Here is a 57,671-nt window from a genome sequence, read left to right on the forward strand (position 1 = left end):
ACGGGCGCCCTCGGGCCCCCCCGCCGGCGGGGGGGGGGGGGCCTGGGCGGCCGCGCGGCCGCCGGCGAGGGGGTTGAGCACCGAGAGCCCGACCGCGCCCGCCAGGACGGCGCCTGCGGCGATGCCGAGGGCCTTGTCCTCGGACGTGAAGCGGTCGAGCGAAAGACGATCAAAGCGACCGGACATGCAGGGAATCTCCTTGTCTTCCATGGCGCCTACCGGGTTAGCTGACGGATTCGGGCATGGAAGCAGCCCTACGGCGCGACTCTCGGGCGCGCCGATTCACCCCAGAAACGTGGGTCCCCGGCTCCGTTCCGGTCTCTGCGACCGGACGGACTCGGCCTCGCACCGCGGACGCGGTGCCGGTATACGGATGTTCTGCTGGCTGATCTTTATGAGGGGGCGCGCATCACCTGGCGCGCATCGCGTGCGGATACCGCTCCGCGATCCTCGGCCGCGCATGGTGCGGCCGGTGGCAACGCATGGGACGCGCTGCGTGATTCGGGATCGAACGTACCAACCATCCCAAGAAAAGCAAACCAGGCATAAAGTAAAGTCTTGCCTGCTCAAAGCCCTTCCAAGGGACTCCCAACACCGGCACCCCGCCGCGTCTTCCCGATCTTTGTCGGAGTGCCCCGCACCCCTTTGCCCGACGGGCTTACCGGTTCTCTCGGAAAAGGTAAAGAAGATCGAAAAGGGGCGGCCGGCGGGCCTGGCCGCGCCGCCGGAGGCCCTCTCCCCGCCCTCCGAGTGAGGCGTACATCACACACAGCGATCTTCGCTGGTCAGCGGTGCCGTTCGTCACCGCGGGGCGCGGACGGTCACACCACGTAGACCGCGAAGAGCGTGGTGTCGTCCGCCGCCCGGTCGTGCTCCATCCGCCCCAGCACCTCGTCCAGCACCAGATCGGGGCGCATGGAGCTCTCCCGCAGGATCCGGGTGAGGCGGACGATCCGCTCGTCCAGGTCGGCGTCCCTGCGCTCGACCAGGCCGTCGGTGTACAGGAAGAGCATGTCGCCCGGGTGGAGCCGGGTGGTGATCGTCGTGTACTCCCAGCCGGGCATGGCGCCGAGCATCGGGTCGCGGACGACCTCCAGCGGCGCCGCCCGGCCGTCCCGCACCAGGATCGGCGGCGGGTGGCCCGCGCACGTCCATTCGAGGACGTGCCGCGACGGGTCGTAGTGGGCGACGATCGCGGTGCCCGTCGCGGGCGGGTCCATGGCGCCGATCAGCTCGTTCAGCCAGCCGACCAGCCGCCCGGCCCGCTCACCCGTACAGGCGAGCCCCAGCAGGCCGTTGCGGGTCCGCGCCATCGCCGCCGCAGCCGGCAGGCCGTGCCCGGCCGCGTCCCCGATGGCGAACATCGCCCGCCCGTCCTGCAGCGTCCGGGTCGCGAACCAGTCGCCGCCGATGCGGGCCGTGCTCTCCGCCGCCATGCTGCGGATCGAGGTGCACAGGCCCGGCAGCTGCTCGATCTCGTTCTCGTCCGGCAGGATGGCCCGCCGCAGCGTCACCGCCACGCGCCGCTCCTGCGCCGTCCGCGCCTGCTGCCGCAGCATCTGCCGCCGGGTCTCGGCCAGCGCCCGCTCCACCCCGCGCCGCCGGGTGATGTCCTGCGACACGATGTTGATCGAGACGGGCAGCCCGGACTCGCCGAGCACCGGCTCGGCGAACACCCACAGGTGGCGCGGCGTCCCGTCGTGGCCGATCACCCGGTGCTCCGCCTCGACCGGCTCGCGCCGCGAGAACATCGTCTGGACGGCCTCCTCGACCAGCGGAAGGTCGTCGTCCGCCACGACCTTCGGCAGGTCGTGCGGCACCGGCGGCACCTCGTCGGGGGCGAGGCCGTAGTTCGCCAGCATCTGCGGCGTCCAGTCCGCCTCCCCCGTCGCGAGGTCCCACTCCCCGAACCCGATCAGGGCGAGCCGCTCGACCCGCTCCAGCCGCCGCGCGATCCGGTCCTCGGCCAGGTGGTACCGCCAGGTCACGCACACGCCGGTCGGCACCCGGACGCACCGGACGCTCATCCGCGACGAGCGGGACAGGCCGCGCTGGGCCGTCGAGTACTGGATCGAGGGGCGCTCCAGCCGCGTCCCGGACTCCAGCACCTCGACGTAGTCGTCGAACAGGCCGCTGAGCACCGCGCCCGGGTCCGTCCGCAGCAGCCGCAGCCCGGTCAGCTCCTCCGGGCCGCGCCCGAACATGTCCCTGGCGACGCCGTTGAGCTCCGCGAACAGGAAGTCGGCCACGTTGCCGTCCGGCCCCCGCACCGGGACCAGATGGGCCGCCGAGTCGAGCGCCCCGTCCAGCACCGCCTTCGCCGCCGGGTCGTCGGGCACCCGCGCCAGGATCTCCGCGTCCCCCGCGGTGTCCTCGGCCGTCACCCGGCGCAGCACGTCCTCGGCCTCCGACAGCACCGCCTGGCGCTCCGCCGGGACCTCCTCGGTGCGCGGCGCCCGCCGCCCCGCCACCACGGCCCCGACCGGCCCGCCGCCCCCGTCCTTGACCAGGAGGGACGCCGCCTCGGCCAGGTCCATGTCGAGGTCGCGCGCGAGCCAGATCAGGTGCTGCAGGGCCTCACCCGGCGGAACGCCGAGCCGGCGGGCCAGCACGACCCGCGCCTCGGCCAGCACCGCGCGGTCGTGTGCCGCGCCCCGCAGGTCCTCCACGTCCGCGACGTGGACCCCGGGCTGGGCGCCCTCCGCTTCCGCCAACCTGTCCCCCGTTCGGCGTCACATGCCTCTGGGAGAAAAAAGCTACATACGTCAGTGAGGGACTATTCGCCCATCTCTTCATAAGGAGGGCATATCTTTGCCCGGGTTTTCCGTTCCCGCCCGGACTCGACCGCTTCCGGTGACCCTCTGGAGAGGGAACCGTTCCCCGCCCTGTGACCCGCGTCACACCCTCGCGACCTGCCTGGTCAGCGAGGTGATCCGCGCCGTCGCCGTCCGGAACGACGTGCCCGCCGGGTGCAGGGTCAGCACCACCACGATCCTGTCCCCCACGACCCCCGTCGTGTGCAGCACCGGCCGCCCCAGCCCCAGGTCGGGCCCCCACGCCGCCGGCCGCACGCCCCGGCACGGCTCCGCCGGCGTCTCCCCGAACCCGGACCACCCCTGCTTGACGGCCCACGGCCGCATCAAGGCCCGCGGAATCCCGAACGTCTGGTCGAACCCGTCCGTCCCGCACGGCGTCGACCTCCGCAACTGCTCCAGGACGAACTCCCGCTGCGCCTCCGGCGCCTCGTCCAGGAGATACCGGTACATCCGCACCACGTCCCGCGCGCTGAGCGCCGTATACCCCCAGAAGCCGGGCTTCTCAGCAGGGGGCGGCGCAGTGTCCTCCAACCCCACCTTCCGCACCATCCGCTCGATGATCCGCCCCTGCCCGCCCCGCCGCCAGAACTCCGTGGCCGCCGCGTCGTCGCTCGACCGCAGCATCGGCACGAGCAACCGCCGATCGGCCGCCGAAACCGCGTGCCGATCCATGTAGTCCAGCGCGATGAGGATCTTCACCACCGAGGCCGACCGGAAGGTCCGCCGCGTCGCCCGCGCCACCACCACCCGCCCGGCGGCACGATCAAAGACCTCGTACGAGGCCCGCACCCCCGCCGGCACCCGCACGACCGGCGCCTTGGAAGGCGTCACCGACACCCGCGGCTCAGGGCTACCGCTGCTCACCGGCCGAGCCCCTCCACCGTCCCCGCACCCGCACACCAGCCCGAGGCCCACGACCCCGGCCAGCACCACCCGCAACCGCACCATCCGGCCTGCCTACCAGAGATCCGCGCACCCGTATCTCGGTACGCACGACCCCGCAGACTGCGCTACAGTAATTCACGCCTGCTCCACCAGGCACCGGGACGTAGCGCAGTTTGGCAGCGCACTTGACTGGGGGTCAAGGGGTCGTGGGTTCAAATCCCGCCGTCCCGACAAGAAAGACCAGCTCAGAGGCCGTTTCTCCACCACGGAGAACCGGCCTCTTGATCGTTTGTTAGCCGTTCGTTAGCGAACCCGGCCGCCGCGAGCGGCACTCGACCGGTTCACACGGGACCAGGAAGACCGGCATCCGACCGCTCCTGCCCACCGGATGTTCACACGTCCTGGCACCTGGCCGTCTGCCCATCGGCGACCTGCGATCAACCAAGTCCCCGATGACCAGACGGGCCTCCCCCGCCGATCGGCACCGCAAGGTCATCTCATGGCGACCGGACTCTTCCTTGGAACCCGTCCAAGAGCCCTGGGCTGCCTCCGGCCCTGTCCCGGCGCCGAGCCGCACGCTCTGCCCGTCGATCAGCAACGAAGCCTCGCGGCGCCTGCTTACGGCGTGGGCTTGCAGAAGGCAGACAGAAAGAAGCCCCGGTCCCTCTCGGGCCGGGGCTTCCTCGGTGCCATGTCCGGGCGTTAGCGCTTCAGAACCGCCACGAGGCTCGCGAACTCGTCGCGGCGCAGGGTGAACTTGGCGCCGGCCGGGTCCTTGCTGTCGCGGATGCCCACGGCCTCGCCGAGGTCGGCCAGTTCGACGCAGTTGTCTCCGGCCTCACCGCTGCGCGACGACTTGCGCCAGGTCACGTCCATCGCTCCCTCACAACCTTCCGCATCAGCTCGACCGACGCCTTCGGCGAAAGCGCCTCCGCTTGAAGCCTACTGAAGATCTCGCTGGCGATCGTGAGGTCTTTCGGCTCCACGCTGGTCTCGCCGCCGACACTGCTCTCGATGTACACGACCTCGCTGCGGTCGGGTTGCGTGGCAATGGTGAAGGCGGCCCGAGCATCTCGCTGGTAGCCGATCGGAGCGATCTGAATCGTGACGTTCTCACACTCCGACATCTCGATCAGATGCTCCAACTGCTCGCGCATGATCTCTGGCGACCCGACCTCACGAAGAAGAACGGACTCGTCCATCACGACGAACACGGTGGGGGCGTTCGGCTTGGTGAGGACGCTCTGGCGCCGCAGCCGGTCGAGGACGGCTTCATCGTTGCCGAGGATCACTCTGGCGTACGGCTCGGTCTGGAGGAGCCCGTAGACGATCCTGGTCTCGAACGCGCGCAGCGAGTCAGCGGACGCCTCGGCGCGGGGGAAGTCCGCGAAGAACTTCGGGTAGCTGCTGGAACGCAGAAGTTCGTCCCATGCATCGACCAGGGCCGTGCCCGAGTCCAGTCCCTTGTCCATCCGTTCGGCGAAGTCCCTACGGCACTTGGTGCGCCCGGACTCGACCTGGGAGATGTAGCTCCGGGTGACCGCCGTCCGTGCGGCGAGCTCCGTCCGATTGAGTCCCGCTTCCTCGCGGAGGCGCGTGACCTCTGCGCCGAAGGCGACGGTCTTGGATGTCGGTTTGCGTGCGGCCACTGCTTCGCCTCCACGTGAGCGAGGGGAACCCACCTACCAGCGATCGACAGCGCCACGTGTGTGCTGGGGCGCTTCGGTGGTAACGCTACGCGGCGGAGTTAAGGCTGTGCAGCGAGTTACTCGAACCCGTCAGTGGCCAGCGAAGGTCGTGCCGATGTCCGCAGCACCGCAAACTCCTGAAGTCCCGACGATCGTCCTCGTTTCCACCGATCAGGCGCCGCGCCTCGCACGCCGGTTCCTCGCCGAACAGTTCGCCCGCTGGGGCAACACCGACGACTACACGGGCCGTCTCGTGGTCTGCGAGCTGACCACGAACGCCTACAAGCACGGCGAAGGCCCGATCGTCGTTCGGCTCTTCCTCGACCCGGACGATGGGCGGCCGGTGATCGAGGTATCGGACACCGGCACGGGCCACCCCGCCGTCCAGCCTCAGGACTACGCCGCCACCTCCGGCCGTGGCCTCCAGCTCCTGGCGGAGCTCGTGCACGAGTGGGGAGTCAAGCGCCTCACCGGCGGCGGCAAGGTCGTCTGGGCCAAGCTGCCCTGACGCTGCGATGCCCCCGACACGAGGAGCCAGGGGCCACGCTCCGTGTGAGGAAACGATGCGAGTTACGTTGCTGCTACTGCAGTACCTCTTCCCTGAATGGTCGATCACGCTGGATCGAGAGGGCATCTGGAGGGCGACGGGGCGCGTCTTGATCTCGGCGTCCGACCTGGACGGGTTGATGGACCTCCTCCACACCGCCGACCCAGAAGCCTTCGAGCGCGCCTTCCGCCAGCTCGAAGAGCGGAAATGACCGACTGGTGTGAGGAGCCCCTCCATGCGGCGAGTGCTGGCAGACCGCGCGTTCAAGCCGTTCGATCACGGACGTCGACGACCAGAGCGCACTGGACCCGGAGGAGCCGACGGCGCTGATCTGCTCTGTGCATCCTGCGGCAGCGGAGCCCAGGCGTTCGGGAAGGCGGCCATAGCCAGGCGCGCTTGCGCGCTCGGGCCAGCCGGTGGAGGTGAGGGAGCGCCGCCTGCTGGGCGTGCTTTTCGAGTATGCGCGGCGGCTCTTCGAGCAGCGTCGGCCTGGGCGTGACGTTCCTGGAGGCTGCGCAGCTGAGCAATGGTGTCGAGCAGGCTGATGAAGTTGGCAACGAGCAGCATCATCGACACCACCGTTCGCTCCTTCGCCGTGCCGGTGAGCGCGAGCAGGCGGGCTGTGGTGCGCAGCGCATTGCCTGCCGGAGTCGGGGTGGGGATACGGCCGTAGGGGGCGCGGGCCGCGCGGTCGTAGGCATCGGCGGCGCGGTGGAGGTGACGGTTGCCGGTAACTCTGGCTGCGACGTGGAGCGCGTCCGAGGCTGCCCAGCAGGCGTCCTGCGCAGCATGCGGGTTAGTGACAAGGTGTCGCCGAATCTGGGCGGTGGCAAAGGCCGCGGCACGGGCCGCATCGTCGTAGAACGCCTGGCGTTCCTCCGATGTCAACTCATCCTGGCCAGCAGCCGACTGGCGGTACGCGGCAGGAGAGGCCCAACGCTGGCGGAGACGGGACAGCGACAGGTCATCGGCAAGACGGCTGCCGGGATACCACGTCGGCTCATGACCATCGTGTTCAGCAGCGAAAGCGACGGCGTAGCCAGTGATCTGCCCGTGAACGGTCTGGCTGTAGCGCAGCTTGACCAGAAGCCCCTCACCCCGAAGCCGGTCGAGGAACTCGTTGGTCGTCGCCGACTCGTCCGCCGCGCGGCGGACGGCCGTCCGCAGCACGGCTCGTCTTGTCCGCTCGGACAGATGCCGTCCGTCCAGCAGACAGACCGGGGACGACGCGTGGACGAGCCCGGCCGCGCCCGTCCACCGGCGGCGAAGCTTGGGCAGAGTGAGGTCGGCAGCGAGCTTCCCTCCGCCGAACCACACAGGCTGCCCATCGCTGTTCAGATCGTCGGGGAGGGCGACGGCGTAGCCGGTCATCTCGCCGGCCGTCCGCTCGCTGAAACGCTGGCGGACCAGGACACCCTCATCACGCAGCCGCCGGAAGAACTCGGCTTCGCTGCTCGCCCCGGCCGCCGCCGTCTGGACTTTGCGGCGCAGAAGCGTGCGGGACGGTAGCGGCCGGCCGTGGCGGACGGCTTTCTCGATCTCGCCTCGGCTCGGCCGCCGCGCCGCCGTCCGGTCCGCCGGAGCCGTCCGCCGCAACCCGTACCGCCGCTCGACCGAGCGGCAAGCGTCCCGGACGCGGTAGCCGTCGTTCCACACATCGGGCCGACCGCCGTCCTGGCGCGCCAAGGTCACCACGATATGGACATGGTCGGCGGCATGCCGGACCGCCACCCACCGAACCGCGCCAAAGTCCCCGTCCGGAGCAAGCCCGACCCGGTCCATCACCTCATGAGCGATCCGCTCCCACTGCCGATCGGACATGACCGGGTCCTCGGGCGCCGCCCGCAACGGTAGATGCCACACCGGTTGCCGATAGTTCTGCTCCCCCAGCAACGCCAACGGCTGCGTGAGCAACGCGTCCAAACGCCGAAAATCCCGACTGCCATCCGCCCGCACCCCAGGCTCCAACTCCGGCGGGCTCCGGAAACCCGCCACCACATGCGGATCGCGATGCTCCTCGTGCCGGCCAGGACCGTACAGGTAGCGCAGCAGCCCCATGACACGCTCTCCGCGACGGATCTTCCCGATCACCCACGGCCCCCGGCCGACCGCTCAAGGGAGCCGATGCCGCAACTCCTGAGCCAGCTCATCGAGTCGGTCAATGCTGCGCGCCGCCGCCTGGGCATACCAGCGAAGCTGCTCAACCAGCTCACCAGAATGCAACGCCGCAACAGCCTGATTGAGATTCACACCGACCCGCTGCACCTGCCCGGCAGCGAACAACACCGCCGCCAGCGCCTCCCGCACCACGGCGTACTCCGAAACCACCCGTCCCTGCGCCGCCGCCAGACTCGCCTGCGCAGCGAACGCCCCCAGCGCCAACCCCTCGTACGCCGCCGCAGCCGCCAAAACCGCATACTCCTGCTCCGACAGCGCAATCCTCACCGACCGACTCCGCTGCGGCGACCGAACCGAACGCCGCCTCCGCGGCACCCCCGAACCCGACCCCGACTCACCCACCTCGGCCGTATGCCCCACCCCCTCGGGGATCGCGCCCGATCCCCTCCGCCCTGGTTGGACCGCGCCCGGTCCAACCACACAAATGAACGTTGCCTATTACTTGCTCCACCACGGCGAAGGCCGACGAGACCATGACGGCATCGGTCTCGTCGCCTGACTGCCGACTCTGATCGAGGCTTCGCACCGGGGCCTCCAGCGGCGGATCCGCACACAGCGACGGGCCGCCACCCCGTCCGACCCTCACATGACAGAGATCAAAGTTAATGAAATCCGCTGCAAGATTCTATAGTTGATCCCTCGTATAGTGAGGGAGCCGAAGACCAAGCACCAACTTCACGACCGGCGCGTCGCAGCTTTCCCACGGCCGAGGTCTACAGCGTTGACGCGCCGGTCTCCGGTCTTCCAATCCGACGGTCGCTGGTTCGAATCCTGCCGGGCACTGGAGTTGGACTGGAGCCCGCAGTAGATCGACGCCTGGCCGCGGGGGTTGCGTCCACGGAGGTGGTGTATGAGTTTGACCTGGTTAGAGGGCGTGGCGTCGTGGCGTGAGACGGCCATCGCGCCATCCTTCGAGTCGACCAAGATCAGAAGGAGAGGAACGCGATGGCCGTGGACAATTAGGAGATCCGGCGGCGCACCGACGTGGTCGGCATCTTCCCCGACCGCGCCGCGATCGTCCGCCTCGTCGGCGCCGTGCTGATGGAGCAGAATCTCAATGGGTTGTGTCAAGCCGCAGCAGTGCTGATAGGTGGTGCTGGGGTGAAGGTCCGGTTGTCACAGAGCAGTGCCCACAGCACATCGACCAGGCGTCTGGCCAGGGGCGAGCAGTGCCTGGGGGTGGATGCGGTTCTCGCCACGTTTCCGCTGGTAGAAGGCTTTCGACGGGCCGTCGGCTTTGATGCTGGACAGCGCCGCCATATAGAACACCCGGCGCAGCGCTCGGTTATAGCGGTTGGGGCGGCGGAGATTGCCGCTGACCCGGCCCGAGTCTTTGGGAACCGGCACCAGACCCGCGTAGGAGGCCAGGTGCCCGGGACTGGCGAAGGCCGCCAACACCTCACCACCGGTGGCGACGATGAACTCCGCGCCCAGGATGGGGCCCATGCCGGGAAGGCTCTCGATGATCTCAGCCTGCGGATGGGCGCGGAACCGTCCGGCGATCAGCTTGGTGGTGTCCCTGATCGCCCGATCCAGGTCCAAGAGCCGACGGGCCAGACTTTTCACCAGGATCACTGTCGTCGCCTCACCGGGCAAGACGACGTCCTGGTGGGCGGCGGCGTCCAGTGCCCCGGCGACCATCGAGGAGATCTTGTTGCTCCTGACCCCGTGTTCGGCCAGGTACTCAGCAAACTCGTCTGCTCCGGCCTCCCGGAAGTCCGCCGGGGTGCAATAGCCGGCGACCAGGGTCGTGCCGAGCGGGTCGCGTAGTCGAGCATCCGCTCCAACGCGGGGAAGATGCTGGTCAGCAGTTCCCGCAGGCGATTGACTCCGCGGGCCCAGTCGGCTGACAGGTCGGCCCGGTGCGAGGTCAGCCGACTCAACTCGACCACCAATTCGTCGGGAGCGGCGACCTCGATCAGGTCGCGGTGCCGCATCCGCGCGGTCTCAGCGGTGATCCGGGCATCCTTGGCATCGGTCTTGCCCTCACCGCGGAACGCCCCGGCCATTCGGTTCACCGTCCGGCCCGGCACATAGACGACCTTCTGCCCGGTGGTGAGCAGCATCGCCAACAGCAATACCGCTGCTGCGCTGGTCGGATCCACCGCCCAGCGCACCTCCGCGCTTGTGTCGGCGGTCTGGTTGATCAGCTCCTCGATCGCCTGCTGGTCATTGACGACCCTCATTGACCACAGCAACTCACCGTCGGTCGCGACGGCCGCCGCGTGATGGCGGGCCTTGCCCGCGTTGACCCCCACCCGCACCACATCTGCAGCCATCACCCGGCCCGCCCTCCCGTTCGCGCAGGTCGACCCCCTGGACAGCCTCGCCGGCAGGTCCCTAAACAGCGACGACACGCATCAGATCTCAATAAGCGGACGAGGTGTCCCGGGCGGCGGGGCGGCCATTCTGCTCAAGCCACCCAACGGCAGACGACGAATCAGCCACACCCCACCGCCCCGGGCACCTGGGGCATCCCGCCCCAGACACCACGACCTTAGGGACCGACGAATGGCCCCAGAGCCGCCCGCTACATGGGCCTGGAATTCCTCGCCAAAGCCCACCTTCGCGTCATCGACGGAACCACACCCGACCCCAAGATCGACAACCAGGAACTTACCGCTTAACCTGCAGAAACAGGCTCACGCGGAGATCAACTCTTACACCACTCCAGTGGACGTGACCCGAGTCGGATCTGCGTATGTACCTGGCCTGGTGCACCGAACGGCGCCTGGACCCATTGGGGGTACGGCGTGCGCATTTGGAGATGTACGTGCGGTGGCTGCAGGAGGTCCGCCGGTTCCGGGCCACTCGACCGCGTCCCGACGACTGTTCGCGTGGTGCACTCTATGCAGGAACCTTCGGAGATCTTGGAAGTGGACGAAGCCCTGGAATTGGCGCGGCGGATCGGCTGGGGCTCTGGCAATAGTCGGCCAGGCGGCGGATTACGCGCGGTAAGGCGCTAATGTTGGCCTAGCGGGAGTCGTGGTTTATCGGCGGCGAAAACATGGGGATGCGCGTTGCCTGGAGATGGTGAGGTCACTGCCGCGAGCGTGCTGCTCAACGAGTACGAGCGCGTCAAGGACGAGCAGAAGAGCCGCATCGGGTTCCGGGACAACCTCATTTACGCGACGCTGGCATCCATGGCGGTGGTCGTCGGCGGCGCCATGCGCAGGAGCCTCGACGCCGAGTTGCTCGTCGTCATGCCACCGGTCGCGCTGCTGCTCGGCTGGACCTACCTGGTCAACGACGAGAAGATCTCCGCGATCGGACGCTATGTGCGGACGGACCTGAGCCCCCGCCTTGCGGCGCTGGTGAACGGCCTGGACACCCCCTTCGGCTGGGAGGTCGCGCACCGCGACGACCGCCGGAGGAAGTCCCGCAAGCTCCTCCAGTTCGCCGTCGACCAGTTGCTGTTCTTCATCGCCCCGATGGCGGCGCTCGTCGTCTACTGGTGTGAGGGACCGGTGCGGGCCCCGGTCCTGACGGTGTCCCTCGTGGAGGTGGTCGCGCTCGTCGTCCTCGCGGTCGAGATAGCCCGCTACGCCGATCTACGGAAGGGACGGTGACCGGCCGATGGACGGCGAGTACCGGGCGGGCCTCATCATCCCGCTCCAGGAGGAGTACGAGGCCGTCGAGCAGGTGCTCGTCCGTCTCGGCGACTTCAAGGTCGACGGGCACTACTACTACCGGTTCCAGGTTCCCGGCACCGACATCAAGATCGTCGCGATGATCTCGTTCGACATGGGGTTGCCGTCAACCGCGGTGGCGGCACAGCGGCTCTTCGGCGACTTCGGCGTCCCGCTGCTCGCGGTGGTCGGCATCGCCGGCATCCTCGACGACAATCTGAGATACGGCGACGTGGTCGTCGCTTCGGAGATCCAGTCCTATCTGAACGCGGGGAAGGCGGTGCCGTCGGCCGACGGCAGCGGTTTCGAGTTTGTGAGCGCGCCCACGGGGTGGCGGCCGTCCGCGGAGATCGTGGAGTTCGTCCGCAACTTCCGCAACCGGGACGCGGACCGGGCGCGCCACCGGGCGTGGCGGGACGAGGCGCGCCGCCGCATGCTTGACGACGGCGCCGACCCCGGCGGCTCCGGGCCCGACTATGTTGTCGGGCCGCTCGCGTCGGGCGACTTCGTCAGCGCGGCCGAGCAGTTCAAGAGCTTCCTGCTCGCCAGGAACCGTAAGTACGCCGCGGTGGAGATGGAGGCCGCGGGCGCCGCGCTGGCCGCCTACCGGCAGGACGGCACCGACCTCCTGGTCGTCCGCGGCATGTCCGACCACGCCGATCCCCGAAAGGGCGAGCAGGATCGCCGGCGCGGCCGGGACGGGACGCCGAACGTGTGGCGCCGGCACGCCGCCCGCAACGCGGCCGAGTTGCTGGCCGCCCTCCTCGGCTCCCCCGAGTTTCCCTGGCGACAGCGGCCGGTCGTGAAAGAGCAGACGCCTCCGAGCGAAACGCGAAAGACGTCCCTGCTGGTGGTGCCCCTAGGGCTCGCGCCGCCCGTTCCCGGCACCGGGCCGGGAGATGACGACCGGGCGGCGTCCTCCGGCGCATCCTCCGGCGCCGACTCCGAGGTCGACCATCAAGCCGAAGCCGCGCGCATCGGCCATCACCTTCCCCATGTCTACGACGACCTCAATCTCGATGACGGCAGGGATGGCGGGGACGACGACGGGGACGACGACGGGGCGTAGCGTCCCGAGCGGAACGCCTCAGGCCGGGCTCTCCTCCCAGTCGCGCAAGCGCCGCATCTCGGCCAGCAGTTCCTGGACGGCGGCCAGCGCGCCCTCGTGTCGGGCGATGCCCTCCAGCCGCTCGGCGGGCGTCCGAGAACCGGCCTTGCGCAGGTCGTCGCGGTCCCGCTCCACCTGGGCCGCAAGCTCCCGGAGGGATTCGGAGATCTGCTCGGCCACGGTGCGATGGGTCGCGAGGGTCACGTCCCGAGCGGTCCGCAGCGCCGTGTCGGTGATCTCGTCCCGCACGTCGCTCAGGATCTGCGTCGCAAGCTGACGGGCCCGGACCCGCTTGCGCTTCTGCTGGTTGATCGCGACGAATACCGCACCGCCGATCAGGAACGGGACCACGATCGGCGCGGCCGGGCCGGAGGCGATGGTGGAAGACGCGAGCCAGCCGCCGTGCTGGAGGGCGAGGGCTGCGGCGGCGGTGATGCCCGTGCCGGTCATGCCGCCCATCAGGGCCTGTCGCGCGTCGTCCGGGCCGAGCCGCCACGGCGTGTCGACGCTGACCTCGGCCGGCAGCCGCGCAAAGACCGCGCTGGTTTGCTGCAGTCGCTCGAGCGGGCCGGACAGCCCGCCCTCCGCCATCAGGTTCCGCACCCGCTTCGCGGACTTCTCGATCTCGGCCCGGGAGTACTGCACCATCTCGGTCAGCGCCTCCTCCGGCTCCGCCATCAGCCGGGGCACCAGCTCTTCGATCTCCGCGGGCTTCAGGTCGGGCAGTTGCTGACCGTACTCCCGCTCCAGCCCCCGCAGCCGCCGGTCGGCGATCCCCCGAAGGCCGGCGAGGGTCCGCTTGCAGGCATTGTCAAACTCCCTGCGCCACAGGTCGCCGTTGTGCTCCACCCAGCGGGAGATCCGGGCCCGTCTCTCCTCGACGGCGCGGGCCGCCTCGCCCTCGTCCGACAGGAACGCGATCTGGTCGGACGCCCGTGACTCCACGGCGCCGAGCACGAGTTCCACCAACCGCAGCACGTTGCGGCGGTGCAGTTCCGCTCCGCGCGCCACGATCTCCTTCTGGACGATCTCGCGGAGTAGGCCGATGCCGGAGGTCTCCAGCAGCGCCCGGCGCACCGCCCCGCCCGACTCCAGCGCTGCGAGCGCGTTCTCGGGCGAGACGGAGACGGCCCTGACCCGGTCGAACAGCACGCACAGCCGCCGGGCCCGCGCGGCGTCTCCCAGCAGGGCCTCCCACTCGGCGGCATCGGTGAGCGTCGCCATGTCCTCGGCCAGCCAGTCCCGGGAGCCCAGATCCAGGTCGCCGTGGGTCTGCACGATGACGCAGGACTCCACCCGCTCCACTGCCTCGGCCAGGAAGCGCCGCTCGCTCGCCGAGATCGGCTCCCCCGGCTTCAGGACGAAGATCACGGCGTCGGCCTCGGCGAGCGCGGCCAGCGCCGCCTGCCGGTGCGCCGCCCACAGGCCGCCGACCCCGGGCGTGTCGATCAGTTCGAGGCCGCCGTCGAGGATCTCGGCCGGTGTCTGGAGGTTCACCGAAAGGACACGCGCCTCATCGCCGTGCCGGTCCAGGAAGCGCGCCTCGCCGGCGATGGTGATGTAGGTGCGGAAGTCCTCCTCGGTATTGAACGGGCAGGCGACCACCTGCCCGGCCTCCTGGACGATGGCCTGCCCCTCCAGCGCCGGGCCGCCGCGGACGCGCGTCCAGGCGGCGGTGGTGGGGCGGAAATCGGCGGGCAGCAACCGCCGGCCGAGCAGCGAGTTGATCAGCGTGGACTTGCCCCGCGCAACTTCCCCGGCGACGACGACCGGGAGGGCGGGCGTCCGCCACCGTTTGGCCATGCTTTGCAGCCCTTGCAGGGTCCGCTCATCGGACAGGTACGGGGTGCCCAGCTCAAGGGTGGCGCGCACCAAGTCCTGGATGCGCCGGACCGTCTCGTCGGCGGGATTGGAGGTGGACATCGGCGCGCTCACTCCTCGGCAAGGTCGTAGACGACGACGCGGGCCGGCCGCAGCAGCCGCCCGGTGTGATCGGCGAGCCCGGCGTGGACGGTCTCGGCGACCGTCTCCCGCAGGTCGTCCTGCGGGGGCGGCCTGCTGGACACCCACTCGTGCACGTCCGGGTCGAACCGGGTGCCGCCCCTGGGGACGATGAGCACGGCGCCCGGCAGGGGGCTGACGGCCTCCGCCAGCCGGCGGCGCAGATCGGGGCTGGTCAGCCGGTCCGCGACCGCCAGCACCGCGAGCGCCACCTCGGCGTCCAGTCCCGGCGGCCGGGCTTGCGGCCCGCCCCCATCGGGTTCCGCCGGGCGCGCGGCCGGCTTCGCCGGGCGCGCGGCCGACTCGGCTGACCCGGCGGCGGGCTCGGGTGGCCACGGGGCCGTGGCTTCCTCCGTGCGCCGCGCGCTCCGTGTCAGGCGGTGCCACCACCGGGCCTTCTTGGGGCTCTCCCGCACTTCTCGCCTCCAGGTCTGGTCGGGTGGGTTCATCGGACGGCCTTCCCGTCGAGCGCGGCCTCGGCGACCGTCTCGGCGACCCGGCGAAGCCTGCTCGGACGCCCGGGACGCCGCGCGATGCCCCGCCAGCGCCGCCCCATCTCCGCCGTGGCCGGGATCTCGCCGCGCAGCAGCCGCGCGGCGGCGTCCCGATCGGACCGCGGGACGTAGGACATGGCCGTCCCCTCCAGCGCCAACGCCGCAGCACGCCGGTCGAGCCGCCGGTACTCCGGCCGTTCCACCAGCCCGGCCAGTTCCCGGCGGACGATCGCGGCGCGCTCCGGACCGCAGTGCGCCGCGAACCGCTCCAGCCGCCGCACGACGGTACGGGTGGTGAACAGTTCGGCGTCCTCCCGGACGTCGTGGAGGAGGGCCTCCAGCCGGGGAACTCGCGACAGCCCGTCCAGACCGCCTGCCAGTTCCGCCACCGTGCGGCAGTTGGCCACCAGGTCCGGCAGGGCCGGGCCCACCCAGTTGAGGGTGCCCAGCACGTCGTGGAGGTCGTGGACGTCGGCGGGGTCGCGGCCGTGTGCGGTCCAAAGGTTCCTCAGCGCCGCAGGGCCGCGTCCTGCGGCGGAGAGGGCGAGCATCGACTCGTCGGCGGCGATCTCCCGCAGGGTGCGCAGGTGCCGGTCCGCCAGCAGCCCGCACCTGGCGGACTCGGCCAGCCGCTGGTTGACCGCGGCCACCCGCTCCGGCGGCAGCCCGGTGTCCGCGGCCAGATCGGCCTCCACCTCCGCGGCGGAGGCGCCAGGGACGGCGTCGGCCTTGGCCCCGACGACGATGACGTTCCCCTTGTCTGCGAAGGCGCCCCCGGTCAGCCTCAGGAACCGCCCGATGCGCTCCCGCGCCTCCTTCCAGACGATCGCGTCACGCATCAGGAAGATCAGCGCGGCGGCGGCACCTGCGGTGGGAGAGTCGGCGGCGAGCATCTCGGTGGTGGCCAGGGCCCATTGCGACGGGGTGTTCATGCCCGGCGTGTCGACGAGGGTGTAGTGCGCGGTGAAAGCGCGGTCGAGGGTGGCGGTCCGGTGCACCGGGCCTAGATCGGGTGGAGCGGCCGCGTCCGACCGCCGGTACCACGTCACCCGAGCAGTGGTCTCCATGCGCCTGGTCTTGGCGACCTTCGCCGCCAGGAGGGCGTTCACCAGCGTCGACTTGCCCGTGGACACGTCGCCGATGACCGCGACCCGCAGCGGCTCGCGACACTGCCTCGCGGCGTCGAGCAGGACCGTTTCGTTGCGGAACTCCAGCCTTCGCTCCAGCCGCAGGCAAAGCTCGCCCAGAGCCGCGACGACATCGCCCCGCGGCGCGGCGGCGCCCGGACTCGCGGTCACGCGTCCTTCCTCTCCAGTGCCACGCGGAACAGCTTGGAGTCGGCCAGGACCGGGAACAGCCCGTTGTGGACGGGCCGCACCATGGCGGTGCAGCCCGCCGGCGCGCTAGCGCTGCGGGCGAGCACAGCACCGGTCAAACCGTCGACCGCGATGAACGCCGACTCCTCCGGGTCGTAGGCGAGCACCGCCTCCCGGCCGCCCGCCGACCTGCCCGTCTCCACCAGGCTGGACGACGGGAGCGGGACCTCGAAGGCGACACTCAGACCCCTCGTCGACACTCGGTAGCAGGTCAGCGTCCCGCCGCCCGCGACGTAGACGCGGCCGTGCAGCGGGTCGACGGCGAAGTCGTCCTTGTCGGAATCGAAGCTGACCGAGCACAGGCGCCTTCCGTCCTCCGGCTCGAACAGCGTGAGGTGCCCACCGCCCCACGCCACCAGGCGGTGGGGCGAGTCGGTGAACGCCATCCCGCTAGTCGGGGCGGTGGTCCGGAGGGCGGCCCTTCTGACCCACCTGCCGTCCCGCCGCTGGTAGATGGCGCCCGTGTGACGCCTCTCGCACCAGGCGGCCCAGTTACGGCGCAGGGCCAGCGCGACGACGCCCTGGTCCCGCGAGAAGCCGAAGAGGGACAAGACCCGCCCGACGTATCCTTCGCGCTCCAGTTCCCCGCCGGGCCCGACTTTCCAGGTCTCGACCAGGCCGTCGTCGGTCCCGCTGATCAGCGTCCTGGTCGTCGCGTCGTACGCGAGGCTCCACAGGTATCCAGTGAGGTTCCCGACGACGAGGCTCAGCCGTTCAGTCGCCGGTCCCGGCAGATAGGTCATGATTCGCCGTGTTCCCGACCGGCAGGCGTATCCGTTCTTGGTCGCCACGACGGGCGGCCCCATCGGGATGTTCGCGTCGTCCGGCAGGGTGAATACCGGCTCGCTCGTCATCCGTATCTCGTACGGCGGCACCGTACGCACCGCGCCGAGCGCGACCGCGGACGTCACGGCGCTCCGGTCCGTGTCGGCGATCCAGAGGAATTCAGCGTCCGCCGTCCGGGCAAGGCGCTTGGCCTCCTCGCGCACCGCCGGGACCAGCGAGGTCCCGCCCGACAGTACGACGCTGCGGACCGGGTCCGTCCCGCGCAGAACCTCGATGGCGTGTTCCAGCGGCGCCAGGCATTCCTCGACGACATCTTCCGTCGCAGCCTGGAATCCCTCCCGCCGGATCGGTACGTCAGGCATCCCTTCGAATTCGACGGAGAAACCGCTCAGCGGTAACGCGGACAGTTCGTGCTTGGTCTGCCGAGCGACCTCCCATACCTCGTAGGGATGCTCCTCCCGGAGTCTCGTGAACACCTGAACGTCGCTCGCGGACAGCTGGCCGGCCACATGGTCGAGAACCGCGGCGTCGAGGTCGTCCCCGCCGGCCTGCGCCCCGTCCTGGAACAGCGGGACCAGCCGCCCGTCGTCGCGCCTGGTCAGCACGGCCAGGTCGGACGTCGACGCCCCGACGTCCAGCACCGCCACCGGGGCGGGCAGGTCGCCGTCCAGCTCCGCGAGCACGTGCCGGATCGCCGCCTCCGGCTCGTTCACCAGGTGTAGGACGGACCGAACGCCGGCCTGTCCGGCGGCCTCGCGGAGCAGGGCGCGCTGGCCGTCGCCCCAGGTCACCGGGTGCGTCAGCACAAGCTGCCCGGGAAGCCCGGCGGCCCGCCCGCGGATACCCTCCAAAGCGTGGCGGAGAACGGCGGCCATGCCGTCGACCAGCGGCAACTCGCCGTTTCCGAGCCGCAGCACCAGCCCGGACGACCCGCCGGCCACGGCGTGATTGACTCGCTGTTTGAGTTCGGTGCCGAGCCGGAGCGGATTGCGGCCCTGGGATCTGATGGCCCGGGTGCCCACCAAGACCTCGCCTTTGCCGGTGAGGTAGACCGCGGTGGGGAATTCCGCCGCGTCCCCGAACAGGACGCTCTCCGGCGGCCCGCCCGCCGAGTCGAGAATGGCGGCCTTGGTAGACGACGCTCCGAAGTCGATCGAGGCGATCACCTGCAACGCTCCCCCGCATGCGATGCGCGGCCCCGGCCGCGCATAGAACGAATCCGCCCGGGGGGAGCCATCATGCGAGCCCGGGAGATCAAAGCATCTAAGCCTGATTCTAGGCCACGGAAATGCTCGGCAAGGCCTGTCAAAATGACGGTGACCGACAGCGGCCGATTCGCCCGCTCGGCGTCAACTCGTGCGTCGGGGTCGGCGACGGCCGGTTGTCCTCATGGAATGACCGCCGTCTGCGCGGCGTAGACGCTGACGTTGTCGCGGTAGGCATGCCTGCTCTCGTCGAACGGGCCGCCGCAGGTGACCAGCCTGAGCCCCGCGTGGTCGAGCGGGCCATAGACGCGCCGGGTGGGGAACTTTTCCTTCGCGACCCGTTCCACGGACTCGGCGGTGAACACGGCGGTCCTGCCGCCCGCGCGCGCCATCTCGATTCGGTGCCCCGGCCGCAGCCATTCCAGTTCATAGAAGACCACGGCGCCCTTCGCAGAGTCGACGCGGCCGAGCCTTACGGCCGCGCCGCTCTCCCGGGGCGGCGCCACCCTCGTACCGGCCCGCCTCGCCGGGACGGTCGGCCCGCGGCACCTGGACGGAGCCGTCCCGCCAGAACCACACAGAACCGCAGGTCACAGCTTCAACATGGGCCTCTACCGAACCCGGGGGCGCTTCAGCGCCCGGCCTAGTCACAGGCCGTGGTGATGACCGCCAAGACACCTCCTGGCCGCAGCACCTCCACGCCGAGACCAGCAACAAGCCGAGTTGCTCCCTGCTGGGCATCCACAGTCCGCCTGGCACGCCGGACAACCATGTTCACCTGCCCGGTGCGGTGCCGTCATGACTCTGATCTAAGCCCACTGCGCAGAACTAACCCGGTTTTCGAGCCCGCTGGCCGCCGCCGCGGCATTCCCAGGACACGACGGTCGGGCTAGCCTCGGGCTTTCACCGGACGGCGGGTCGAGAGTGACCATTTAGACAAGAAAAGTGCTCCCGAGCTGGGAGGATAGGGCTTGTCGAGAGTCCTGTCCGCACCAGTCCGAAAGCACTTTTCGAGTGAAGACTACAGGTCGCCCCGCCAAGCTCGCGGTGTCTTCGGACGGGGCCGGGATCGTCGGTCATGCCGGTGGGGTGCTGCTTGCCCAGACGCTCCGTGCGACCGGGCTCGACCAGGCACTTTCCGCCGGGTTGGAGCGGTGGCGCAGGCCGCGGGCGACCCACGATCCGGGCAAAATCGTCGCGGACCTGGCGGTGATGCTGGCGCTGGGCGGGGACTGCCTGTCCGATATCGCGGTCCTGCGGGCCGAGCCGGAGCTGTTCGGGCCGGCGCCGTCCGATCCGACGGTGTCGCGCCTGGTCACCACCCTGGCCCAGGCCAGCCCGCAGGCGTTGCGGGCGATCCGCAGGGCCCGGGCGGCGGCTCGCGAGCGGGTCTGGGAACTGGCCGGCGAGCGCGCTCCCGGGACGGGCGGGGGCCTGATCCCGGTGGATCTGGACGCCACGATCGTGCTCGCGCACTCGGAGAAGGAGAATGCGGCCCCGACGTGGAAGCGCACCTTCGGGTTTCATCCGATGACGGCGTTCATCGACCACAGTGCGGGCGGGACCGGTGAGGCCGCCGCGCTGGTGCTGCGGCCGGGCAACGCCGGGTCCAACACCGCCGCCGACCACATCACCGCGGGGCACCTGGCCCTCAACCAGATCCCGACCCGCCTGCACAAACAAGTCATCATCCGCACCGACTCGGGTGGCGGCACCCACGAGTTCCTGGACTGGGTCACCGCCCGCCGCGTCAAGTACTCGATCGGATTCAACCTCACCGACGACATCTGCGCCGCCATCCTCGCCCTGCCCGAACACGTGTGGCAGTGCGCCTACGACGCCGACCGCCAGCCCCGCCGGGGCGCGTGGGTGGCCGAGCTGACCGGGATGCTGGACCTGTCGTCCTGGCCGAAGGGGATGCGGGTCATCGTCCGCCGCGAACGCCCCCACCCCGGCGCCCAACTGCGGTTCACCGACGTCGACGGGCACCGCTTCACCTGCTTTGTCACCGGCACCCGGCCCGGAGGCAAGCACGGGCAACTCGCCGACCTGGAGCTGCGCCACCGCCGCCGCGCCCGCTGCGAGGACCGCATCCGCTGCGCCAAGGACACCGGCCTGCGCAACCTGCCCCTGCACAGCTTCGCGGCCAACCAGGTCTGGCTCGAACTCGTGGCGCTGGCCGCGGACCTGACCGCCTGGGCCCAGATGCTCGCCTTCGCTGATCATCCGGCCCGCCGCTGGGAACCCAAACGGCTGCGTCTGCGGGTCTTCTCGGCCGCCGCGCGCCTGGCGCGGGGCGGCAGACGGCTCCGGCTCCGGCTGGCCCGCCACTGGCCCTGGAGCGGTCTGATCGCCTCGGCGATCAGGCGCCTGCAGATGCTCCCGGCGCCCTGACCAGCATGAACCTCCCCATCAACACCAGGAAGGAGACCCCCGGGCCCGTGGAACCCCGCCCACCCGACGCGACAGTCGGGCCCAACGGCTGACCCGCCGCCGAAAGCCAAGAGTCGGCTGGGTCGCTCCGCGACCCAACCGACCTCACGAAAAATCGAGGCTAGCCGCGGGGAAGGGCCGATTGGACATCGGACCGGCTAAAAACGAGCATCGTGACCTCTAGGATCTGGTTGGCGGTCGCAAAGAGTCGCATACGCTCGTTGGGGTCGAGTCCGGGCGTGCCCACCGCTCGCATGCTGTAGTTACAAGCGAGCATCACCTGCCGAAACGCATAGAACATGTAGGTAGCCGGGGCGTAATAGTGCGACGCATCAGGAGTCTTGGGCACTTCTGCCCAATCGGCGATGGCTTCCCATTGCGCCGAGTCGGCGACCAGCGTCTGCACCAGATTCATAAGCTTCTGTTGCGCGTCGTAGAGCAGGCCAATAAATGCGTCTTCGTCCCTTTCCTGCTCCGGAAGCTTCAGGTGGCCCTCAGCCTTCTTGAAAGAAGCATAGGAACCACGGATCAATGCGAATGCGTACTTAACGCGATCCGCTGCCGTGGTGCCTTCCAATTCTTCCCTGATCTCGGCCATCAGTAAGGCGTCCTCACCCCGCGGCTCCCATGAAAGGAGCTCGTTGGACAGGTGGACGACGCTTCTCTCTTCCTCGGCGAGTTCGCTTCGCGCGGAGTCCTGTGTAGGTCCTTTTCCGAATCTCTTCTGGGCGGCCGTGTCACGAACTCCGAGAGACTTGCCGATCTCAGCCCACCCGACACCATGAGCGCGCGCCTCGGCGACAAGCTCGGGCAGTACGTCTTCACGCAGCGCTTTCGAGATGGCATCCGTCGCGGCTATGTAGGAGAGAACGGCCGGACTCGGAGATTCGCCTTGACTCTCGAGCGCGCTGATCGTCCTAACCATCTGGCCCACCGCCCGGCGGGCCTCAAACACAGCTGGATCCGCGCTGTAGGGCCAAGAGCCGGATTCACACGTCGTCGGCGGCGTACGGCCGTGCCAGGGCATGTTCACTTACAACAGGGTAATCGGGAATGTTGGCCACCGGAAGGCGGTGTCTCCACCTCCGGTGGACCCGGCCCACTTCGTGTGGACCGGTAAAGGTGGCATGCCTGGCTCACCGGTCGCTCAATAGGTCGTACCGCTGGCCACACCACAGAGGGGACAGTCGTGAACACCTACAGCATCGCGCGACGCCTTGCCCACGCCATCTTGTCCGCTGCTGCCAGGTCTGCGAGGTCTTCCGGGCCTGGCCGCTCGGTCATGCATCGGTCCATCATCGCCGTTGACATCGTCGCCGCCGGGCGCGCCTCCACAGGAGCGCAGATCCAGATGCGTACAGCCCTTTACCGTATTGTTCAGGCGACCTGTGCCAAGGTCGGCCTGCCCTGGGACGCCAGCCACCATGAAGATCGAGGGGATGGGATCCTGCTGATCCCGCCCGCCGATGTCAGTGCTGAGTTGCTCCTCGAACTCTTTGTCGGCTACCTGAGTGCCGGCATCCGCCGCCACAACCAGAACGCCGACCCAAGAGCCCGCCTCCGGCTACGTTGCGTCATCCACGCCGGCTATCTTCTCCTAGACACTCATGGTGTTGCTGGCAGAGCTGTCACGCACGCCTTCCGGCTCCTGGACGCCCCGCAGTTCAAGGCTCTCGTCGAGCGGGAAAACACCGAGTTCGCGCTGATCACCTCCGATTACCTCCACACTGAGATCATTCGCGATGGTCCCGGCCTCATCGACCCCGCTCACTACAGGCCATTGGCGATCGCCTACAAGGAAACTGAGGAGGTGGCCTGGGCGCTTCTGGCGATTCCCTCCAGGTAAGGGCACCGCTCGATATTTGATGAAACCGTTGCCACAGTCTGGCACCTGCCTTGGCCCGGCCCAGCGGTCCCAGGCTTGTGCTGGCCCGCGGCGGCTATCCCGGCGCCAAAGTTCGGGCCAACCGAATCGGCCGACCTTGTGCGATCTCCAAGTGGAGATCACGTCATTAGCGCCACCGTCGTCCTACGTCAGCGAAGTCCTCCCGCCCTCCAATCCGAACCCCGTAGGGGGTACATCTCCACGTGGTCGACGAGCGGTCGGCACGATCGGTTGCGGATTCCCCGGGCCCCCGATACCAGTCGTCCCGCGACGGGCGGGGCGAGGTGGACAATCTTGAAGGCCTCCTCCACCGAGGTGCCTTGCTCCACGAGGCGAAAAAGGGAGGTCAGCGCAGTTCGCGGGCAGTCGTGCCATCCCGCGAGGGCCAGAAGAGCATCAGCGGGACCGCGCCCGTACGGCGGGTTCAACGCTCTCGAAATGTGGAAAGCGTGCGGGCCGTCGGCATGAGCGCGGCGGCCTGGTGGTGACGGTCAGGCTCGAGAGGGCCGCCCAGGTCGTCATCAAGGTCAGACAGCGGGTCGGCCACCACCTCGGCGGCCAACGCGGCGGCGCCGACGGCTGGTCCGAGCTTGCTGCGGGCCGCGTCCACTCGGAGCGGGTGAGCTGCTCCGCAGAGGCCGCCAGCAGCCATCGGCGCACCGCCGATGCCGTGGCCCTGCCTTCCGCGCCGCGGTCCCAGTCGCGGGCGAGTACTCCCTCCCCTGAAGGTATGGACCTGCGTGCAGTATCGCAGTACTCTCTGCGCAACACGCACTACATAGGCGCAATGCGCACAGGAGTGGAGATGACATCCATACCACCGCCCTCCGGGCCACTGGGAGACCTCCTGGTGGTGGAGATCGGGGACCGCGTCGCGGTCGCAGCCTGTGGTGGCATGCTTGCTCAGCTTGGAGCGGACGTGGTTCTCACCGAATCCCCTCGCCCCAGCGCCCAGCACAAGTGGCGTGACAGAGCCGTGACCGCCACGGGCAAGCGCAGCATGACGATCGATCGAAGGTCGCCCGAGGACCGTGCCCTGCTCGGCTCTGTGCTTGCTGTCGCCGACGTCGTTCTGTTGTCCACTGACGTGGGCGACGACGACCTTGCGTTGTGGGAGGCGGCACGTCCGGAGCGGCAGATCATCTGCGACACCACGGCGTTCGGACATGACGGTCCACTGGCGGGGCGGGCGGGTTCGGAGGCAATGGTCCAGGCGATTTCCGGGATCGCCGAGACCACCGGCCGGCCGGACGGTCCGCCCGTGCTGGCCGGCGCTCCGCTGCTGGAGCTGGAGTCCGCGGTCTATGCGGCGGCCTCGATCATCGCGGCTCTCCGTGTCCGGCGACTCCACGGCTTCGGCCAACGGATCGACATCGCACTCTACGACGTGGGGGTCAACGCGCTCGCCGCGTTCCTGCCGCTCCCGTTCTCGGGGCGTACGGCCACCCGCAACGGCAACCGGCATCCGACGCTGTCACCGTGGAACTCCTACCGGGCCGATGACGGCTGGGTGTTGATCTGCGCACCGACGGACGACCAGTGGTCTCGCTTGTGCGAAGTGATCGGCCGCCCGGAACTGGTGCGTGACACCCGGTTCGCGACGACGACCAGCCGGATGGAGCAGGCCGATGCGGTCGATGAGGTGGTCGGCGCATGGACAGGTGAGCGGTCCGTCGCGGATTGCGTGAACACGCTGACCCGGGCGGTGATTCCGAGCAGCCCGGTGGTCCCGGTCGGGGAACTCGCCGATGAGCCCAATCTGCGCCACCGCGGCATGGTGCACTTGATGACCGACCCGGAAACGGGGCGGCGGGTGCTCGTGCCGGGACCGCCGGTACGGATGGATCCGACACCGGACGCACAGATCCCCTTGCCCGATGCCGACCGTGCGGCCGTGCTGAGGCTGGCCGCCTCGCGCACTCCCTCCATGGACCGTGTCACCGGCGACGCGCCGTCCGCGGCACGCCCGCTGGACGGTGTCCGAGTGGTCGAGATCGGCATGAACACCGTCGGTCCGCTGGCGGGCAAGCAGCTCGGCGCGCTGGGCGCGGACGTGATCAAGATTGAACCGCCGCGGGGCGACTCCAACCGGCACAACGCGCCGCTGCGTCCCGACGGCCAGGCCTATGTCTTCGCGCTGCTCAACACCGACAAACGAGGTCTTGTCCTGGATCTGCGCGAGGAGGAGGACCGGCAGGTCCTCTGGGACGTGCTGCGTTCGGCCGACGTCCTGATCGAGAACCTCAAGCCCGGTTCGCTGGACCGCCTGGGCTTCGGGCCCGCTGCCGTCCGGGCGGCGCTGCCGCGATTGATCTACTGCTCGATCAACGGGTTCGGCCACCACACGGTGTACCCGGGGCGCCCAGCACTGGACACGGTTGTGCAGGCGGCCTCGGGGGTGATGAGCACCACGCTCGTCGACGGTGTCCCCACCAAGGCCGGGATCTCGATCTCCGATCAGCTCGGAGGCCTCTTCGGGCTGCTGGGTGTACTCGCCGCGCTTGAGGGCCGCGATTCCCATACAGGCTCCGGCGCGACGCTCGATCTGGCGATGCAGGACGGGTCGGCGTGGGCGACCCACTGGAACTGGAACGCGACAACCGGTGTGCAAGCACACATCGAGCAGACGAAGGACGGCTTCGTACTGGACGAGGACGGAGCCCGCACGCCGGTCCTGACCGTGCGCGACGTGCTCGCCCACCCGCATACAGCGGCACGCGGGCTGATCGTGGACAGGCCCACCGGCGACGGGGACTCCTGGACGGTGCTGGGCTCGCCGATGCGCTTGCTGTCCACCCCGGCGGCCGTGTCCAGCGCGATGCCGAGGCTGGGGCGGCTGGACCCTCGCCTGTCCGCCGAGTTCGGCCTGGAGTCCGGCCCTGACGGCCGGGTCCGGCGCACTAGGTCCTTCACCCGAAGGGAGTCCTGACCATGCCCGATCTCGATCGGCTCGCCCGGCTGCGGGACACGGTCGCCATTGTGGGCGTCGGTGAGACCGACTACCCGTCCGACTACACCCGCGCCCGGCGAGGAGAGCGGCACCAGGACGCCTACGGCCATGCGTCGATTGCCTTTCGCCGCGCACTGCGCGATGCCGGACTGGCGCGCCACGACATCGACGGTCTCGTTGCGGGGCCGACGCTGGCCGGCGAACGTCTGGGCGAGGTGCTCGGCATGGATGTGCGCTGGGCGGACCAGGCGGACGCCGTCCAAGCCGTGCTCAAGGCCGCCATGGCGATCCACTCCGGGGTCGCCGAATGCGTGGCGCTCGTCTACGGCAACGACCAGCGGACAGCCGGCACCGCGTACGGAGGCCGTAATGCCATGGGCGGTGACCGCCACCTCGCCTACACCTACTACGCCCCGTGGGGGCTCACCTCCCAGGGTGCGCTGTACGCTCTGCTGGCCAATCGTTACCTCGCCACGGTCGGGCTGACCGAACGCGATCTCGGCGCGGTCGCCGTCGCGCAGCGGAGCTTCGCGCGCCTCAGCCCCAACGCGGTCATGCGCAAGCCGCTGAGCATCGAGGAGTACCTGGCGGCGCGCTACATCTGCGAGCCGTTGCGGCTCTACGACTACTGCCTGGTCAACGACGGCGGGGTCGCCCTCATCGTCACGACCGCCGAACGCGCCCGGCGGCTGGGCCGGCCCGCGGTGCTGCTCAGCGGAATCGGTCGCAGCGACCACAACCGAGGCGCGACGAGCCTGCGTCCCCGGCTGGAGCACTTCTACCGGCCGGCACAACGGCAAGCCGCCGAACAGGTGTACGGCATGGCCGGGATCGGGCCCTCCGACGTCAACGTCCTGCAGATCTACGACAGTTTCAGCGTCCACGTCCCGCTGGCACTTGAAGGGTTCGGATTCTGTGCCGACGGTGAGGTCGGCCGGCTGTTGGCCTCCGGCGACCTGGCACCGGGCGGACGCCTGCCGGTGAACACCTCCGGAGGCCATCTGTCCGGGAGCTACATGCAGGGCTGGGGGCACCAGGTCGAGTGCGTGCGCCAATTGCGCGGCGACGCCGGAGACGCCCAGACCCCCGATGCCGTGACCGCCCAGTACATCTCCGATGTCGCGGGCAAGGTCACCTCGCTGATCTACCGGAGGGCGGACGCATGACCGCCGCACGTCGTCCCGCCCCGCAGCAGAGCCTGTACGACAAGCCCTACTGGCATTACGCCGCCGAAGGCGAACTGCGCCTGCAACGGTGTGCCGGGTGCGGCGAGTTCCGCTACCCACCGGCGCCCGTCTGCCCGGAATGCCTCGACAGTGAGCACGCCTGGGAGCCGCTGTCCGGGCGCGGATCGCTTCTCTCCTGGACGGTCTTCCACCGGCAGTACTTCCCCGAGATCCCGGTCCCCTACGTGGTCGTGGTCGTCCGCACGTCCGAAGGTCCGCTCCTGGTCGGCAACCTCGTCGGCGCGAGCGTCCGCGACCTCAGACACGACATGCCGTTGCGGGCGGTCCACGAAGACGTCTCCACCCCGGCCGGCCCCCGGCGCCTCTGCCAGTGGACGCCGGAACCACACCCATCTCACGACGAGGAGCACGCATGAACCCGACCGTCACAACAGAGGCCGCCACGGCGGAGGAGTCCGTGATCTCCTACGGACGGAACTTCGACGTCCGTGACCGAGTGATCGTGATCACCGGAGCCGGACAGGGGATCGGCCGCGAGTACGCTCGCGAGTTCGCCGCCGCCGGGGCGCTGACCGTGATCGCCGAGGTCAACGACGATTCGTCCCGCCGGGTCGCAGCGGAGATCGAGCAGGCCGGAGGTACGGCGCTCGCCGTACCCACCGACGTCGCCGACTCCGCGTCGGTGGCCGCTCTCACCGACACGGTGGTCGGCGAGTTCGGCCGGATCGACGCACTGATCAACAATGCTGCGATCTTCTCCAGCCTGACCATGCGTCCGTTCGAGGACATCCCGCTGGAGGAATGGGACACCGTACTCCGCGTCAACATCACCGGCTCGTTCCTGTGCGCCCGTGCCGTCGCCCCGCACATGCGCGCCGCCGGCTGGGGCCGCATCGTCAACATCATGTCCGGCGCCGTCCCGCTGGGTGTCAGGAACTACCTGCACTACGTGACGTCCAAGGCGGCGCTCATCGGCATGACCAACTCGCTGGCCAGGGAACTCGGCGCGTCCGGCATCACGGTCAACGCCATCCAGCCCGGTGGCACGTTCACCGAGGTGCCGCGCGAGACGGTCACGGCCGAAGGCAAGGCCAACCTCATCGCCGGCCAGTGCATCCCGCGCGAGGAGGTGCCGATGGACCTCGTCGGCCTCGCGCTGTTCCTGTGCACGCCGGCGGCCGGCTTCATCACGGGCCAGACCATCGCCTGCGACGGCGGCCTCACCCACACCTGATCCACGGACGCGACGAAGGAGAACATCATGGGCGCAGAGAACGCACCCGAGGAATTCGCCCTGTGGCTCGATGGAAAGCCGTACCCGGCCGCGTCCGGAGCACGCTTCGACAGCCGCAGCCCTTTCGACGGCACGCTCGTCGGCCGATTCGCCGACGGTGGGGAGGCCGACGCCGCCCGGGCGGTCGAGGTCGCACGGCGTGAGTTCGACGGCGGGACCTGGCCTTCGAGCCCGAGCCGCCGCCGGTACGAGGTGCTGAGCGAGGCCGCCCGGCTGCTGACCGCCGACGCCGAGAACGTCGCCATGCGGATGGTGCTCGAATCCGGCAAGCCGGTCACGCTGGCACTCGGCGAAGTGGCCGCCGCGGCACGCTGCCTCGAGTACTACGCGGGGCTGGCGCTGTCGGCGGAAGGATCGGCGGTCAGCGAGCGCAACCCGCAGGCGCTCGGCCTGATCCTGCGTGAGCCGGTCGGCGTCGCGGCGCTCATCACCGCCTGGAACTTCCCGCTGCTCGGCGTGGTGTGCAAGCTCGCGCCCGCGCTGGCCGCCGGCTGCACCGTCATCGCCAAGCCCTCGCACCTGTGCCCCGGACCCACCCTGCTGGTCGCGCGGTGCCTCACGGAGGCGGGCCTTCCCGACGGCGTGTTCAACGTGGTGACCTCGCAGCAGGAACGGGGCGCGGTGGTCGGCCAGTACCTCGCGGCGTCGACCGGCGTCGACAAGATCGCCTTCACCGGCTCGACGACCAGCGGCCGGTCCGTGATGCGCGCCGCCGCCGTCAACACCAAGCGGGTGGCGCTCGAACTCGGCGGCAAGTCGGCCAACATCGTGTTCCCGGACGCGCCGATCGAGGACGCGGCGCGCAACGCGATCGGCGCGTTCACCTTCAACAGCGGGCAGCAGTGCTCGGCTGGAAGCAGGCTGCTGCTGCACCGCGACGTCCACGACGAGTTCCTCGCCGCACTGACCGAGCACGCGGCGGCGCAGGTCCTCGGAAACCCCCGCGACCCCGCCACGACCATGGGCCCCTTGATCAGCGAGCAGCAGCACCGGCGCGTGCTCGACTACATCGAGGTCGGGCGCGCCGAGGCCAAGCTGGTCACCGGTGGCGGCGCACCGAGCGACCCCGCGCTGGAGCGCGGGCACTTCGTGGAACCGACCGTGTTCGACGGCGTGGACAACTCCTCGCGGCTCGCGCAGGAGGAGATCTTCGGCCCCGTCCTGTCGGTGATCCCGTTCGAGACGGAGCAGGAGGCGATCGCGCTGGCCAACGACAGCGCCTATGGCCTGGCCGGCGGGGTCTGGACCCGGTCGATCGACCGGGCCATCCGGGTGGCCAAGTCCGTGCGCACGGGCAAGATGTTCGTCAACTGCTACAACACCGCCGGCCTGGACGACATGCCGCACGGCGGTTACAAGGACAGCGGTACCGGACGCGAGTTCGGGACGGTGGGCCTGGAGGAGTTCCAGGAGCTCAAGACCGTCCAGATCCTGCTGCGTTAGGCGGCCGGATGAACATCGCAGAGTGGCTCGCCGCGACGGCGCGGCGGATGCCGGACGCACCGGCACTGGTCAGCGGCGAGCGGGTGGTCTCCGACTACGCGGGATTCGCCGCAGCGGCCGCGTCGGTCGCGCGCTGGCTCGTCGACGAACACGGCATCCGGCCGGGCGACCGGGTCGGGCTCTATCTCGCCAACTCCCCTCGCTACCTGGAGTGCCTCTACGGCATCTGGTGGTGCGGTGCGATCGCCGTGCCGATCAACCGCAAGCTCGCACCCGCCGAGGTCTCCGTCATCGTCGACGACTCCGAGGCCTCGCTGGTGTTCACCGACGCGCAGACCCCGGCCATGGCCGCCCCGCACACGCACGCCCCGGCGGTCGTGAGCGTGGACCGGCTCGCACTGCGGACGGCGCCGCGGCCAGGCGAACCGGCGGAGCGGGAGATGGACGACGTCGCGTGGCTGTTCTACACCTCCGGCACCACCGGGCGGCCCAAGGGCGTCATGCTCACCAACGCCAACCTGATCGCGATGTCGTTGTGCCATCTGGCCGACGTCGATGCGGTCGGTCCGGGCGAGGCGGTGCTCTACGCCGCTCCGATCTCTCACGGCGCCGGGCTGTACGGACTCGTCCACACCCGGATGGGATCGCGGCACGTGTTCCCGGCCGGCGGCCGTTTCGACGCCGGCGAGGTTCTCACCCTGGCCGCCGCCACCGGCGAGGTGTCGCTGTTCGCGGCGCCCACGATGGTACGGCGGCTGGTGGAGGCCGCCCGGTCGCGCGGCGGGACCGGTGAGGGCCTCAAGACCGTGATCTACGGTGGCGGGCCGATGTACCTGGCCGACATCCGGGACGCGCTGTCGGTCCTCGGGCAGCGCTTCGTGCAGATCTACGGCCAGGGCGAGTCGCCGATGACCATCACCGCGCTGTCCAGGAGCGACCACCAGCACACCGGGCATCCGCGGTATTCGCAGCGGCTGGCCGGAGTCGGCACCGCACAGAGCGCGGTGCGCGTGCGGGTGTGCGCCCCGGACGGCCGGCCGGTCCCCCCGGGACGGATCGGCGAGGTCGAGGTCAAGGGCGCCACGGTCATGGCGGGGTACTGGCGCGATCCGGAGGCCACCGCACGGGCCTTGCGCGACGGGTGGCTGCGCACCGGAGATCTCGGCCGGCTGGACGAGGACGGCTACCTCACACTCGAGGGCCGCTCGAAAGAGCTGGTCATATCGGGCGGCTCGAACATCTACCCGCGCGAGGTCGAGGACACCCTGGTCATGCACGAAGCGGTCGCCGAAGCCGCGGTCGTCGGTGTACCGGACGCCGAGTGGGGCGAGCTGGTCGTGGCGTTCGTCGTCCCGGAAAAGGGCGTCGAGCTCGACGGCGACCTCGGTCGGCGGCTGGATCGGCACTGCCAGGAGCACATCGCCCGGTTCAAACGCCCCCGCCGCTACCACTTCCTCTCAGAACTGCCCAAGAACGCCTACGGCAAGGTCCTCAAGTCCGAACTGCACGCGACGCTCTCCGCGCCGCGAACCGCTGACCGAAGGAGCACCCGCCATGAGTGACCGCATCAGTACCGAGCCCGTCTACGAGGACATCCTCTACCAGGAGAAGGACCACGTCGCGACGATCACGTTCAACCGTCCGGACCGGCTCAACGCGTTCCGCGGGCAGACCTACGCCGAGGTCACCGACGCGGTGCTGCGCGCGGGCTGGAACCGTGACATCGGTGTCATCGTGCTGACCGGCGCGGGAGACCGCGCGTTCGCCGTCGGCGGCGACTCCGCCGAGAAGAAGTCCGATCGGGTCGGCGCCGGACGGGGTTCGGTGGGCATTCCGGTCGAGGAGATGCACAGCGCGATCCGGGACGTGCCCAAGCCGGTCATCGCGAAGGTGCGCGGATACGCGGTCGGCAGCGGCAATGTGATCGTTACCGTGTGCGACCTGGCGATCGCCGGTGAGAGCGCCGTGTTCGGGCAGGCGGGTCCCAAGGTGGGCTCGGTCGACCCCGGCTTCGGCACCGCCTTCCTGGCGCGGATCGTGGGCGAGAAGAAGGCGCGCGAGTTCTGGTACCTGTGCCGCAAGTACCCCGCGCGCGAGGCCCTGGACATGGGGCTGATCAACCACGTTGTGCCCGACGACCTGCTGGACGACGAGGTCGACCGGTGGTGCCGGGAGATCAACGACCTGAGCCCGACCGCCCTGGCCCTGGCCAAGCGGTCGTTCAACGCCGACAGCGAGAACATCCGCGGCATCGGGCAGCTCGCCTTCCAGGCCCTGGCGCTGTACTTCGGCACCGAGGAGTCGAAGGAGGGAGGCAACGCGTGGCGCGCCAAGCGCAAGCCGGACTTCCGCGGAGCGATGGGGTGATCGAGCCCCTGCCCGCCGGTGGCACCGCACCCGCCTCCACCACGGTATGCGTCGGCTTTCTCGACGACGACCATGTGCTGGATATGGCGCGGCGGCTGCTCACCGCACGCAGCGATCGGGACTGGGCGGATCTGGCCGGGTTCTTCGCGCCCGAGGTCCCCGATCCGTCCGTGCTGCGCTCCCTGCGCGCCGGTGTGGGACCTGCCGACGGTGTGACGGTCGCGTCATCGCCCGCCGACTGCACGGTCCTGCTCCTGCGGCGCGGCCGGGTCGACCGGCGGCTGCTCGAAAGCAGCCCGCGGTTGCGGTTCGTGCAGCGGCTCGGGGCGCGGGACGACGGCATCGACCTGGTCGCCGCACGCGAACACGGCGTGCAGGTGTCCTGTCTGCCGCGCCCCAGCCTTGAGCGCACCGCCGAGCATGCTCTGCTGCTGATGCTCGCGCTGGTCAAACGACTACCGACCGCCGACCGCGCGGTGCGCGCCGGGCGGACCGCCGGCCGCCCCGGCGACGTCGCCTACAACTGGGCGGGGCTCACCGGGCTCGGCGGGCTCACCGGACGCACGCTCGGCATCATCGGGCTCGGTGAAGTCGGGCTGCTCGTCGCCGAACGGGCGCGGGCATTCGGCATGCGGCTGCTCTACTGCGGAGCCACCCGGCCGCCCGCCGAACGCCAGACCGAACTGGGCGCGCGGCATCTGCCGATCGGCGACGTACTCGCCGGAGCCGACATCGTCAGCCTGCACGCGCCCGGTGCCACTGCGGGCGAGCCGCTGATCGGCCGTGCCGAGATCGACGCGATGCGCCCCGGCGCGCTGCTGATCAACACCAGCCGCGGCCGGCTGGTCGACGAGGACGCGCTGTACGACGCGCTGGCGGCCGGCAGGCTGGGCGGGGCCGGCCTCGACGTCCACCGGGCGGAGCCCCGTCCCGCCGACGACAGGTTCTGCGCGCTCGACAACGTCGTGCTGACACCGCACATCGCGGGCGGTTCCCGGTTGGACGTCCTGGACGAGGTCGGCCAGATCTTCGACAACATCCGCAGTGTCCGGTCCGGGGGTAGTCCAGTGCACGGACGCGTGGAGGTCGGGTCATGACGACGTTCGCCGGCAAGCCGCGGACGGTGGAGTTCTTCGAGCTGGACTTCACGCGATTCGTCCGGCGCGGCGACACCGTGCTGTGGACGCAGGGCGTCGGGGAACCGCTACCGCTCATCGAGCGGCTGCTCGAACAGCGACACGACATAGGCGGTTTCACCGTCCTGTTCGGCGGCGCCGGCTATGCCGATGTCGTCCGGCCTGAGCACGCCGACGTGATCTCGTTCCTCACACCGGGGGCCGTCGGCAGCAACCGGGCGCTGTGCGCGGCGGGGGTCGCCGACATCCTGCCGTGCCACCTGTCCGATCTCCCGCGGCTGATCGCCTCGGGAGTGCTGACGGTGGACGTGGTCATCGCGCAACTCGCCGAGAACGAACGGGGGCGGTTCAGCCTCGGCCCGGCGAGCGGGTACGTGACGGCCGCAGCCGAACGGGCACGGACGGTATTGGCCGAGGTCAATGACCAGGCGCCGTGGACGCACTCCCGGCATCCGGTCGACCGCGAGCGCATCGACGCCGTCGTCCGCACCAGTCGGCCTTTGGTCGAGGTACCCTCGCGGCCACCGTCGCCGACCGACGAGAAGATCGCGCAGTACGTGGCCGACCTGGTCGAAGACGGAGCGACCGTTCAACTCGGCATCGGCGCCGCCCCGAACGCCGTCGCCCGGCTGTTGGCCGCGAAGCGCGACCTGGGGCTGCACAGCGGGGTCATCGGTGACGCCGTCGTCGACCTCGTCGGGTCGGGCGCGGTCACCAACGCCCTCAAGCCGATCGACCGGGGCGTGAGCGTGACCGGCGGGCTGATCGGTACGAGGAGGCTGTTCGACTTCGCCCACGGCAACGAGCGGCTGCGCGTGGACCCGGTGACCCACACGCATGACCAGGCCGTGCTGGCTCGGCTGCCCCGCTTCACCGCGATCAACTCCGCGTTGGAAGTCGACCTCACCGGCCAGGTCGCCGCCGAGGTCGCCGGTACCGCCTACGTCGGCACGATCGGCGGCCAAGGCGATTTCGTCCGCGGCGCGCTGAGTTCGGAGGGCGGCCGGTCGATCATCGCGCTGCCCTCCCGCACCGGCAGGGGGCGCGCCCGGATCGTGTCGCGGATCGAGTCCGGCGTGGTGACGACCGCTCGTGCCGACGCCGACCTGGTGGTCACCGAGTACGGGGTCGCCCGGCTCCGCGGCCGTCCCATCGGCGAACGGGTGCGCCGACTGATCGGCATCGCCCATCCGGAGGACAGGGAGGCGCTGCACCGCCAAGCGCTCGACCAAGTGGCGGGTTACCGATGACGCGCAGATGCGAAGGAGAACCGTGAAACTCTACGTGCTCGACGGCGGCCGGATCGAGATCTTGGACTGGGCCGTGTTCCAGCCCGATGCCGGTCCAGGGGTCCGGCGGTGGCTGTCAGACACCTGCTACCTCATCGTCCACCCGCGAGGGACACTGGTCTGGGACACCGGGCTCCCCGGCGAACTGGCAGATGTGCCCGAAGGCCGCACCATCCCGGACATCGCTGTCTTCCATGTGCGGGAACCGTTGGAGCGGCAACTGGCGGCGATCGGCCACCCCGCCGACCGCATCGATTATCTGGCCTTGTCGCACTTCCATCCCGACCACGTCGGTAATGCGGGACTGTTCACGAACGCCACACTGCTCGTCCAGCACGATGAGCACGCCGCCGCGTTCGGTGACGCACCAGGCGACTTCGGCTTCGACCGCGACACCTACGAGTCGTTGAGGAGCCGCGCCACCACCCTGCTGCACGGAGACCACGATGTGTTCGGCGACGGCTCGGTGCTGGTGAAACGTCTCCCGGGGCACACACCGGGCGGCCAGTCCCTGCTCGTCCGGCTGCCCGACACCGGTCCCGTGCTCATCTCCGGCGACCTCGTGCACAGCCTGGACAACTGGACGGGACGCGTGGTGCCCCGCCACAACTGCGACCCAGGCGAGACCCGGCGCAGCTTCGACCTGGCCGCGGACCTGCTCGCCGAGGAGGGCGCGGCCCTGTGGGTGCAGCACGACCTCGACCAGCAGGCGGCGCTTCGGCACGCGCCGGACTACTACACCTGATCTTCTGGAGACATCGATGAGCTCATCTGAACTGGGCGTCGCCGTGGTCGGCGCCGGGGCCGACCACTGGAGCGGTACCGCGCACATACCGGCCATCACGGCGCTCGACGGCCTGCGGCTGCGCCGGGTGGTGACCTCCACGCCGGAGTCGGCCGCCCTAGCCGCGGAGCGGTGGCAGGTCGAGGCGACACACGAACTCGACCGGGTCCTGGACGACCCTGCCGTGGACATCATCGCGGTCACCGTCCGAGTGCCGCGGCACGCGGAGATCGTCGAAGCCGCGATCACAGCGGGCAAGCACGTCTACTGCGAATGGCCGCTGGCCGTCGACGTCCCGCAAGCGGCCAAGCTCACCGCTTTGTCGGCGAGCCGTCCGGGCCGGGTGCACGTGACGGGCCTGCAGGGCCGGTTCTCGCCGCACCTGCGCACCGCGGCGCAGGCACTGGCCGCGGGCCGGATCGGCCGGCCGCTGACGGCCAACCTCCGGGTCTATCTACCGTTGGGGCTCCTGCCCCGGCCAGCCCACCGGGCTCATCTACGGCATCGTTCGGTGGCCGCGAACGTGCTCAGCATCCACGCCGGCCATACGCTCGACATGCTCGGCACCGTGCTCGGCCCGGCACGAGTGAGCGCCGCGCGGATGTGGTCGGCGGTACCGGAGTTCTTGGTGGACACGGGAGAGCGGCTTCCACGCGACTCCCCCGACAACGTCGCCGCGCTGCTGAACTACGCGGGCGTCGTCGTAGTCGCCCAGTTCTCCCATACCGGCCCGAACGAGTCCTTCGAGCTGGAGATACTCGGCACCGAGGGACTGATGCGCCTGTCCTCGACAAGCCAGCCCCAGTTCGGTCAGCTCACGCTCGAGGTCACCCCACTCGGATCGCGTGACCGAGACGTCCTGCAGCCTCGGGGAGACCTGCCATACGCGTCACCGTTGCCTGCGAACCATCCCGGGCACAACGTCGCGTCCGCGTACGCAGCGCTCGCCGACGCCATTCGTACAGGGCACGCACTGACGCCGCTACCCGACTTCAATGTCGCCGTTCAACTGCATGAACTACTGGCTGTAATCACTGCGGAAGCGTTGACAGCGCCGTGATTCAGCGCACATACTAAACCAACTTCCGCACAGGATAAGCGCAATGCGCACAGCGGATCGCAGGTCCGCCCTCCATGCCGAAACGAACGACCGGACGGTGCGTATGACCCCGATAGTCGAGTATCGGGACCTCTCCAAGGTCTTCTACAAGGACAACAAGCAGGTCCACGCCCTGGCACACGTGACGGCCGAGGTGGCGGAGGGCGAGCTTCTGGCCATCGTCGGCCCCAGCGGCTGCGGCAAGTCGACGCTGCTCAACCTGAGCGCTGGGCTGATGAAGCCCGGCACCGGAGAGATCCGGTACCGCGGCAAGCCTCTGAACGGCGTCAACACCCAGGTCAGCTACATCACGCAGCGGGACAACCTGCTGCCATGGCGCACCGTGGAGGACAACGTCGCGCTGCCGTTGAGTCTTGGTGACAGGCCGCGCCTCACCAAGCAGGAGCGCCGCGAACGCATCTCCCACCACCTCGAAGTCGTGGGCCTGACAGGTTTCGAGAAGCACTACCCCGGCGAGCTCTCCGGCGGTATGCGGAAGCGCGCGCAACTGGCCCGCTCACTGGTGTACGAGCCCGACATGCTGCTCATGGACGAGCCTTTCGGCGCACTGGACGCCCAACTCAAGCTCGTGCTCCAGGCCGAGTTGCTGCGCACGTGGGAGGGCACGGGCAAGACGCTGATGTTCGTCACGCACGATCTCACCGAGGCCATCTCCATCGCCGATCGCGTGATCGTGATGTCCACTCGCCCCGGCCGGATCAAGGCCGTCGAACGCATCGACCTGCCGCGTCCGCGAGACGTCTTCAGCATCCGCTTCGCTCCGGGCTTCGGCGACTACTTCGACCGGCTGTGGTCCGCACTGCGCGACGACATCCGCCAGGGGCAGGAGGTCTGAACGATGAACGAGACGGCAGTGAACAAGGGCGATGCACGGGCGGTCCCGGCGGCCGCAGTGGATGAGGTCTTCCTGACCGACCCCAGCATCCGGGCCCGCCGCCGTGAGACCGTGACGGTGGCGGTCTCACGGCTGGCCCTGGTGGTCCTCGGGCTGACCGGCTGGGAACTGGCCAGCGGCCGGGTGATCTCCGACTTCTGGATCAGCAGCCCGAGCGCCGTCTGGTCCGCCCTGGCGCGTTTCATGGACAACGGCCAACTGCTGCCCGCCGTGCAGGCGACCCTGCTGGAAGCGGCGGCCGGCTTCGCGGTCGGTGCGGGTGCGGGCATCCTCATCGGTCTCCTCTTCGGAGTCAGCCGACTGATCGCCCGGATCTTCGACCCGTTCTTCGTCGCGCTCAATTCCATTCCACGAGTCGCTCTCGTCCCGCTGTTCATCCTGTGGTTCGGCATCGGCGTGGAGACCAAGGCCATCTTCACCGCGACCCTGGTGTTCTTCCCGGTGTTCATGAACACGCTCGCCGGGGCGCGCGACGTCGACCGCGATCTGATCGACGTGCTGAAAGTGATGGGCGCCTCCCGGCTCGACACGGTACGCCGTGTCCTGGTGCCCTCCGCACTCGTATGGGTGTTCGCCGGGCTGCGGATGTCGGTGCCCTTCGCGCTCATCGGAGCCGTGATCGCCGAGATGTTCACCTCGAACGAGGGGCTCGGCTACCTGATCTCGGTCACCGCCAACCAGTACGACACAGCGGGCTCGTTCGCGAGCCTGCTGATCACCACCATTCTCGGCCTGGCACTCACATGGATCGTCAGCCTCGTCGAGCGTCGCGCACTCCGCTGGCGGCCCGCCGAGGCGTGACCCGCGGGTCACCTCTCCAACCACCACCTTCCAGGGCGTCCACCCCGATTGCCCTGTCCTGGAAAGGAAACACGATGCCGAATTCAATCCACCCGAACACCCAGACGCCTCCGACCTCGCACATGTCTCGTCGCGGACTGCTCCGATACGCCGCCGTCGCGGGCGCGGCCGCAGCGGGCGCCCCGCTTCTGTCCGCCTGCGGCGCCGGCTCCGCCGACGGCAAGGGCGGCCGCGACACCGTCAAGCTGATCCATGCGGCGAAGGACCCCCTGGTTCTGTGGGCGGTCACCTACCTGGCCGAGGACCAGGGCTTCTACAAGAAGGAGGGCCTGACCGTCGAGCGGGTGCTGCTCGGCGGCGGTCCCGCCGCGCTCACCGGACTGCTGACGAAGGCCGGGCACGTCAACCTCTCGGCCCCCGGCGAACTGCTGGCCGCGGTCGGCAAGGGCCGGCGGCTCAAGACACTGCTCGCTCACACCAACAGCATGCCGAGCCTGCTGGTGGTCAGTAAGGCGTTCGCCAAGCGGGTCGGCGTCACCGCCGACAGCGATCTGAGGGATCGCCGGGCCGCCCTCGGGAAGGTGAAGGGCGCCCGGTTCGGCATCACAGCACCGGGCAGCCAGACCGACGCCTGCACCAGGCTCGCCCTCAAGCAGGCGGGTGCCGACCCGGTGAAGGACGCCCGAATCGTGCCCCTGCAGACCGCATCGAATTCGCTGGCCGCCCTCGCCAACAACCAGATCGACGGCTTTGTGGCGGTTCCGCCCGTGGCGGAGAAGGCCGTCATCGACATGGGGGCCGTGCCGCTCCTCCTCAACCAGACGGGGGAGATCGCCGGCGGCGATCGCATCCAAGGCATGACGATGCAGGCCCGTGCCGAGGACGTCGATGCGAACCCGGAACTGTACCGGGCGCTCGTGCGTGCCGATGTCCGCGCCATGCAGTCGCTCGTCGAGGACCCCGCCGAGGCAGGGGCGCTGCTACGCAAGACCAGGTTCAGCCAGTTGGACGAACGAATCTGGACCTACGCCTGGGGCCTCGTCCAGAAGTCGTGGGGTTCTCCCCTCGTTTCACAGGACTCCCTCAAGGCGTGGTTCGACAACGGCCTCATCACCGGAGCGAACGCCGCAGAGTTCCCCTTCGACGAGGTGGTCGACATGAGATTCGTCAATGAGGCGCTCAAGGCGACCGGGTGGAAACCTTCGTCGGCCCCCGTATGAAGCCGCCGGAGGTCTAGACTGACCGGGCGCACATAACAGGCGCATTCCGCACGAAATGCACGCTTCCGCAGGTCATCGATCGCATGGAGGACGTCACCATGGTTCAGCTCGACGGCGAAACCCCTCAGAAGAGGAGGTCGGTCGTGCAGTCGGTCACCCGCGCCTTCGATGTGCTGAACCAGTTGCGGGATGCGGCGATGCCGATGTCGGTCCAGGAGATAGCGCAGAGTTGCGGCCTGGACCGCACGGTGGTCCACCGGTTGCTGCGGTCGCTGCTCCAGCAGTCGATGGTGGTCGAGGAGCGCGGCCTGTTCCGGCTCGGCCCCGCCTCGATCCTGCTGGCCGATCGGTACCTCGATGACCTCAGCGTCCGCAGACTGGCCCTGCCGTACATGGTCGAACTACAGGCCAAGGACATCGCGGGCCGGCCGTGGACGGCCACCCTGTCGATCGCGGTCGGCGATGTCTCCGCTGTGATCGAGCGCATCTGGACACCCCAGACGCCGCTCGATCTCGTGCTCAGTGCGGGAGACAGCTTCCCCGTGGACACCACCGCAACCGGGCGCAGCATGCTCGCCTACTACCCGCCCGAGCAACTCGTCGAGACGATCGGGGTCGAGCGCAGTGAGGCGCTCGGCCCCGTGCTGGAGGGCGTCCGTACGGCGAACGGCATCGGCATGTCGAAAGGCGAGGCGGTACCGGGTGTCGAGGCGATCGCGGCGGTCATCCTGTCCCGGCGGCAGGTGCCGGTAGCGTCCCTCAGCGTCTCAGGTGTCGATCTAGGCGACCAGATGAGCCCCACCTCACCGCTGGCCTCAAGGCTGCGCCGGGCGGCGGGTGCAATCCAGCAGATGATCCCCTGACCGAGAGGAGCGGACTCGGCACGAAAGCTCGGATTTGAATCAGTAAGCTGTCGAACCGCCGCTCCCCGATGGCCAACGGCGTCGTCACAGGAAACCCGGCAGTTGGCACGCCGCATCAGAAACTCCATAGAACGTTGACGAGCACTCACAGTCCATCGAGGTCAGAGGCCTCGAACCCCGATCTTGCCCCCGGTAGAACCCATCTGGACCGGAGGAGGCGCGGTGAGCCGATCGAGGAGCCACCGTGGTCGGACTCTTCCGGACCCGCCACTACTCCCCCGGGCGTTTTCGCAGGTGAGAGGCTCCCCGATCGACTTCCATCGACCTTGATCGACTGGTCTGCTGTGCCACCGGTCAAAGGGTCCTCCGCGGTCACGTTCAGCGGAATGGTGATGCGATGGGCGCCCACAGGGAGCGCCCGGAGGAGGTCTATGCGGCCACGCCTGAAGGGCTGCGGAAGAGCAGCGGCGAGCAGGAGCCGGTCGTCGATGGCGGTGAACGCGGCGGCTTGGCCACCGGGAAGTCGACCGCGACGTTCCCGGGCGGCATCGCCCGCCTGGACCTGGACCTGGACCTGTCCGTCCGGGGCCACGCCGATGAGCTTCCGGTCGTTCACCCCGTCCTCTACGACGCCCGCTGAAACGGCTGTGCCGCGGCGCGGGCCGACGCCGCGGCACAGCACTCTGCTCGTCGAGTGTCATGAGCAAGTATCTCGCGCTCCGCTTTCCTGCACCGACAGACCAGGCACTTTCGCCCGGTGCTGCAGAGGCCCCCGCCCTGCCCGGTTCTGGATCGCGGGGGACACTGGAAGGGGCCGTTGAAGTCACCTCGCGTGCACATGAGGCTGCCCCGGCGGCGCCGCTCCACCCCGTCCGGCGGGTGAGATGTCGGCGCTCGCAGAATCAGGAGGCTTGCCATGCACGACGCCGAAAGCGACCACGCGGCTCTTCCGGAGGATGCGGAGAAGCGGCGGGGGCACGGCTCGGGCAAGGACCGCAGCGTCGCCGTTCTCGACGTGGGTGGACTGAGCTGGGCATCGGAGAAGAACATCGTCGAGTCCGTCTTGGGGCGCCGGCCAGGAGTGCTGGCGGTCGAGGCCAATCCCGTCTCCCAGACCGCGACGGTCGCGTTCGACCCGTCGCATACGTCGCTGGCCGAGCTCAGGGGCTGGGTGATCGAGTGCGGTTATCACTGCGCCGGGCAGTCGGTGCCGTCGCACATCTGCGACCCGATGGCCGAAGCAGCCGCCACTCCCCCACCGGAGGCCGGCACCGCCGTCGATCGCACCGGGCACCGCGCCCCGCCACCGCATGCCGCCGAGGCGGCGAAGGCCCGGTCGCCGCATGAGGCGATGGGGCACGGCGGGCACGGGGCGTCGTCGATGGCGGCGATGGTCGCCGACATGCGGAACCGGTTCCTGGTCGCGCTGCTGTTCTCCATCCCGATCGTGATCTGGTCACCGATCGGCGAGGAGGTGCTCGGCCTGGACGTGCCCACTCCGTTCGGGATCCGGCAGGACGTGTGGGCGCTGCTGCTGAGTCTGCCGGTGATCTTCTACTCGTCCTGGATCTTCTTCGACGGTGCCGTCCGGGCGCTGCGGGCCCGGACGCTGGACATGATGGTGCTGGTCGCCGTCGCGGTCGGAGCCGGCTGGCTGTACTCACTGGTGATCACGCTCACCGGCGGGGGCGAGGTGTTCTACGAGGCGGCCACGGTGCTGGCGGCGTTCGTGCTGCTGGGGCACTGGTTCGAGATGCGCGCCCGGGGCGGCGCCAACGACGCCGTCCGCACCCTGCTCGACCTCGCGCCGCCCAAGGCCGTGGTCATCCGCGACGGCGAGCCGGTCGAGGTGCCCACCGCCGAGGTGGCCGCCGGGGACCTGCTGCTGGTACGTCCGGGGGCCAAGATCGCCGTCGACGGAGTGGTCGAGGACGGTGAGAGCGAGGTCGACGAGTCGATGGTCACCGGTGAGAGCCTGCCGGTGCACAAGGCGCCCGGGGACACCGTCATCGGAGCCACCATCAACGCCAACGGCACCTTGCGCGTGCGCGCCACCAAGGTCGGCGCCGACACCGCCCTGGCACGGATCGTCCAGCTCGTCCAGGAGGCGCAGAACTCCAAGGCCCCCGGCCAGCGGCTCGCCGACCGGGCGGCGTTCTGGCTGGTCCTCGTGGCCCTCATCGGCGGCGCGGCGACGCTCGCGACCTGGCTGCTGACCGGCAGCGCCTTCGCGACCGCGATGCTGTTCGCGATCACCGTGGTGGTCATCACCTGCCCGGACGCCCTCGGCCTGGCCACTCCCACCGCGATCATGGTGGGGACCGGGCTGGGCGCCAAGCGCGGCGTCCTGTTCAAGAACGCCATGGCCTTGGAGACCTCCGCCCGCATCCAGACCGTCGTGATGGACAAGACCGGCACGCTCACCAAGGGGGAACCCGAGGTGACCGACGTCATCACCGACGAGGCGGACGAGACCGAACTGCTCCGCCTCGTCGCCGCGGTGGAACGCGAGTCCGAGCATCCCCTCGCCCAGGCCATCGTCCGGCACGCCGCCGAACGCGGCCTGGACGTCGCGCGAGCCGCACGTTTCCAGAACGTCCCCGGGCACGGTGCCATCGCCGAGGTCGACGGGCGACGCGTGCTGGTCGGCAACCGCCGCCTGGCCGAGCGCGAAGGCGTCGATCTCGGCGCGCTGGCCGGCCGCCGCGATGATCTGGCCGCCACCGGGCGGACCGCCGTGATCGCCGCGATCGACGGCCGGGCGGCCGGCCTGATCGGCATCGCCGACGCCCCGCGCGAGACCTCCCGGACGGCCGTCGCCGCGCTGCACGACCTTGGCGTCCAGGTCGTCATGCTGACCGGCGACAACCACGCCACCGCCGAGCGCATCGCCGAGCGGCTGGGCATCGACACCGTGATCGCGGAGGTGCTGCCCGGCGACAAGGCGGCCAAGATCGCCGAGCTTCAGCGCGACGGGCGCAAGGTCGCCATGGTCGGGGACGGCGTCAACGACGCACCCGCACTGGCCCAGGCCGACCTGGGCATCGCCATCGGCGCCGGCACCGACGTGGCCATCGAGACCGCCGACGTGGTGCTCATGCGCTCCGATCCGCTGGACGTGCCCACCGCACTGCGCATCGGTCGTGGAACGCTGCGCAAGATGCGGCAGAACCTGGGCTGGGCCATCGGCTACAACGCCATCGCCCTGCCCATCGCCGCCGGAGTCTTCGAACCCGGTTTCGGCCTCGTCCTGCGCCCTGAGATCGCCGCGCTGTCGATGTCCGGCTCCAGCCTCATCGTCGCGGTCAACGCCCTCGCGCTGAGGCGCCTGCGCCTCCCCACCGCGAAGCCCGGGCCGGTACAGGGCAAGTCTCAGCCCCCGTCTGTACCGAGCACCGCTCCGTCGAACGGATGAGGCCGGCACCGGCACCGTCTCGAACGGCTGCCTGTCAGCCGGCTACTTGCGCGTCCGGCCGCCCACGTCGTGAGTGCGGCATTCGACGAGCCAGTTCCAGAGCAGGGGCAACTCCACACGCGCGTCATGGATCACCACGGCCTTGCGGGCGTCGGGGTCGACGTGCGCCGCGAGCACTCCCGGCTGCTGGACCAGCATGGCGGTGGCCTTGTTCTTGTCGCCTCCCCAGGGGATCCCCCGCAGATCCAGGACGAGCCGGCAGGTGGGCCCTCGGTGTTTCCCGCTTCTCTCGATGCCCATGACAAGCCCCCCGTGCCATCGAGATGTCATGGCCAGGTTGCAGGGCCGGCGCCTCTGACCGATAGAGGCTTTGGTCCTACAGTCCGCCCAAGACCTTGTCAGCCGGCGAGCCGGGCGGCGAGACGCGGATTGATACGGATCGCACCCTGGAAGTTTCTGAAGTAGACCGGCTGGATTCGAAGAACGGTGCCGCGCCTGGGCGCGGCGAGCATCCTGCCGTCGCCGAGGTAGAGCGCGATATGAGAGATGTATCCGGGGGCTGTGGGGTCATGGGCCCAGGTGAGCAGATCGCCGGGAGCGGCTCTGTCGGACGGGATCCTCCAGCCCGCCTTCGCCTGGTCGTCGGCGACTCGCGGCAGCCGGACACCGGCCTTGCCGAAGGCGTACTGCAGGATTCCAGAGCAGTCGTAACCGCCCTCTGCGTCAGACTCCCCGCCCCATACGTACGGCATTCCGAGCTTGCTCTGGGCCACCTTGATCGCCGTGCGGATCTGTAGTGCGGTCAGGACTCGGCCCCGGGCGTCCGGGAGCCGGGCACCGGGATCGGCAGAAGCCCCGCGGTCATCGGCGAGGGACACGACCTTGGATTCGCCGGGTACGAGCCTGCGCACGCGCCGGGTGAGTTTCGTGAGGTCGCCCCTCCCGGCGCTGATGAGCAGCGCATTTCCCTCCGCCATGCCCAAGGCGCGTGCGGTCGGCCGCGAGACCACGGCGTCGACCTCGCCGATCCCCATCGTTGCGAGCGCACCCACCCTGAGGCTGGTCTTTCCAGCGGCTCCGTCGAGCGTCCCTTGGCTGCCGAGGGTCACACCGCCATCGGTCCCCAGGGCGAAGGAGACCGCGATGTCCCCCGCGGCGATGTTGCGCCAGAGTGCGTCCGATGCCGCGGTGGGTTTCGGCGTGTAGCGCCGGAACGTCGAAGGATCGACGCCGAAGACGGTGACGGGCTTGCCCGCGAGACGACCGCGTGCCGCATCGACCGTCTCGACTCCGCGCACGCCCTTCATCCCGGCGATCTCGGCGATCACGGAGGGTGGGAGAGATCGTGATGCGGCCACGAGCAGGTGCGGTGCGAGCCGTGACGTCAAGGGGGCGACGGGACCTGCGGAGGCCGTTCCGGGACGCCCCGCGGCCAGGAAACGGGCAGATCCCGCTGGTGCGACCGCGGCCGGAGGCGATGGGAGGCCGAGCGGACGGCGAGGACCGCCAGGTCCAGGGCAAGCGTGGTCACCGCCGAAATGCCGACCACCATGGGAACCGTGCGACCGTTCGGCTTGAACACCCGGTCCTCCCGCGAGGTTCGCTCACCATCTCCTACGATGCGTAGGAGGGCAACGATAACCGCCACGGGCGTCCCTCATTACCATGGGCAAGGTTGCAGGGAGCGCAGGGGGAAGCTCAGCGGCCTTCACAGCGCGCGGTCGCTACGGGGAGTGGAACGGCGGGTGGGGTAGCTGAATCGGTCACCGCAACGGTGCCGCCGGGCAGTGAAGCTGCCGTTCGGCTTGCTCATGCTGCTCTGCGTTCTGGCGATGCACGGCTTCCAGGCGTCGCCGAGCCCCAGCGAGACCGCCGGCGTCCCGATGATGGCCATGAGCAGCGGGCATGAGGCGGCTCCAACCTCCTCGAAGCCCCTCCATCATCCGTCCTCCGGCGAAGACCAACCCGGCGATCACCATCAGGATCATCCGGGCGGTCAGGTCTGCCTGGCGATCCTGACCATGCTCTCCTTCCTCGCGGCGATCGTCGCTCTGTTCGTGCGCGAGCCGATGATCGTGGCAAGGCGGATCCTGGCCAGGGTCCGGATCCTTCTCGTGGGCCGACCTCCACCGAGGCCGTCCCTGCACCGGTTGTGCGTGCTGAGGCTGTGACAGACCGCCGGCGCCTCCGGGCGCCGGGCTCCCAGACGTCACAGACACTCAACACGAAAGGTTCACGACCATGAAGCGCGCACTCGCGCTCCTCGCCGTCCCCGCCCTGGCGATCAGCCTGGCCGCCTGCGGCGACAACGGTTCCGACGATGCCAAGGGCCCGATGTCCGGCCACTCGATGCCGGCGAGCGCCTCGCCGTCCAACGGCGGCTCGCAGGCGCAGCACAACGACCAGGACGTCATGTTCGCCCAGATGATGATCCCGCATCACCGTCAGGCGGTCGAGATGGCCGATCTGGCCGCCACCCGCGCCGCGTCTCCTGAGGTGAAGCAACTCGCTGCCGAGATCAAGAAGGCACAGGACCCGGAGATCAAGCAGATGTCCGCCTGGCTGACCGGCTGGGGAGCTTCGGTGCCCTCGCCCGGGACGGGCGGGATGGGCCACATGGGCCACGGCGGCATGGACGGCATGATGACCGACAAGGAGATGAAGGAGCTGGAGGGAGCCAAGGGCGCGGCCTTCGACAAGGCGTTCCTGGAGATGATGATCAAGCATCACGAGGGCGCCGTGGCGATGGCCAGGACCGAGCAGGCCTCCGGGCGGTCTCCTGAGGCCAAGAAGATGGCCGCGGACATCGTGGCCTCGCAGTCCGCCGAGATCACCAAGATGCAGAAGCTGCTCAAGCAGTAGAAGCGGGCAGTCGCAGCGGGCGGGGACTCCGTGAGCCCCGCCCGCTCCGCCGCCGCAGGTGGCCATGGAGCCCCGGTACCACGGTTCGAACGGGCTACCGAAGGCTCATTCGAATCGGCGAGCATTCACGCCTGCCCGCCGGCTCATGCGGGAGTGGGCTGGTGGGCGCCGGCCGTGATGGCGCTGCGGAGGCGGTTCAATTCCTTGGGGTAGTTGACGGTCGCCGCGCCCACCAGGACGCCGTCTCGCGAGAACGCGACCGCGAACTTCGATTCCTCGACCGAGCCGGCGACGATGGTGCTCTGGTCGGCGAGACTCGGGAAGCCGGCCCATTGGATGCGCTTGCCGTGCACGCGCGTGCCGAGCCCGGCCACCTCGACGAAAGGTTCGGCACCGGAAGGCCCGCGCAGCAGGTTGCGCGCGGCCAAGGCTCCCTGCTCGTTGGCGTTCGCCCAGTGCTCGACCCGGACCGGATCGTCACCGAAGAGCCGATGAGGCCAGCGGGCGACGTCACCCGCGGCGACGACTTCAGGAAAACCCACCGCGAAGAGCTTGTCATCGGTGAGGACGCCGTCCTGGACCTGCACGCCGCTGCCCTCCAACCACTCGGTGTTGGGTTCGACCCCCAGCCCGGCGATGACCAGGTCCGCCGGAATCGACCGCCCGTCGCTCAGATGGACGCCCGCGATCCGGCCGCCGGGACCGCCTTCCAGACGGTTCGCCCGCACCCCGGTCACCAGATCGACGCCGTTCCGTCGATGGTGCTCGGCGAGCCAGTCCGCCACCTGCCGGCCCACGACGCCGATCATGGGGAGCGACCCGCTCTCGACGAGCGTCACGTCCATGCCCTGGGCGCGTACCGCTGACGCCACCTCGCCGCCGATGAACCCGCCGCCGATGACGACGACCTGCCGGGGCTTCTGCGCGAGAGCGGCCCGCAGCGCCTTGGCGTCGTCGATGGTCCGCAGGACGTGCACTCCGGTCAGCGCCATCTGGTCCTCGGGCAACCGCCGCGGCCGGGCACCGGTCGCTATGACCACGCCGTCGTAGCCGAGTTCGGAGCCGTCGTCCAGGACGATCGTCCTATCCGTGGTGTCCAGCCGAACGGCGCGACGGCCGCCCAGCCATGCGGCGTCGAACTGGTCGCCACCAGGGAGGGCGACGTCATCGTCACCGGCGAGAACGTTCTTGGACAGCGGTGGCCTGTTGTACGGAAGGTGCGGTTCGGCCCCGACGAAGTTGAGCTCGCCGTCATACCCCTCATTCCGGAGAGCCTGGACCGCACGGACACCCGCCAGCGAGGCCCCTACGACGACGATCCGAGTGTGATCACCCATGGCTGCGCTCCTGTCTCTTATGCCCTACCCCCCTAGGGTATAGCCGGGCTTCTAGCACTTGGCAACTCGTCGTACAGGTCACCCAAGCCAGCCGCGTCTCCACCCACACCAAGTGCTCCGGCTCCAGGGCTCCGCGTAGGCGGGTGCCGATGTGCTGGGCGAGCGGGACGTCCGGGACCAGCGAGATACCCGAACCGGTCGGACCCGCCGGCGCCGGCCTCGACCGATGACCAGAACCTGCCACGCGTTCGATCCCATGTTGGACTGGCCGCGTTCTTCTACCGATGAGCGGGCACTCGTACCGAGCCGTCGACGTGGAATCCTGAATGCGTGGACGACGATCTCGCGGCCGCGTTGGCACGACTCGACCAGGTATTCGCGCCGTATCCTCGCCGAGCGGTGCTTGACGGCTGCCCGCATTGCCGTCCTGCGACGCCGGTGGACGAGGACGACCTTTTCTCGCTGACTCTCCGCCTGGGCGGCACAGTGGGTGGCCGCGATGATGTGAAGAGCCTGGTCCCTCTGCTGTTCGAGCGCATGGTGACGTCCGGTGAGCTCGACGGGAGCATCGTTCTGTCCAAGTTGACCAAAGAGCGTTGGCGCCACTGGCCTTCGGCCGAGCAGCAAGCGATCGACGACTATCTCGATGCGGTCTGGCTATCCTTGCTGAAGCAGTTCCCTTCAAGGATCGGCGCTTTCTCCGAAGCCGCCGCATTCCTTGATGCCGCCGCAATGACCGGCAACAGCATCGGAAGATACCTCGCCGTCTGGGACACCATCCTTGTTCCGGCCGCGGATCGACACCTCGCCCAGCTGGTGAACGAACACAATTTCGCTGTTGCTCGGCGCAGGGACTTGACTGCCTGGCTGTGCCGCGAGGTGACAATCGACCGGCTGATCGGCGCCTTCGAGCGCGAGCACGACGCAGTGTGGGCGGACGACCTCGCCATGGCTTATGACCTCCTGTCCTGGCAGCCTCGTGCGTAACGACCAATCGCCTGCGACCGGCTCCCGCACATGCCGCCGGGGGCCACGGGACCGCGGTCGTGCCGCCGACCGAGCGCATGTCGGGCGACTTGCGTGAAAGGGGGCCGAGTGTCCGGTGAAGATCTGGATCGGTCGAAGGCGCCGATCGAGAGGGAAGACCTGCTCCGATTGGCCGAGCTGGCCGCTGAAGCGGAGGAGGAGCTCTTCCTGCGGAATCCGCAGAGCTCCGGCCGGTACACCGGGCGCCTGCTCGGCCGCGCCCTGTGTCAGGGTGCCGCCCTGCACTACGTGAACGGAAGTAGCGGCGCTAAGTCACCGCCCGCCGAACCCGCACCGCCAAAGCCCTGGCGACCAGACCGGCAGTCCTGATCGCGCCCCAGAACCGCATCGGCGAGATCGTATGGCCCGTGACGCCGACGAGTCGACGCACTCATCTGCCGGGCGTGCGTCCCTGAGTGCCCCGGGCTGCCGGAGGTTACCGAGGCGGCGACGCGGGCCGGCGGGCGAACAGGATCGCGCCCGGCTTGGGCTCGTCCGGATTCAGCAGGTGCTGCGCCTCCACAGTGAAGCCCGCCTCACGGAGCCAGCCGGCCACGCGGGACGGTCGGCGGTGGTGGACGTACGTCTGTACGGCCTGGTCGCCCTCACCGGTCGTCTCGATCTTCGACTCGTCGCCCACGTGGAATCCCACGGCCAGCACCCCGCCCGGGCGCAGCACCCGATGGAACTGTCCGAGCACGCCCGGCACCGCCTCGTCCGGGATGTAGATCAGCGACCACCACGCGAGCACACCGGCCAGAGAGCCGTCGGCGATCTCCAGGTCGGTCATCGAACCGACCTCGAACCGCGCGCCGGGGTGCTCGCGGCGCGCGATCTCGATCATCGCGGGTGACAGGTCGATGCCGAACGCGTCCGCGCCCAACTCCCGAAGCAGGACGGTGGTGTGCCCCGGCCCGCAACCCACGTCGGCGACGGGTCCGCCGCCGATCCCGCGGACCAGGTCGGCGAACAGCACGACCCCCGCGCGGACGTGGAGCAGCCTGTCGAGCAGGTCGCGGGTCTCGTCGGCATAGCCGGCCGCGATGGCGTCGTAGGAGTCGCGGGTATCGGTCAACCACGTCATCAAAGGACCGTAGCCCCTTCAACCGAGCGTCAACAGGTGCGCACGTCCCCGAAAGCCGGGGTGGTTCAGGACGTGGATGACCACTCGCCTTCCGGCCGGGCGAGGTCCCTCGTACGGTCCACCGAGTGGGTCCCGGGTGCCGGAGCCCTGCCAGCAACACCACCAGCCCGTAACCCGCTTGGCGCCACGGGCCGCGGCGTGCGAGGACGTGGGAAACGTGATCCGCACGACGAAGACGCGCCTGTGAAGGCGGCTCCGACGCGCTCGCCTCCGCCACCGAACTCGCCGATACCATCGCGGCCTTGGCCGCCCGCCTAGGCTGATCCGTCGACCGTTCCGCGGTCGAGCTGGGCCGCACCATCGTGATGACCTTGGACGGGCTCGGCGAGGCGGAACTCGATCGGCCAAGGCCTTCACGCGCACAACGCGCAGCGCGGTCAGGTCGTCGACCGCACCACCGGCCCGCCGCCACATCAACGTGACCGGCGCCTACTCCTTCAGCCGGCCCGACCTCGGTCCCGCCGGCGTCCGCGCGCTCCGCGACACCGACCAGCCCGACTGGGATGAAGATCAGTCTGCCTGCCACTGGATCCGCCGCGGGTCGCCGGGAGGCAAGGGCTCCGGTCTTGTTCCACGGATCCGGCGATGGAGTGGACGGCGTCCGCCTCGTCCCCGTCGTCCGATGCCGTCAGGCCGCCGCTCGCCTCGAACCCCTCCTCCTCGGGGTGTCTGAGAAGTCCCCGATGGGCTCCGAGGTGTGGTCGGGCTGCGCGGCGGGCCGGGTCGGAGGCCGATGAACGGAGGTAGGGGTTCAGCTGTTCTTGAAGGGGTTGAGGGTCTTGCCGGCGAGGTAGGCCAGGCGGATGGGCAGATGTTTCATGGCGGCGACGGAGATCTTGTTGACGAGTCCGGGGACGCACACGGGTTTGCCGTTCTGGACGGCTTTCCAGCCTTCGGCCACGACGACTTCCGGCTGCTGCCACAGGATGCCGGGGAGGTGGTTGGCTTTGTCGCGGGTGCCCATGACGTCGTGGAATTCGGTGTGGGTGAAGCCGGGACACAGGGCGGTGACGTGGATGCCGTGGGGTTTGAGTTCCATGTCGAGGGCTTGGGAGGTGTTGAGTACGTAGGACTTGATGCCGGTGTAGAGCAGGCTGGCTGCGGGCGGGGCCAACGCGGCGACGGAGGACAGGTTGACGATGCGGCCCCAGCGGCGTTCCTTCATGCCGGGGATGACGCGGTGGGCGAGTTCGGTCTGGGCGGTCACCATCAGCTGGATCTCTCCGGCGAGAGTGTCCCAGGAGGTGTCGGCGAACGCGGTCTTGCCCGACAATCCGGCGTTGTTGATCAGGACGTCAATGTTCAGGCCCTGCTCGTCGGCGTATCGCAGGATCGCTGCGGGGGCGGTGGGGTCGGTGAGGTCGGCGGCGAAGACCTCGCATCGGACCCTGTGCTGTTCGGTGAGCTGGGCGGCGAGTTCGTGGAGGCGGTCGGCGCGGCGGGCGACCAGCAGGAGTTGGTAGCCGCGGGCGGCCAGGTGGCGGGCGAACGTCGCGCCGATGCCTGCGGAGGCGCCGGTGATGAGCGCGGTGCGGGGGACGGTGGTCACGTCAGGGTTCCTTCGGTCGGGCTGATGGTGAGGGGGCCGCTGCCGGGGAGCCGGGTGATGAGGTCGGCGCCGAACAGGGTCGCGGGCGTGTGCGCGCCGAGGCGGGGGGCGGTGGCGGCGAGGAGGTCGGTGACGGCGGTGAGGGCGCCGTCGATGGTGAGGCGGTAGGGGTTGGCCGTGGTGATGCGGGCGGTGGCCCGCCGGCCGGCCGGGTCGGTGGTCTCGCCCCACACGTGGGCGCTGTTGGTGGCCCGTTGGTTCGCGTCGGGGCCTTTCACCGTCTTGTCGATCAGCATGTGCGCGGCGTCGCGGACGCGGGGACGGGCCAGCAGCCCGGTGAACCGCCTGCTGATCCGGGTGGCGCGGATCAACGGGGAGGGCATCGGGAGGTACACCTCGATGTTGGGGATCGCGGTGCTGTGGTGGGCGCTGTGGAGGTCGGCGGCGGGGAAGGCGAGCGCGGGTTTGGTGCCGTTGCCGAAGTCGATGCGGGCGGTGCGTCCGCCCAGCGGGGTCGGGGTGATCTGGCCGTCGATGCGGGCGCGGCCTCCGGCGGCCATTCCGTCCAGGATCGTCTTGACGGTCCCCGGGGACAGCGCCAGCGGCAGCTCGAACCCGAGCCGCAGGTGGGTGGCCTCGGGCATGGCCTGGTGGAGGGCGGCGGCGAGGCAGTCGGTGGGGATGACGTCGAAACCGACTCCGGGACAGACCACGACGCCAGCAGCGCGGGCCTGGCCGTCGATCTCGCGGGCGTAGTCGAAGACGTCCATCTCGCCGGTGATGTCGAGGTAGTGGGTGCGGGTGCGCACGCACGCGTCGATCATCGGGGGCGCCGTCACCGAGAACGGCCCGGCGCAGTGCAGCACCACGTCGATGCCGGACAGCCGCGCGTCGGCGTCGCGCAGGTCGAAGACCCGGTAGTCCAGGCCGAGGTCCTCGGCCAGCAGCTTGACCGCCGTGAGGTTCCGGCCGGCGAGGACCGGTTCCAGGCCCCTCTTGCGCGCCTCCCGGGCGATCAGCTCGCCGGTATAGCCGTTGGCGCCGTACAGCAGCCACTTCGTCACCGGGCGGCCTCCGTCGGGCCGGGCAGTTCACGCGGACCCGGGGTGAAGCCGCGGCGAGCGGTGCCGATGTCACCGCGGTAGGCGCCGACGGGGCCGGTGAGCAGGAAGGGCAGGGGGATGCGGCGCTGCCGTGCGGTGAATCCCCACGTCCCGATGCCCAGATAGACACCGGGCGCCGCGCGGCGGACCTCGTCGACCATGTTGATCGCCCCGCACATCGAGGCGTAGGCGCGGTAGACCAGCGTGTAGGCGGGACGGCCGTCATAGCGCGACGGTGCGATGAGCGTGTGCATCGCATAGCGCTGCCGGATGCGGCCGAACTGGCGGAAGGTGTTGTAGCCGCGCCCGGTCCGGCCGTCGACGGGCCGGAACGCCTTGCACAGCCACGGCGCGAGCGGATTCGACACCGTGCCGCGCCCGGTCACCGAGGCGACCAGGTTGGGTTGGGCCAGCAGCCGGGCGGTGTACTCCCCGTCCATCTCCTCGATGGACGGGGAGGGCAGCGTGGCGAAGAACGCCAGCAGCCCTGTGGTGTCCAGCCCGAGCAACTCGGCAGCCGCGTGGTCGGTCTCCATGGAGGTCCCACCTCACTTCTTGAACGGTCTTCAAGAAACCTAGCGCCTTCTTGAGGGTCGTTCAAGATAGGGTGTGGGGGTGCCCCGGAACCGACGCCCCCAAGACCGCGAAGAGAAACGCGAGGAGATCCTCGCCGCCGCCCAGCGGCTGTTCATCGACGACGGCTACGAGTCGGCGTCCATGGGCCAGATCGCCAAGCGCGCCGGCGTCACCGTCAACACGATCTACTGGTACTTCCGCGACAAGGACGACCTGCTCATCGCCGTCCTGGACCGCCTGCTGGCCGAAGCCCTCGCCCAGTACACGACCATCGCCGACCGGCCGCTCAACGACCGGCTCCTGTGGGCCGTCGACCAGCTCGAACGGCTGCACGGCCTCATCAACACCGTCCACACCCGCGCCGCGGCCTCACCCGCCGTCCACGCCTGGCACACCGGCTTCCACGAACTCGCCGACACCCTGGTCGCCGACGACCTCCGCAAAGCCGGCGCCGCCGAAGCCGACCTCCCCGCCATGACCGCGATCGGCACCTTCGTCATCGAGGGCCTCCTCACCCACCGGCACGACGATGCCGACAAACGAGCCGTGATCGACCTTCTCGTCCACAGGCTCACCACCGCGCCGACCCGAACCTGACCGGAAGCCATCTCGCCGCACCGCACAGGCCCACATCGCAACGGCGAGCGGCGGCAAAGCCTCGGGACTGTACGGTTTTCGGCTCTGTCGCTCTCTCGGTGGTGTCGGTGGGTGAGGCTCGGCACCAGATGGGACAACGCCGCAAACCAGAGCCGGTCGCCATGATCCCAGCGCGGACGACCTGCGACCTGACGGCGCAGCACTTGGTTCTCGTGACGCAGCACCTGCAACTCGAAGTCCTCGGGCAGATCAGACCTGACGAGCATCGCCAACAGGCCAAGCAGGCTCCGGACCAACCGGTACAGCAGAGACAAACAACTCCTCGAGATGGTCGCAGTGACAGCTGCGGGACCGCAGCAAAATCCCAGCTCACAGCATGAGACTGAGTACTCGAGCGGTACTTGATCAGAGCCCCCCCTGCGATCCGGCCGACAACACTGAACTCTTCCAGCGTGACGTGGTCTCGCGGAGTCGCAGGGTGTGGAGGGCCTTGGCGATGCGACCGCGATAGGGGCAGGCGGCGTTCCTGGGGCGGGCGGGATGGCCAATGGTGAACCTAGTGCCACCCGAAGTCGGGTAGCCGCGTTACTGTCCTTCGCTCCCGGAATGACGACGCTGATCCCCGTGCCCGATGAGCCGGGCACGGGAGGAGATCACCCCATGGCCACCGGCGCGGCGCCCGTCGAGCAGTGCCTGACCGGCACCCCGTGGGCGATTCGGCTCGGCCAGGCCGCTGCGAAGCGGCCCGCGCTGGAGATGTACGAGGCAGAGACGCTGGTCGACGTCGTCGTGCGGTCATCGGTGGCGCCGCAGATGCTGCGGGGCGCCCGGCGCGGCGTCTCCCGCGGACGCCCGTGCGCCATCGCCTGGGGCCGGCTGCCGGCCGATTCGACCCTCCCGGTGGTGCTGTTCACCGGCGGCCGATGGGCCGGCCGGAAGCAGCGCGCCGAGGTGATCGCGATTGGCGGGTTCTGTTGGCTGGCCGTCGCGTACGGGCGGTTCACCACCGTCGGCGTCGAGCACGTCCCGATGAGCGCCACGCGCCTCGCCGTGACGGCGGCGGGCGTCCTCGCCGCCGCGCATGCCGCACCGGCCGTCACGTCGATCGGGCCGCTGCGCCGGCGGCTGTTCCCCGGGCTGGCCGGCGTCGGCGAGCCCGGCCACGTGGCGCTCACGTTCGACGACGGTCCGGACCCGCGCTCGACGCCGGCGTTCCTGGCCGCCTTGCGGGAGTACGAGGTGAAGGCCACCTTCTTCCTGCTCGGCCGGATGCTCAAGGCCGCCCCGGACCTGGGCCGGGAACTCGCCGAGTCCGGCCACGAGATCGCCGTCCACGGATGGGAGCACCGCTGCATGCTGCTGCGTGGGCCCGCCGCGACGTACGACGACCTGGCCCGGGCGATGGAATCGATCGTCCAGGTCACCGGGACGGCGCCGCGACGGTACCGCCCCCCTACGGTGTGCTGAGCCTCTCGGCCTTGCGGGCGGCCCGCCGCCTGGGCCTCACACCGGTGCTCTGGACGAACTGGGGCCGGGACTGGACAAGCACGGCGACCCCCGCCTCCATCCTCGCGACCCCCACGCGCGACCTCGGCGGTGGAGGAACCGTCCTCCTCCACGACTCCGACTGCACATCGGCACCCGGCTCATGGAGGAACACGCTCGACGCGCTGCCGCCGCTCCTGGAGGGGATACGCGACCGCGGCCTGTCGGTCGGTCCCCTACGCGACCACGAGCAGAACACGCCGCGACAAGGCCCTCGGCCTGCCGCCCCGCCCAGCGCAAGCCCAGGACGGCCTGGCCGTTGAGCTCCTCACGGAGCAGCTTCCAACGCCGACGTGAGGAGCGCCGCGACGGCACGGCCGGTCTCGCCTCGCCATGCCCGGCCGGCCGACCCTCAACGGCCGATAGCGGCTCGTTGTCGGCTCGGCGGTTCCGAAACGGACCGGCACCCGGCGGCATGGGACAGCGCCGAAATAGGCGCTCACGCGGACAGAGCAACTTTCACCACACCGCGCCCCCGGCAGGGGATAGTCGATAAGCCCTAAGTCCGTGCCGCAATCGGCCCAGCGGCCGCCGACGGTCATCGGTATCAACCGTACGGCAACTGGGGCGACGCCCCAGCCTGTCGTCTCAGGCTCACCGGTCGGGGTCGCTGGGAGGCAGGGGGTCGATGTCATCGGCGGTTCCGGGAACCGCCGGACCTACCCAGTCTGGAATGCTTTGCACGACATGATCTAAGGCTTTCGAAAAGTCATCGAACTGGCCGAGCACTATCCCGGCAGAGATATCGGTGACGCGAAAACCTTCATTTATTAGATCAATAGCGGGGATGTCCTTGGTATAGGGGTAACCAGTGCAGCGACTGAAGCCCAATCTGGATCCCAAATGTCCGACCCAAGGAAACAAAACTCGCAGTCGCGGTCTGGCATAGGACGCCACCAGGAGATCATGCATCTGCACTAGGCTCGAGTCCGAGATCAGCATTCCCCACTGGGCTTCAACGGCTTCCCCTCTCTCATGCGCAGCGGCGAGCTCGTCGTACTCAAGGGCAGGCCATCGGCGCCTGGCGACGGCCAAGGATATGCCCGAATCCCATGCAGTGGCGAGGTCAATCACCGTGTCCAGCGTAGGAACGACCCCAGAAAGCCAGCAATATCCATTGCGCCACACGTCGACGACATGGTCTTCAGTGGAAATGAGGCTGTAAACCAGAATCCTTCCCCCGTCGATGGATACCTGTGCATGCAGACCATGCTCATCGAGTTCAGAGACTCTCTCGGCCACCCGTATTGCCCCGAGACGACGGGCCCGTGCCCTGATTTGCTCTGCAAGTCGATCGGTCATGACGTCCCTTCAACGGCGTCATCACTAGCTGAGCGGTTCGGCCAGTCTGCGAAGCGCATACCTGTCGCTGGTGATGGTCGACCAGTCGGGCATGGGAACGGGGAGATCGTTCCCATGCCGATAGAACTTGATTGTACTCCAGTCACGTTGACCATGCTTCACCGCCCTCGCAATCCAACCCAACTCCTCTTCTGTGGCACCCGCACCATGCGCCTCCCCCATGAGCCCCTTTCTCACAAGAGTGGCAAAATCGTCGGTGGTGCCGGTCAGGTTGACGTGAATAGTCCCTCTTCCGCCACCTATCCACCTTTCGACGGGAATCCGCCAGTAATCGGCGGGCTGCCCGTTTTTCGCTGGTCCAAAGAACGTAGCGCCGACACGTCGCGCAAAACTCGGCAGATGCTCCTTGAATCCCAAAGCCAGATCTTCACAGTTATGGACCAGGAGCGGCGTCTTGCCAGCCCTTACAAAATAGGTGTGAAGGTCATCGATGGTAAGGTTGTGGACCACTGTGCTCTTGGTCCACGCCCTAACGCGAACTACCTGTACATAAGTGCCAGCGCTGGTGCGGAGCCACATCCCGGGTGTGAGGTCCGCGGCTCGGACCCATCCGCGGTGGTCCTTCACCCAGAAGGGATGACCACTGGTGGCGGTTACCGTGCCGGTCTTGCTGCCGCGACGCCCGTCGGAATCTATGGTGATTTTCACCAGATCCTTGGCGCCGTGACCTGCAATGAGGGCCGTGACGCGCTTGACCCGCGTCTTCCCTGTTTCGGGATCAGTCGCCTTAACCTTGTCACCGATCCTGATATCTTCGATCGGTTTGTAGCCACCG

Annotated in this window: 51 protein-coding genes, 1 tRNA gene, 2 pseudogenes and 1 riboswitch (1 of these 55 running past the window's edge); of the genes and pseudogenes, 31 read left to right on the forward strand and 23 right to left on the reverse strand. The window is 69.2% G+C overall.

Features of this window, described 5'->3' with window-relative positions; all coding sequences use genetic code 11:
• From ABWI07_RS29280 to ABWI07_RS29290, 3 genes are all read right to left on the reverse strand, one after another.
• The coding region (locus ABWI07_RS29280) for a hypothetical protein (protein WP_353820451.1) at nt 1-186 on the reverse strand (186 nt) is incomplete at its 3' end.
• Nucleotides 187-197: 11 nt separating this feature from the next.
• Nucleotides 198-336: riboswitch (cyclic di-AMP (ydaO/yuaA leader) on the reverse strand.
• Nucleotides 337-821: 485 nt separating this feature from the next.
• Nucleotides 822-2,714, reverse strand: a complete 1,893-nt coding sequence (locus ABWI07_RS29285; protein WP_149264434.1) for a PP2C family protein-serine/threonine phosphatase — start codon at nt 2,712-2,714, stop codon at nt 822-824.
• Between the two features lie 183 nt (nt 2,715-2,897).
• Nucleotides 2,898-3,680, reverse strand: coding sequence for a hypothetical protein (locus ABWI07_RS29290; protein ID WP_353820452.1), 783 nt, complete (start codon nt 3,678-3,680; stop codon nt 2,898-2,900).
• A 178-nt stretch (nt 3,681-3,858) separates the two neighbouring features.
• Here ABWI07_RS29290 and ABWI07_RS29295 point away from each other — a divergent pair.
• Nucleotides 3,859-3,932 (forward strand) — tRNA-Pro (locus ABWI07_RS29295).
• Between the two features lie 471 nt (nt 3,933-4,403).
• On the opposite strand, the gene ABWI07_RS29300 is transcribed toward ABWI07_RS29295, so the two are convergent.
• Nucleotides 4,404-4,577, reverse strand: a complete 174-nt coding sequence (locus ABWI07_RS29300; RefSeq protein WP_353820453.1) for a DUF397 domain-containing protein — start codon at nt 4,575-4,577, stop codon at nt 4,404-4,406.
• On the reverse strand, nt 4,568-5,350 hold the full coding sequence (locus ABWI07_RS29305) for a helix-turn-helix domain-containing protein (RefSeq protein WP_353820454.1): 783 nt from the start codon (nt 5,348-5,350) through the stop codon (nt 4,568-4,570). The genes ABWI07_RS29300 and ABWI07_RS29305 overlap by 10 nt, the downstream gene beginning before the upstream one ends.
• Before the next feature lie 154 nt (nt 5,351-5,504).
• Between ABWI07_RS29305 and ABWI07_RS29310 the strand changes: the two genes are divergently transcribed.
• Together ABWI07_RS29310 and ABWI07_RS29315 are read left to right on the forward strand one after the other, a co-directional pair.
• Nucleotides 5,505-5,897, forward strand: a complete 393-nt coding sequence (locus tag ABWI07_RS29310; protein ID WP_353820455.1) for an ATP-binding protein — start codon at nt 5,505-5,507, stop codon at nt 5,895-5,897.
• 67 nt (nt 5,898-5,964) lie between these two features.
• Nucleotides 5,965-6,147, forward strand: coding sequence for a hypothetical protein (locus tag ABWI07_RS29315; RefSeq protein ID WP_353820456.1), 183 nt, complete (start codon nt 5,965-5,967; stop codon nt 6,145-6,147).
• 65 nt (nt 6,148-6,212) lie between these two features.
• Here ABWI07_RS29315 and ABWI07_RS29320 read toward each other — a convergent pair whose 3' ends face one another.
• Nucleotides 6,213-7,994, reverse strand: a complete 1,782-nt coding sequence (locus tag ABWI07_RS29320; protein WP_353820457.1) for a relaxase/mobilization nuclease domain-containing protein — start codon at nt 7,992-7,994, stop codon at nt 6,213-6,215.
• A 54-nt stretch (nt 7,995-8,048) separates the two neighbouring features.
• Entirely contained in the window at nt 8,049-8,381 is a 333-nt protein-coding gene (locus ABWI07_RS29325) for a hypothetical protein (protein WP_353820458.1), read from the reverse strand.
• Between the two features lie 696 nt (nt 8,382-9,077).
• Here ABWI07_RS29325 and ABWI07_RS29330 point away from each other — a divergent pair.
• Nucleotides 9,078-9,167 (forward strand): annotated as a pseudogene (locus ABWI07_RS29330) (transposase); the annotation flags it as partial.
• A gap of 14 nt (nt 9,168-9,181) precedes the next feature.
• Here ABWI07_RS29330 and ABWI07_RS29335 read toward each other — a convergent pair.
• Nucleotides 9,182-10,396, reverse strand: a pseudogene (locus ABWI07_RS29335) (IS110 family RNA-guided transposase).
• Nucleotides 10,397-11,134: 738 nt separating this feature from the next.
• On the opposite strand from ABWI07_RS29335, the gene ABWI07_RS29340 reads away from it, so the two are divergent.
• Both ABWI07_RS29340 and ABWI07_RS29345 read left to right on the forward strand, forming a co-directional pair.
• Nucleotides 11,135-11,683, forward strand: a complete 549-nt coding sequence (locus ABWI07_RS29340) for a hypothetical protein (RefSeq protein ID WP_353820459.1) — start codon at nt 11,135-11,137, stop codon at nt 11,681-11,683.
• A 7-nt stretch (nt 11,684-11,690) separates the two neighbouring features.
• Nucleotides 11,691-12,812 carry a 5'-methylthioadenosine/S-adenosylhomocysteine nucleosidase family protein gene (locus tag ABWI07_RS29345; protein ID WP_353820461.1) on the forward strand — a complete coding sequence of 374 codons (1,122 nt, stop codon included), beginning with the start codon at nt 11,691-11,693 and terminating at the stop codon, nt 12,810-12,812.
• Between the two features lie 18 nt (nt 12,813-12,830).
• Here ABWI07_RS29345 and ABWI07_RS29350 read toward each other — a convergent pair whose 3' ends face one another.
• The 5 genes from ABWI07_RS29350 to ABWI07_RS29370 form a co-directional block, all read right to left on the reverse strand.
• Nucleotides 12,831-14,774, reverse strand: coding sequence for a dynamin family protein (locus ABWI07_RS29350; protein WP_353820462.1), 1,944 nt, complete (start codon nt 14,772-14,774; stop codon nt 12,831-12,833).
• A gap of 8 nt (nt 14,775-14,782) precedes the next feature.
• Nucleotides 14,783-15,301, reverse strand: coding sequence for a nucleotide exchange factor GrpE (gene grpE / locus ABWI07_RS29355; RefSeq protein WP_353820463.1), 519 nt, complete (start codon nt 15,299-15,301; stop codon nt 14,783-14,785).
• A complete protein-coding gene (locus ABWI07_RS29360; RefSeq protein WP_353820464.1) occupies nt 15,298-16,644 on the reverse strand; it encodes a GTPase in 1,347 nt (448 codons plus the stop codon). Before ABWI07_RS29360 ends, grpE begins: the two co-directional genes overlap by 4 nt.
• Complete coding sequence (locus ABWI07_RS29365; protein WP_353820465.1) at nt 16,641-18,674, reverse strand: Hsp70 family protein; 2,034 nt, start codon at nt 18,672-18,674, stop codon at nt 16,641-16,643. The genes ABWI07_RS29360 and ABWI07_RS29365 overlap by 4 nt, the downstream gene beginning before the upstream one ends.
• Before the next feature lie 221 nt (nt 18,675-18,895).
• Nucleotides 18,896-19,153, reverse strand: a complete 258-nt coding sequence (locus ABWI07_RS29370; RefSeq protein WP_353820466.1) for a sortase domain-containing protein — start codon at nt 19,151-19,153, stop codon at nt 18,896-18,898.
• A 574-nt stretch (nt 19,154-19,727) separates the two neighbouring features.
• Here ABWI07_RS29370 and ABWI07_RS29375 point away from each other — a divergent pair.
• Nucleotides 19,728-21,107, forward strand: a complete 1,380-nt coding sequence (locus ABWI07_RS29375; protein WP_353820467.1) for an IS1380 family transposase — start codon at nt 19,728-19,730, stop codon at nt 21,105-21,107.
• A 160-nt stretch (nt 21,108-21,267) separates the two neighbouring features.
• On the opposite strand, the gene ABWI07_RS29380 is transcribed toward ABWI07_RS29375, so the two are convergent.
• Nucleotides 21,268-22,179 carry a hypothetical protein gene (locus ABWI07_RS29380; RefSeq protein ID WP_353820468.1) on the reverse strand — a complete coding sequence of 304 codons (912 nt, stop codon included), beginning with the start codon at nt 22,177-22,179 and terminating at the stop codon, nt 21,268-21,270.
• A 156-nt stretch (nt 22,180-22,335) separates the two neighbouring features.
• Between ABWI07_RS29380 and ABWI07_RS29385 the strand changes: the two genes are divergently transcribed.
• The 18 genes from ABWI07_RS29385 (at nt 22,336) to ABWI07_RS29470 (ending at nt 43,795) form a co-directional block, all read left to right on the forward strand.
• Entirely contained in the window at nt 22,336-22,992 is a 657-nt protein-coding gene (locus ABWI07_RS29385; protein ID WP_353820469.1) for a hypothetical protein, read from the forward strand.
• Between the two features lie 844 nt (nt 22,993-23,836).
• Nucleotides 23,837-25,960 carry a CaiB/BaiF CoA transferase family protein gene (locus ABWI07_RS29390; protein ID WP_353820470.1) on the forward strand — a complete coding sequence of 708 codons (2,124 nt, stop codon included), beginning with the start codon at nt 23,837-23,839 and terminating at the stop codon, nt 25,958-25,960.
• Between the two features lie 2 nt (nt 25,961-25,962).
• Nucleotides 25,963-27,147, forward strand: coding sequence for a thiolase family protein (locus ABWI07_RS29395; RefSeq protein WP_353820471.1), 1,185 nt, complete (start codon nt 25,963-25,965; stop codon nt 27,145-27,147).
• Nucleotides 27,144-27,584: a Zn-ribbon domain-containing OB-fold protein gene (locus ABWI07_RS29400; protein WP_353820472.1), complete on the forward strand. Its 441-nt coding sequence runs from the start codon at nt 27,144-27,146 to the stop codon at nt 27,582-27,584. The genes ABWI07_RS29395 and ABWI07_RS29400 overlap by 4 nt, the downstream gene beginning before the upstream one ends.
• Entirely contained in the window at nt 27,581-28,402 is an 822-nt protein-coding gene (locus ABWI07_RS29405; protein ID WP_353820473.1) for an SDR family NAD(P)-dependent oxidoreductase, read from the forward strand. Before ABWI07_RS29400 ends, ABWI07_RS29405 begins: the two co-directional genes overlap by 4 nt.
• Before the next feature lie 27 nt (nt 28,403-28,429).
• Nucleotides 28,430-29,905 carry an aldehyde dehydrogenase family protein gene (locus tag ABWI07_RS29410; RefSeq protein WP_353820474.1) on the forward strand — a complete coding sequence of 492 codons (1,476 nt, stop codon included), beginning with the start codon at nt 28,430-28,432 and terminating at the stop codon, nt 29,903-29,905.
• Nucleotides 29,906-29,913: 8 nt separating this feature from the next.
• The gene (locus ABWI07_RS29415; RefSeq protein ID WP_353820475.1) at nt 29,914-31,467 is read left to right on the forward strand and encodes an AMP-binding protein; all 1,554 of its coding nucleotides are present in this window, start codon (nt 29,914-29,916) and stop codon (nt 31,465-31,467) included.
• Nucleotides 31,460-32,272 (forward strand): enoyl-CoA hydratase-related protein, encoded by an 813-nt coding sequence (locus tag ABWI07_RS29420; protein WP_353820476.1) that lies wholly within the window; start codon nt 31,460-31,462, stop codon nt 32,270-32,272. The genes ABWI07_RS29415 and ABWI07_RS29420 overlap by 8 nt, the downstream gene beginning before the upstream one ends.
• Nucleotides 32,269-33,369: a 2-hydroxyacid dehydrogenase gene (locus ABWI07_RS29425; RefSeq protein WP_353820477.1), complete on the forward strand. Its 1,101-nt coding sequence runs from the start codon at nt 32,269-32,271 to the stop codon at nt 33,367-33,369. Before ABWI07_RS29420 ends, ABWI07_RS29425 begins: the two co-directional genes overlap by 4 nt.
• Nucleotides 33,366-34,658 (forward strand): acetyl-CoA hydrolase/transferase family protein, encoded by a 1,293-nt coding sequence (locus tag ABWI07_RS29430; protein WP_353820478.1) that lies wholly within the window; start codon nt 33,366-33,368, stop codon nt 34,656-34,658. Before ABWI07_RS29425 ends, ABWI07_RS29430 begins: the two co-directional genes overlap by 4 nt.
• 22 nt (nt 34,659-34,680) lie before the next feature.
• The gene (locus ABWI07_RS29435) at nt 34,681-35,442 is read left to right on the forward strand and encodes an N-acyl homoserine lactonase family protein (protein ID WP_353820479.1); all 762 of its coding nucleotides are present in this window, start codon (nt 34,681-34,683) and stop codon (nt 35,440-35,442) included.
• A 16-nt stretch (nt 35,443-35,458) separates the two neighbouring features.
• Complete coding sequence (locus ABWI07_RS29440) at nt 35,459-36,541, forward strand: Gfo/Idh/MocA family protein (protein WP_353820480.1); 1,083 nt, start codon at nt 35,459-35,461, stop codon at nt 36,539-36,541.
• A 103-nt stretch (nt 36,542-36,644) separates the two neighbouring features.
• Nucleotides 36,645-37,436, forward strand: a complete 792-nt coding sequence (locus ABWI07_RS29445; protein ID WP_353820481.1) for an ABC transporter ATP-binding protein — start codon at nt 36,645-36,647, stop codon at nt 37,434-37,436.
• A 3-nt stretch (nt 37,437-37,439) separates the two neighbouring features.
• On the forward strand, nt 37,440-38,297 hold the full coding sequence (locus ABWI07_RS29450) for an ABC transporter permease (protein WP_353820482.1): 858 nt from the start codon (nt 37,440-37,442) through the stop codon (nt 38,295-38,297).
• Nucleotides 38,298-38,371: 74 nt separating this feature from the next.
• Nucleotides 38,372-39,517: an ABC transporter substrate-binding protein gene (locus ABWI07_RS29455; protein WP_353820483.1), complete on the forward strand. Its 1,146-nt coding sequence runs from the start codon at nt 38,372-38,374 to the stop codon at nt 39,515-39,517.
• 83 nt (nt 39,518-39,600) lie between these two features.
• Entirely contained in the window at nt 39,601-40,380 is a 780-nt protein-coding gene (locus ABWI07_RS29460) for an IclR family transcriptional regulator (protein ID WP_353820484.1), read from the forward strand.
• A 397-nt stretch (nt 40,381-40,777) separates the two neighbouring features.
• On the forward strand, nt 40,778-41,020 hold the full coding sequence (locus ABWI07_RS29465; protein WP_353820485.1) for a hypothetical protein: 243 nt from the start codon (nt 40,778-40,780) through the stop codon (nt 41,018-41,020).
• Between the two features lie 276 nt (nt 41,021-41,296).
• A complete protein-coding gene (locus ABWI07_RS29470; RefSeq protein WP_353820486.1) occupies nt 41,297-43,795 on the forward strand; it encodes a heavy metal translocating P-type ATPase in 2,499 nt (832 codons plus the stop codon).
• Between the two features lie 42 nt (nt 43,796-43,837).
• Here the strand turns inward: ABWI07_RS29470 and ABWI07_RS29475 are convergent, their stop codons facing one another.
• Both ABWI07_RS29475 and ABWI07_RS29480 read right to left on the reverse strand, forming a co-directional pair.
• Nucleotides 43,838-44,095, reverse strand: coding sequence for a hypothetical protein (locus tag ABWI07_RS29475; RefSeq protein ID WP_353820488.1), 258 nt, complete (start codon nt 44,093-44,095; stop codon nt 43,838-43,840).
• Between the two features lie 98 nt (nt 44,096-44,193).
• Entirely contained in the window at nt 44,194-45,123 is a 930-nt protein-coding gene (locus ABWI07_RS29480; protein ID WP_353820490.1) for a C40 family peptidase, read from the reverse strand.
• A gap of 459 nt (nt 45,124-45,582) precedes the next feature.
• Here ABWI07_RS29480 and ABWI07_RS29485 point away from each other — a divergent pair, with 459 nt between their 5' ends.
• Both ABWI07_RS29485 and ABWI07_RS29490 read left to right on the forward strand, forming a co-directional pair.
• Entirely contained in the window at nt 45,583-45,966 is a 384-nt protein-coding gene (locus ABWI07_RS29485) for a DUF6153 family protein (protein WP_353820491.1), read from the forward strand.
• Nucleotides 45,967-46,036: 70 nt separating this feature from the next.
• The gene (locus ABWI07_RS29490) at nt 46,037-46,657 is read left to right on the forward strand and encodes a DUF305 domain-containing protein (RefSeq protein ID WP_353820492.1); all 621 of its coding nucleotides are present in this window, start codon (nt 46,037-46,039) and stop codon (nt 46,655-46,657) included.
• A 143-nt stretch (nt 46,658-46,800) separates the two neighbouring features.
• Here the strand turns inward: ABWI07_RS29490 and ABWI07_RS29495 are convergent, their stop codons facing one another.
• The gene (locus ABWI07_RS29495) at nt 46,801-47,994 is read right to left on the reverse strand and encodes an NAD(P)/FAD-dependent oxidoreductase (protein ID WP_353820493.1); all 1,194 of its coding nucleotides are present in this window, start codon (nt 47,992-47,994) and stop codon (nt 46,801-46,803) included.
• Between the two features lie 330 nt (nt 47,995-48,324).
• Here ABWI07_RS29495 and ABWI07_RS29500 point away from each other — a divergent pair, with 330 nt between their 5' ends.
• Together ABWI07_RS29500 and ABWI07_RS29505 are read left to right on the forward strand one after the other, a co-directional pair.
• Nucleotides 48,325-48,981, forward strand: coding sequence for a hypothetical protein (locus ABWI07_RS29500; protein WP_353820494.1), 657 nt, complete (start codon nt 48,325-48,327; stop codon nt 48,979-48,981).
• Between the two features lie 108 nt (nt 48,982-49,089).
• Complete coding sequence (locus tag ABWI07_RS29505) at nt 49,090-49,350, forward strand: hypothetical protein (protein ID WP_353820495.1); 261 nt, start codon at nt 49,090-49,092, stop codon at nt 49,348-49,350.
• A gap of 106 nt (nt 49,351-49,456) precedes the next feature.
• Here the strand turns inward: ABWI07_RS29505 and ABWI07_RS29510 are convergent, their stop codons facing one another.
• The 4 genes from ABWI07_RS29510 to ABWI07_RS29525 all read right to left on the reverse strand — a co-directional run bounded on the left by ABWI07_RS29510 (nt 49,457) and on the right by ABWI07_RS29525 (nt 53,352).
• Nucleotides 49,457-50,104 (reverse strand): class I SAM-dependent DNA methyltransferase, encoded by a 648-nt coding sequence (locus ABWI07_RS29510; RefSeq protein WP_353820496.1) that lies wholly within the window; start codon nt 50,102-50,104, stop codon nt 49,457-49,459.
• 811 nt (nt 50,105-50,915) lie between these two features.
• Nucleotides 50,916-51,713, reverse strand: a complete 798-nt coding sequence (locus ABWI07_RS29515; RefSeq protein ID WP_353820497.1) for an SDR family NAD(P)-dependent oxidoreductase — start codon at nt 51,711-51,713, stop codon at nt 50,916-50,918.
• Nucleotides 51,710-52,777, reverse strand: coding sequence for a saccharopine dehydrogenase family protein (locus ABWI07_RS29520; RefSeq protein WP_353820498.1), 1,068 nt, complete (start codon nt 52,775-52,777; stop codon nt 51,710-51,712). Before ABWI07_RS29520 ends, ABWI07_RS29515 begins: the two co-directional genes overlap by 4 nt.
• Complete coding sequence (locus tag ABWI07_RS29525; protein WP_353820499.1) at nt 52,774-53,352, reverse strand: hypothetical protein; 579 nt, start codon at nt 53,350-53,352, stop codon at nt 52,774-52,776. Before ABWI07_RS29525 ends, ABWI07_RS29520 begins: the two co-directional genes overlap by 4 nt.
• 79 nt (nt 53,353-53,431) lie before the next feature.
• Between ABWI07_RS29525 and ABWI07_RS29530 the strand changes: the two genes are divergently transcribed.
• Nucleotides 53,432-53,989: a TetR/AcrR family transcriptional regulator gene (locus ABWI07_RS29530; protein WP_353820500.1), complete on the forward strand. Its 558-nt coding sequence runs from the start codon at nt 53,432-53,434 to the stop codon at nt 53,987-53,989.
• Between the two features lie 660 nt (nt 53,990-54,649).
• On the forward strand, nt 54,650-55,456 hold the full coding sequence (locus ABWI07_RS29535; RefSeq protein ID WP_353820501.1) for a polysaccharide deacetylase family protein: 807 nt from the start codon (nt 54,650-54,652) through the stop codon (nt 55,454-55,456).
• A gap of 672 nt (nt 55,457-56,128) precedes the next feature.
• Here ABWI07_RS29535 and ABWI07_RS29540 read toward each other — a convergent pair.
• The gene (locus tag ABWI07_RS29540) at nt 56,129-56,836 is read right to left on the reverse strand and encodes a DUF6193 family natural product biosynthesis protein (protein ID WP_353820502.1); all 708 of its coding nucleotides are present in this window, start codon (nt 56,834-56,836) and stop codon (nt 56,129-56,131) included.
• 24 nt (nt 56,837-56,860) lie between these two features.
• Nucleotides 56,861-57,671 carry the final stretch of a polymorphic toxin-type HINT domain-containing protein gene (locus ABWI07_RS29545; protein ID WP_353820503.1) on the reverse strand. 9,041 nt of this gene lie beyond the right edge of the window, so only the last 811 of its 9,852 coding nucleotides appear in the window; its start codon lies off the right edge, out of view — the gene reads right to left on this strand; it ends in the stop codon at nt 56,861-56,863.

The sequence above is a fragment of the Actinomadura sp. NPDC000600 genome, assembly GCF_040492135.1.
GTDB lineage: Bacteria > Actinomycetota > Actinomycetes > Streptosporangiales > Streptosporangiaceae > Spirillospora.

What these genes read in the sequence shown, in the direction of transcription:
- ABWI07_RS29405 (WP_353820473.1), top strand. Translation starts at nt 27,581, where the DNA reads ATGAACCCGACCGTCACAACAGAGGCCGCCACGGCGGAGGAGTCCGTG.
- ABWI07_RS29465 (WP_353820485.1), top strand. Translation starts at nt 40,778, where the DNA reads ATGGGCGCCCACAGGGAGCGCCCGGAGGAGGTCTATGCGGCCACGCCT.
- ABWI07_RS29490 (WP_353820492.1), top strand. Translation starts at nt 46,037, where the DNA reads ATGAAGCGCGCACTCGCGCTCCTCGCCGTCCCCGCCCTGGCGATCAGC.
- ABWI07_RS29390 (WP_353820470.1), top strand. Translation starts at nt 23,837, where the DNA reads ATGACATCCATACCACCGCCCTCCGGGCCACTGGGAGACCTCCTGGTG.
- ABWI07_RS29350 (WP_353820462.1), bottom strand. Translation starts at nt 14,774, where the DNA reads ATGTCCACCTCCAATCCCGCCGACGAGACGGTCCGGCGCATCCAGGAC.
- ABWI07_RS29475 (WP_353820488.1), bottom strand. Translation starts at nt 44,095, where the DNA reads ATGGGCATCGAGAGAAGCGGGAAACACCGAGGGCCCACCTGCCGGCTC.
- ABWI07_RS29430 (WP_353820478.1), top strand. Translation starts at nt 33,366, where the DNA reads ATGACGACGTTCGCCGGCAAGCCGCGGACGGTGGAGTTCTTCGAGCTG.
- ABWI07_RS29420 (WP_353820476.1), top strand. Translation starts at nt 31,460, where the DNA reads ATGAGTGACCGCATCAGTACCGAGCCCGTCTACGAGGACATCCTCTAC.
- ABWI07_RS29310 (WP_353820455.1), top strand. Translation starts at nt 5,505, where the DNA reads ATGTCCGCAGCACCGCAAACTCCTGAAGTCCCGACGATCGTCCTCGTT.
- ABWI07_RS29415 (WP_353820475.1), top strand. Translation starts at nt 29,914, where the DNA reads ATGAACATCGCAGAGTGGCTCGCCGCGACGGCGCGGCGGATGCCGGAC.
- ABWI07_RS29460 (WP_353820484.1), top strand. Translation starts at nt 39,601, where the DNA reads ATGGAGGACGTCACCATGGTTCAGCTCGACGGCGAAACCCCTCAGAAG.
- ABWI07_RS29395 (WP_353820471.1), top strand. Translation starts at nt 25,963, where the DNA reads ATGCCCGATCTCGATCGGCTCGCCCGGCTGCGGGACACGGTCGCCATT.
- ABWI07_RS29535 (WP_353820501.1), top strand. Translation starts at nt 54,650, where the DNA reads ATGGCCACCGGCGCGGCGCCCGTCGAGCAGTGCCTGACCGGCACCCCG.
- ABWI07_RS29400 (WP_353820472.1), top strand. Translation starts at nt 27,144, where the DNA reads ATGACCGCCGCACGTCGTCCCGCCCCGCAGCAGAGCCTGTACGACAAG.
- ABWI07_RS29510 (WP_353820496.1), bottom strand. Translation starts at nt 50,104, where the DNA reads ATGACGTGGTTGACCGATACCCGCGACTCCTACGACGCCATCGCGGCC.
- ABWI07_RS29440 (WP_353820480.1), top strand. Translation starts at nt 35,459, where the DNA reads ATGAGCTCATCTGAACTGGGCGTCGCCGTGGTCGGCGCCGGGGCCGAC.
- ABWI07_RS29410 (WP_353820474.1), top strand. Translation starts at nt 28,430, where the DNA reads ATGGGCGCAGAGAACGCACCCGAGGAATTCGCCCTGTGGCTCGATGGA.
- ABWI07_RS29470 (WP_353820486.1), top strand. Translation starts at nt 41,297, where the DNA reads ATGCACGACGCCGAAAGCGACCACGCGGCTCTTCCGGAGGATGCGGAG.
- ABWI07_RS29525 (WP_353820499.1), bottom strand. Translation starts at nt 53,352, where the DNA reads ATGGAGACCGACCACGCGGCTGCCGAGTTGCTCGGGCTGGACACCACA.
- ABWI07_RS29450 (WP_353820482.1), top strand. Translation starts at nt 37,440, where the DNA reads ATGAACGAGACGGCAGTGAACAAGGGCGATGCACGGGCGGTCCCGGCG.
- ABWI07_RS29320 (WP_353820457.1), bottom strand. Translation starts at nt 7,994, where the DNA reads ATGGGGCTGCTGCGCTACCTGTACGGTCCTGGCCGGCACGAGGAGCAT.
- ABWI07_RS29455 (WP_353820483.1), top strand. Translation starts at nt 38,372, where the DNA reads ATGCCGAATTCAATCCACCCGAACACCCAGACGCCTCCGACCTCGCAC.
- ABWI07_RS29345 (WP_353820461.1), top strand. Translation starts at nt 11,691, where the DNA reads ATGGACGGCGAGTACCGGGCGGGCCTCATCATCCCGCTCCAGGAGGAG.
- grpE (WP_353820463.1), bottom strand. Translation starts at nt 15,301, where the DNA reads ATGAACCCACCCGACCAGACCTGGAGGCGAGAAGTGCGGGAGAGCCCC.
- ABWI07_RS29540 (WP_353820502.1), bottom strand. Translation starts at nt 56,836, where the DNA reads ATGACCGATCGACTTGCAGAGCAAATCAGGGCACGGGCCCGTCGTCTC.
- ABWI07_RS29300 (WP_353820453.1), bottom strand. Translation starts at nt 4,577, where the DNA reads ATGGACGTGACCTGGCGCAAGTCGTCGCGCAGCGGTGAGGCCGGAGAC.
- ABWI07_RS29445 (WP_353820481.1), top strand. Translation starts at nt 36,645, where the DNA reads ATGACCCCGATAGTCGAGTATCGGGACCTCTCCAAGGTCTTCTACAAG.
- ABWI07_RS29495 (WP_353820493.1), bottom strand. Translation starts at nt 47,994, where the DNA reads ATGGGTGATCACACTCGGATCGTCGTCGTAGGGGCCTCGCTGGCGGGT.